General features: G+C 60.9%; 67 protein-coding genes and 1 pseudogene (1 of these 68 cut by a window edge). 50 read left to right on the top strand and 18 right to left on the bottom strand.

Annotated features, from left to right (window positions below; all coding sequences use genetic code 11):
- The 3 genes and pseudogenes from K8R92_04815 to K8R92_04805 form a co-directional block, all read right to left on the bottom strand.
- A protein-coding gene (locus tag K8R92_04815; GenBank protein ID MCE9619211.1) for a citryl-CoA lyase crosses the window boundary here: on the bottom strand, positions 1–596 show its 5' portion. It extends 196 nt beyond the left edge of the window; the window shows 596 of its 792 coding nt (coding positions 1–596); the start codon lies at positions 594–596; the stop codon falls past the left edge of the window.
- 21 nt (positions 597–617) lie between these two features.
- Positions 618–1517: pseudogene (locus tag K8R92_04810) on the bottom strand (succinate--CoA ligase subunit alpha).
- Positions 1517–3100, bottom strand: coding sequence for an acetate--CoA ligase family protein (locus tag K8R92_04805; protein MCE9619210.1), 1584 nt, complete (start codon positions 3098–3100; stop codon positions 1517–1519). The pseudogene K8R92_04810 and the gene K8R92_04805 overlap by 1 nt, the downstream one beginning before the upstream one ends.
- Positions 3101–3609: 509 nt before the next feature.
- On the opposite strand from K8R92_04805, the gene K8R92_04800 reads away from it, so the two are divergent.
- From K8R92_04800 to K8R92_04785, 4 genes are all read left to right on the top strand, one after another.
- Positions 3610–4341, top strand: coding sequence for a hypothetical protein (locus tag K8R92_04800; protein MCE9619209.1), 732 nt, complete (start codon positions 3610–3612; stop codon positions 4339–4341).
- A gap of 251 nt (positions 4342–4592) precedes the next feature.
- A complete protein-coding gene (locus tag K8R92_04795; GenBank protein MCE9619208.1) occupies positions 4593–5102 on the top strand; it encodes a hypothetical protein in 510 nt (169 codons plus the stop codon).
- Positions 5103–5400: 298 nt separating this feature from the next.
- A complete protein-coding gene (locus tag K8R92_04790) occupies positions 5401–6159 on the top strand; it encodes a hypothetical protein (protein ID MCE9619207.1) in 759 nt (252 codons plus the stop codon).
- A 205-nt stretch (positions 6160–6364) separates the two neighbouring features.
- On the top strand, positions 6365–7129 hold the full coding sequence (locus K8R92_04785) for a hypothetical protein (GenBank protein MCE9619206.1): 765 nt from the start codon (positions 6365–6367) through the stop codon (positions 7127–7129).
- A 59-nt stretch (positions 7130–7188) separates the two neighbouring features.
- Here K8R92_04785 and K8R92_04780 read toward each other — a convergent pair whose 3' ends face one another.
- The 6 genes from K8R92_04780 to K8R92_04755 all read right to left on the bottom strand — a co-directional run bounded on the left by K8R92_04780 (position 7189) and on the right by K8R92_04755 (position 14148).
- Positions 7189–8706 (bottom strand): glycosyltransferase family 39 protein, encoded by a 1518-nt coding sequence (locus K8R92_04780; GenBank protein MCE9619205.1) that lies wholly within the window; start codon positions 8704–8706, stop codon positions 7189–7191.
- Between the two features lie 89 nt (positions 8707–8795).
- On the bottom strand, positions 8796–10043 hold the full coding sequence (locus K8R92_04775; protein MCE9619204.1) for a hypothetical protein: 1248 nt from the start codon (positions 10041–10043) through the stop codon (positions 8796–8798).
- A gap of 105 nt (positions 10044–10148) precedes the next feature.
- Positions 10149–10727 (bottom strand): CHRD domain-containing protein, encoded by a 579-nt coding sequence (locus tag K8R92_04770; GenBank protein MCE9619203.1) that lies wholly within the window; start codon positions 10725–10727, stop codon positions 10149–10151.
- Between the two features lie 202 nt (positions 10728–10929).
- Complete coding sequence (locus tag K8R92_04765; protein ID MCE9619202.1) at positions 10930–12132, bottom strand: acyltransferase; 1203 nt, start codon at positions 12130–12132, stop codon at positions 10930–10932.
- A gap of 34 nt (positions 12133–12166) precedes the next feature.
- Positions 12167–13741, bottom strand: a complete 1575-nt coding sequence (locus tag K8R92_04760; protein MCE9619201.1) for an ATP-dependent Clp protease proteolytic subunit — start codon at positions 13739–13741, stop codon at positions 12167–12169.
- A 116-nt stretch (positions 13742–13857) separates the two neighbouring features.
- Positions 13858–14148: a ribosomal protein L7/L12 gene (locus tag K8R92_04755; GenBank protein ID MCE9619200.1), complete on the bottom strand. Its 291-nt coding sequence runs from the start codon at positions 14146–14148 to the stop codon at positions 13858–13860.
- A gap of 86 nt (positions 14149–14234) precedes the next feature.
- Here K8R92_04755 and K8R92_04750 point away from each other — a divergent pair, with 86 nt between their 5' ends.
- Together K8R92_04750 and K8R92_04745 are read left to right on the top strand one after the other, a co-directional pair.
- Entirely contained in the window at positions 14235–14603 is a 369-nt protein-coding gene (locus K8R92_04750) for a hypothetical protein (protein ID MCE9619199.1), read from the top strand.
- Positions 14604–14613: 10 nt separating this feature from the next.
- Positions 14614–14811, top strand: a complete 198-nt coding sequence (locus K8R92_04745; GenBank protein ID MCE9619198.1) for a hypothetical protein — start codon at positions 14614–14616, stop codon at positions 14809–14811.
- A gap of 14 nt (positions 14812–14825) precedes the next feature.
- Here K8R92_04745 and K8R92_04740 read toward each other — a convergent pair whose 3' ends face one another.
- Positions 14826–16478, bottom strand: coding sequence for a hypothetical protein (locus tag K8R92_04740; protein MCE9619197.1), 1653 nt, complete (start codon positions 16476–16478; stop codon positions 14826–14828).
- A gap of 2 nt (positions 16479–16480) precedes the next feature.
- Entirely contained in the window at positions 16481–17575 is a 1095-nt protein-coding gene (locus K8R92_04735; GenBank protein ID MCE9619196.1) for an NAD(P)-dependent alcohol dehydrogenase, read from the bottom strand.
- Positions 17576–17752: 177 nt separating this feature from the next.
- Here K8R92_04735 and K8R92_04730 point away from each other — a divergent pair, with 177 nt between their 5' ends.
- The 7 genes from K8R92_04730 (at position 17753) to K8R92_04700 (ending at position 22766) form a co-directional block, all read left to right on the top strand.
- Positions 17753–18412, top strand: a complete 660-nt coding sequence (locus K8R92_04730) for a hypothetical protein (protein MCE9619195.1) — start codon at positions 17753–17755, stop codon at positions 18410–18412.
- Between the two features lie 927 nt (positions 18413–19339).
- Positions 19340–20143, top strand: a complete 804-nt coding sequence (locus K8R92_04725) for a hypothetical protein (GenBank protein MCE9619194.1) — start codon at positions 19340–19342, stop codon at positions 20141–20143.
- 71 nt (positions 20144–20214) lie between these two features.
- Entirely contained in the window at positions 20215–20715 is a 501-nt protein-coding gene (locus K8R92_04720) for a DinB family protein (protein ID MCE9619193.1), read from the top strand.
- 42 nt (positions 20716–20757) lie between these two features.
- Complete coding sequence (locus K8R92_04715) at positions 20758–21153, top strand: DUF6404 family protein (protein ID MCE9619192.1); 396 nt, start codon at positions 20758–20760, stop codon at positions 21151–21153.
- Positions 21154–21163: 10 nt separating this feature from the next.
- Positions 21164–21703 carry a hypothetical protein gene (locus K8R92_04710; GenBank protein ID MCE9619191.1) on the top strand — a complete coding sequence of 180 codons (540 nt, stop codon included), beginning with the start codon at positions 21164–21166 and terminating at the stop codon, positions 21701–21703.
- A gap of 3 nt (positions 21704–21706) precedes the next feature.
- Positions 21707–22186 (top strand): hypothetical protein, encoded by a 480-nt coding sequence (locus tag K8R92_04705; GenBank protein ID MCE9619190.1) that lies wholly within the window; start codon positions 21707–21709, stop codon positions 22184–22186.
- Positions 22187–22361: 175 nt separating this feature from the next.
- On the top strand, positions 22362–22766 hold the full coding sequence (locus K8R92_04700; GenBank protein MCE9619189.1) for an SHOCT domain-containing protein: 405 nt from the start codon (positions 22362–22364) through the stop codon (positions 22764–22766).
- A gap of 12 nt (positions 22767–22778) precedes the next feature.
- Here the strand turns inward: K8R92_04700 and K8R92_04695 are convergent, their stop codons facing one another.
- Positions 22779–22982: a DUF433 domain-containing protein gene (locus tag K8R92_04695; GenBank protein MCE9619188.1), complete on the bottom strand. Its 204-nt coding sequence runs from the start codon at positions 22980–22982 to the stop codon at positions 22779–22781.
- A gap of 91 nt (positions 22983–23073) precedes the next feature.
- Here K8R92_04695 and K8R92_04690 point away from each other — a divergent pair, with 91 nt between their 5' ends.
- The 30 genes from K8R92_04690 (at position 23074) to K8R92_04545 (ending at position 42277) form a co-directional block, all read left to right on the top strand.
- Positions 23074–23271: a DUF2283 domain-containing protein gene (locus K8R92_04690; GenBank protein ID MCE9619187.1), complete on the top strand. Its 198-nt coding sequence runs from the start codon at positions 23074–23076 to the stop codon at positions 23269–23271.
- Positions 23272–23275: 4 nt separating this feature from the next.
- Positions 23276–23554, top strand: coding sequence for a DUF2442 domain-containing protein (locus K8R92_04685; GenBank protein MCE9619186.1), 279 nt, complete (start codon positions 23276–23278; stop codon positions 23552–23554).
- A 29-nt stretch (positions 23555–23583) separates the two neighbouring features.
- Positions 23584–24336 carry a class I SAM-dependent methyltransferase gene (locus tag K8R92_04680; protein ID MCE9619185.1) on the top strand — a complete coding sequence of 251 codons (753 nt, stop codon included), beginning with the start codon at positions 23584–23586 and terminating at the stop codon, positions 24334–24336.
- Between the two features lie 24 nt (positions 24337–24360).
- On the top strand, positions 24361–24921 hold the full coding sequence (locus tag K8R92_04675) for a hypothetical protein (protein ID MCE9619184.1): 561 nt from the start codon (positions 24361–24363) through the stop codon (positions 24919–24921).
- 10 nt (positions 24922–24931) lie between these two features.
- Positions 24932–25558 carry a DJ-1/PfpI family protein gene (locus K8R92_04670; GenBank protein MCE9619183.1) on the top strand — a complete coding sequence of 209 codons (627 nt, stop codon included), beginning with the start codon at positions 24932–24934 and terminating at the stop codon, positions 25556–25558.
- A gap of 19 nt (positions 25559–25577) precedes the next feature.
- Positions 25578–26189 carry a dihydrofolate reductase family protein gene (locus K8R92_04665; protein ID MCE9619182.1) on the top strand — a complete coding sequence of 204 codons (612 nt, stop codon included), beginning with the start codon at positions 25578–25580 and terminating at the stop codon, positions 26187–26189.
- 16 nt (positions 26190–26205) lie between these two features.
- Positions 26206–26706 carry a DUF2721 domain-containing protein gene (locus K8R92_04660; protein ID MCE9619181.1) on the top strand — a complete coding sequence of 167 codons (501 nt, stop codon included), beginning with the start codon at positions 26206–26208 and terminating at the stop codon, positions 26704–26706.
- Positions 26679–27323, top strand: coding sequence for a hypothetical protein (locus K8R92_04655; protein MCE9619180.1), 645 nt, complete (start codon positions 26679–26681; stop codon positions 27321–27323). Before K8R92_04660 ends, K8R92_04655 begins: the two co-directional genes overlap by 28 nt.
- Before the next feature lie 36 nt (positions 27324–27359).
- Positions 27360–27794 carry a YdeI/OmpD-associated family protein gene (locus tag K8R92_04650; protein ID MCE9619179.1) on the top strand — a complete coding sequence of 145 codons (435 nt, stop codon included), beginning with the start codon at positions 27360–27362 and terminating at the stop codon, positions 27792–27794.
- A gap of 25 nt (positions 27795–27819) precedes the next feature.
- Complete coding sequence (locus K8R92_04645; protein ID MCE9619178.1) at positions 27820–28176, top strand: DUF1801 domain-containing protein; 357 nt, start codon at positions 27820–27822, stop codon at positions 28174–28176.
- A 69-nt stretch (positions 28177–28245) separates the two neighbouring features.
- Positions 28246–29031, top strand: a complete 786-nt coding sequence (locus K8R92_04640; protein MCE9619177.1) for a hypothetical protein — start codon at positions 28246–28248, stop codon at positions 29029–29031.
- Between the two features lie 16 nt (positions 29032–29047).
- Entirely contained in the window at positions 29048–29731 is a 684-nt protein-coding gene (locus K8R92_04635) for an MOSC N-terminal beta barrel domain-containing protein (GenBank protein MCE9619176.1), read from the top strand.
- A 106-nt stretch (positions 29732–29837) separates the two neighbouring features.
- Positions 29838–30269 (top strand): Ohr family peroxiredoxin, encoded by a 432-nt coding sequence (locus K8R92_04630; GenBank protein ID MCE9619175.1) that lies wholly within the window; start codon positions 29838–29840, stop codon positions 30267–30269.
- Positions 30270–30288: 19 nt separating this feature from the next.
- Positions 30289–30870 (top strand): isoprenylcysteine carboxylmethyltransferase family protein, encoded by a 582-nt coding sequence (locus K8R92_04625; GenBank protein MCE9619174.1) that lies wholly within the window; start codon positions 30289–30291, stop codon positions 30868–30870.
- Between the two features lie 103 nt (positions 30871–30973).
- Complete coding sequence (locus K8R92_04620; protein MCE9619173.1) at positions 30974–31801, top strand: hypothetical protein; 828 nt, start codon at positions 30974–30976, stop codon at positions 31799–31801.
- Between the two features lie 57 nt (positions 31802–31858).
- Entirely contained in the window at positions 31859–32287 is a 429-nt protein-coding gene (locus K8R92_04615) for a TIGR03067 domain-containing protein (GenBank protein MCE9619172.1), read from the top strand.
- A gap of 19 nt (positions 32288–32306) precedes the next feature.
- Positions 32307–32672: a VOC family protein gene (locus tag K8R92_04610; GenBank protein ID MCE9619171.1), complete on the top strand. Its 366-nt coding sequence runs from the start codon at positions 32307–32309 to the stop codon at positions 32670–32672.
- On the top strand, positions 32673–33242 hold the full coding sequence (locus K8R92_04605; protein ID MCE9619170.1) for a DUF1697 domain-containing protein: 570 nt from the start codon (positions 32673–32675) through the stop codon (positions 33240–33242). It abuts the gene before it with no gap.
- 3 nt (positions 33243–33245) lie between these two features.
- Entirely contained in the window at positions 33246–33929 is a 684-nt protein-coding gene (locus K8R92_04600) for a hypothetical protein (protein MCE9619169.1), read from the top strand.
- A gap of 110 nt (positions 33930–34039) precedes the next feature.
- A complete protein-coding gene (locus K8R92_04595; GenBank protein MCE9619168.1) occupies positions 34040–34729 on the top strand; it encodes a VIT family protein in 690 nt (229 codons plus the stop codon).
- A 64-nt stretch (positions 34730–34793) separates the two neighbouring features.
- Positions 34794–35927, top strand: a complete 1134-nt coding sequence (locus K8R92_04590; GenBank protein ID MCE9619167.1) for a hypothetical protein — start codon at positions 34794–34796, stop codon at positions 35925–35927.
- Positions 35928–35984: 57 nt separating this feature from the next.
- On the top strand, positions 35985–36473 hold the full coding sequence (locus K8R92_04585; protein MCE9619166.1) for a GNAT family N-acetyltransferase: 489 nt from the start codon (positions 35985–35987) through the stop codon (positions 36471–36473).
- Positions 36474–36505: 32 nt separating this feature from the next.
- A complete protein-coding gene (locus K8R92_04580) occupies positions 36506–37036 on the top strand; it encodes a GNAT family N-acetyltransferase (GenBank protein ID MCE9619165.1) in 531 nt (176 codons plus the stop codon).
- Between the two features lie 96 nt (positions 37037–37132).
- Positions 37133–37588, top strand: a complete 456-nt coding sequence (locus K8R92_04575; GenBank protein ID MCE9619164.1) for a hypothetical protein — start codon at positions 37133–37135, stop codon at positions 37586–37588.
- A complete protein-coding gene (locus tag K8R92_04570) occupies positions 37585–38025 on the top strand; it encodes a GNAT family N-acetyltransferase (GenBank protein ID MCE9619163.1) in 441 nt (146 codons plus the stop codon). The genes K8R92_04575 and K8R92_04570 overlap by 4 nt, the downstream gene beginning before the upstream one ends.
- Before the next feature lie 138 nt (positions 38026–38163).
- Entirely contained in the window at positions 38164–38967 is an 804-nt protein-coding gene (locus tag K8R92_04565; GenBank protein MCE9619162.1) for a prolyl oligopeptidase family serine peptidase, read from the top strand.
- Positions 38940–39653 (top strand): CTP synthase, encoded by a 714-nt coding sequence (locus K8R92_04560; GenBank protein MCE9619161.1) that lies wholly within the window; start codon positions 38940–38942, stop codon positions 39651–39653. The genes K8R92_04565 and K8R92_04560 overlap by 28 nt, the downstream gene beginning before the upstream one ends.
- 24 nt (positions 39654–39677) lie before the next feature.
- On the top strand, positions 39678–40103 hold the full coding sequence (locus K8R92_04555; protein MCE9619160.1) for a hypothetical protein: 426 nt from the start codon (positions 39678–39680) through the stop codon (positions 40101–40103).
- 33 nt (positions 40104–40136) lie between these two features.
- Positions 40137–41669, top strand: a complete 1533-nt coding sequence (locus K8R92_04550; protein MCE9619159.1) for an FAD-dependent monooxygenase — start codon at positions 40137–40139, stop codon at positions 41667–41669.
- Positions 41670–41671: 2 nt separating this feature from the next.
- Positions 41672–42277 carry a TMEM175 family protein gene (locus tag K8R92_04545; GenBank protein ID MCE9619158.1) on the top strand — a complete coding sequence of 202 codons (606 nt, stop codon included), beginning with the start codon at positions 41672–41674 and terminating at the stop codon, positions 42275–42277.
- A gap of 269 nt (positions 42278–42546) precedes the next feature.
- Here the strand turns inward: K8R92_04545 and K8R92_04540 are convergent, their stop codons facing one another.
- Genes K8R92_04540 through K8R92_04525 form a run of 4 tightly spaced genes read right to left on the bottom strand, consistent with a single transcriptional unit; the run spans position 42547 to position 45659 of the window.
- A complete protein-coding gene (locus tag K8R92_04540) occupies positions 42547–43059 on the bottom strand; it encodes a hypothetical protein (GenBank protein ID MCE9619157.1) in 513 nt (170 codons plus the stop codon).
- The gene (gene argH / locus K8R92_04535) at positions 43056–44444 is read right to left on the bottom strand and encodes an argininosuccinate lyase (protein MCE9619156.1); all 1389 of its coding nucleotides are present in this window, start codon (positions 44442–44444) and stop codon (positions 43056–43058) included. The genes K8R92_04540 and argH overlap by 4 nt, the downstream gene beginning before the upstream one ends.
- Positions 44434–45207, bottom strand: a complete 774-nt coding sequence (locus K8R92_04530) for an argininosuccinate synthase (GenBank protein MCE9619155.1) — start codon at positions 45205–45207, stop codon at positions 44434–44436. The genes argH and K8R92_04530 overlap by 11 nt, the downstream gene beginning before the upstream one ends.
- A complete protein-coding gene (locus K8R92_04525) occupies positions 45207–45659 on the bottom strand; it encodes an arginine repressor (GenBank protein MCE9619154.1) in 453 nt (150 codons plus the stop codon). The genes K8R92_04530 and K8R92_04525 overlap by 1 nt, the downstream gene beginning before the upstream one ends.
- A gap of 111 nt (positions 45660–45770) precedes the next feature.
- Between K8R92_04525 and argC the strand changes: the two genes are divergently transcribed.
- From argC to argF, 6 genes are read left to right on the top strand one after another with little or no spacing between them, the layout of a single operon-like run.
- Complete coding sequence (gene argC / locus K8R92_04520) at positions 45771–46811, top strand: N-acetyl-gamma-glutamyl-phosphate reductase (GenBank protein MCE9619153.1); 1041 nt, start codon at positions 45771–45773, stop codon at positions 46809–46811.
- Positions 46812–46813: 2 nt separating this feature from the next.
- Positions 46814–47590, top strand: a complete 777-nt coding sequence (gene argB, locus K8R92_04515; protein MCE9619152.1) for an acetylglutamate kinase — start codon at positions 46814–46816, stop codon at positions 47588–47590.
- Complete coding sequence (locus K8R92_04510) at positions 47587–48786, top strand: acetylornithine/succinylornithine family transaminase (protein ID MCE9619151.1); 1200 nt, start codon at positions 47587–47589, stop codon at positions 48784–48786. The genes argB and K8R92_04510 overlap by 4 nt, the downstream gene beginning before the upstream one ends.
- Positions 48787–48788: 2 nt before the next feature.
- Positions 48789–49304 (top strand): GNAT family N-acetyltransferase, encoded by a 516-nt coding sequence (locus K8R92_04505; protein MCE9619150.1) that lies wholly within the window; start codon positions 48789–48791, stop codon positions 49302–49304.
- A 3-nt stretch (positions 49305–49307) separates the two neighbouring features.
- Positions 49308–50510 carry a bifunctional glutamate N-acetyltransferase/amino-acid acetyltransferase ArgJ gene (gene argJ, locus K8R92_04500; protein ID MCE9619149.1) on the top strand — a complete coding sequence of 401 codons (1203 nt, stop codon included), beginning with the start codon at positions 49308–49310 and terminating at the stop codon, positions 50508–50510.
- Between the two features lie 8 nt (positions 50511–50518).
- Entirely contained in the window at positions 50519–51454 is a 936-nt protein-coding gene (argF, locus tag K8R92_04495) for an ornithine carbamoyltransferase (GenBank protein ID MCE9619148.1), read from the top strand.
- A gap of 13 nt (positions 51455–51467) precedes the next feature.
- Here argF and K8R92_04490 read toward each other — a convergent pair whose 3' ends face one another.
- Positions 51468–53621 (bottom strand): PAS domain S-box protein, encoded by a 2154-nt coding sequence (locus K8R92_04490; protein MCE9619147.1) that lies wholly within the window; start codon positions 53619–53621, stop codon positions 51468–51470.
- Positions 53622–53654: 33 nt separating this feature from the next.
- Complete coding sequence (locus tag K8R92_04485; GenBank protein ID MCE9619146.1) at positions 53655–54347, bottom strand: bacteriocin fulvocin C-related protein; 693 nt, start codon at positions 54345–54347, stop codon at positions 53655–53657.
- Positions 54348–54464: 117 nt separating this feature from the next.
- Between K8R92_04485 and K8R92_04480 the strand changes: the two genes are divergently transcribed.
- Positions 54465–55153: amidohydrolase (locus tag K8R92_04480; protein ID MCE9619145.1), on the top strand; the 689-nt coding region annotated here is incomplete at its 3' end.

The following is a 55153-nucleotide window of genomic DNA, read 5'->3' as shown; positions in this document are numbered from 1 at the left end:
ACGTTGATCGGCAGCGGCTTCTTGGCGTCGGCGAAGGATTTCTCGACCGCCCGCGCCGCCTGCATGTGCGCTCCATCCACGCCTGCCTCGCGGGCCAGCTCGAAAAGCCTTGCCGTGCGCGGATCCTTGGTGTGGTAGCGATGGCCGAACCCCGGCATCCGGTCTCCCGCCTCCTTCATCGTGGCCAGCGTGCGCGTCGCCGCTTCGTCCATCGAAATTGACTCGCTTTTGGCGCGGTCGGCGATCACCTTCAACTGTCGGGCGCAATCCTCGATGGCGCCGCCATGGTGCCGGTTGATCGACATGATGCCGGCTGCAACTGCGGCGCTCAGCGAGGCTCCCGTTGAGGCCACGGTCCGCGCTGCCAGCGCGCTCGGTGGCGTGGCACCGTGATCGATCGAGGCAACCAGCACTGCGTCCATCAGCTTCGCGATGACAGGCTTGGGAAGCTCCCCGGTCAGAATCAAGTGCACCGCGGCACCAAAGGAGGCCCGCCCCATGAGGTCGGCGATGTCGTAGCCGCGCACCGCGACCTTGTTGGGCTCGATCCGCGTCACCGCCGTGTTCCACACCGCGTTTTTGTCGGTTTCGCTCATCAGGCTCCGCCCTTTCATCCGCTGAAGAATTTCCACCACGGCGCCGGGCAGCTCGCCGAAGGCGTCGACCACAGTGGCCCCCGCCTCGCGCAGCGCCTTCACCTTGCCGGCGTGCGTTCCTCGGCCATTCTCGATGATCGCCCCCGCATGACTGAATCGCGTGCCTTCGCGCGCCGCCTTGCCGCCGATGTAGGCGACCACCGGCTTGGTGACCTTGCGGTCGCGAATCAACTGGGCCAATTCCTCTTCCTGCGAGGAGCCGATTTCGCCGAAGACCACGATGGCTTCGGTAAGCGGATCGGCCTCGAACATCAGCGCCGCGTCAGGAATGCGAATTCCCAGCACCGCGTCGCCGCCGATGTGCGCGATGGTCGAGAGCCTCACACCCGCCTGCCCCAGGTAGTAGCCCGTGCTTGAAGCCATGCCGCCGGAGCGACTGATCACTCCGACGCCGGCGGGAACGCCGGGTTTGAACCATTGCCGCGCGCTTTCGGCGCGGCCGCCGATCATGCCGACCACGCCCCGCCCAGGACTCAGCGCGCCAAGCGTGTTGGGTCCGAGGAAGAGCGCGCCATTCGCCTTGGCGGCCGCCGCGATCTCCATGGCGTCCCACACGGGCACGCGATCCGGCACCAGCACAGTGAGCTTGATGCCCGCGTCGATCGCCGACAGCGCCGCGTCCTTCACGCCGACCGCGGGCACGAACAAAACGGAGATGTCAATTGTGCCAAGGGCTTTCACCGCCTCCTGTGGCGTGTTGAAAACCGGAACGCCCAGCACCGTTTGCCCGCCCTTGCCCGGCGTCACGCCCGCGACGACCTGGGTTCCATACTCGCGCATAAGGCGAGTGCGAGCCTGACCCTCGCGACCGGTGATGCCCTGCACCAGGACCCGCTTGGTTTCGTCGATCAGGATCGCCATCAGCGGACTCCCCCCACGGCGACCGGCGAGCCCGCCGTCGACTTGCATCCCACCAGTTCTTCAAGCCCGGGAATGTCCAGCTCAAGATGAAAGCCTTCAACTCCCGCGAGCCGGCACTCCACGTCGCAGGCGAGCAACTCGGAATCCTTGCTGGCAAACTCCTCAAGGGGCAGCGAGGCCGACGGTGCGCCGCCGCGATCCACGATCAAGCCACCCGAGTGCGTTTCCACGGCGCGGCGAATCTGCGCCCAACGAGTGGCGTCAATCCACACGCGGCCACTTTTCACCGGAAGTTGCATGGCCGACGGATCCTCCACGAATTTCGGAACGCGAGGGGCACGCGGCTTCCACTTCACACCGCCTGAATCCGCGACGAGCTTCGCGAATCGCTCGGCAATCATGGCCGGTGCGTCGGTCTTGCGATAGCCCTCGACCGGCGCACGAAGCAGCCCGGACATTCGCCGCAGAATGTCCACGGCGCGATCCTCCGTGTTGCCTCCCAGCCGGATCACTGCGGGAATGTTCAGATCGAGCTCCCAGAAAGCCTTGGCCAATCCGTAGGCCGACCAAAATTGTTCCTGGCTCGCCACTCCGGAGCCGGAGCCGAAATAGCCCACGATGTCGGGCTGGGCCAGAATGATCCGGCTCGCCCGGTACACCTTGGTCGCGGAGGGGTTGCCGCTGGTGTCGGTGAAATTGGCAATGGTGAATCCCGCGTTCACGATGGCGTCCATCGACATCATCGATCCGCCGCCGCCGGCGCCGTGAAATCCCACAAGCCCCTTGGAATCCTTGGAAGCCGCAGTGGCGAGCTGGGCGAAATAGAACGTTCCGCGATGATCATTCTGTTCGGCGGCGTAGGCCACTCGTTCAAGCGCCGTGGGCGGATGATCGAACTCCCTCGCGATCTCAATTCCCAGTTCGGGGTGACGCACCACCGCGTAATCATCGATCGTCATTCGGCAGTCGGCGGCGACGAATCGGCCATCCCGGGTCAGCACCAACGGATTGATCTCAAGCGACCGGGCCTCGACGCTTTGAGCGGCGATGAACAGGGCATGAATCATTTCGGCAAGCCGGGTCGCATGGGCAGGAGAAAGACCACACGAACCCGCGGCTTCACGGGTCGCCGCTTCAAGGGGTCCACGTTTCACATCGCAGGGAATCCGCCGCGTCGACGCGGCCCGTTCCTCGATTCCGCTGCCGCCCCCGGCCGCGAAAATGATCACCGGCGCTCGGGAGGCGTCATCGATGGCCAGCGACAGGAAAAACTCCCTTTCGATGTCCAACTTTTCCTCGACCAGCACCGCCTCAACCGGGAATTGCCCAACCTTCATGGACAACATTCGGACCGCATGAGTCCCGGCCTCCTCGCTGCTTTTGGCGAATGCCACGCCGCCAATGCCGGCGCGCCCCGTGGTCCAGGCCTGAATCTTGACGACCACGTCACCCCCGGTTTTTCCAATCAAATCCTTGGCAATTTGTTCAGCATGTTCCGCGGTCGTGGCGGCGGTGCCGCGGGGAATCTGGAACCCCTGTTTGGAGAGGATTGCTTTGCCTTGATATTCGTGAATTCGCGCCATGGGTGGGGGTTGCTTCAAGGATCGTAACCAACTTCCCCGTCCCATTGCGGCATCATGGACTCAACAGAACCAAAGGAAAACACGGCACTTTTGAATGAGTTTTGACAAAGGTTTGATGTTGCCGCAAGGCAATTCCACGATGACAATTTCATGGGATTTGAGATCCGCAAGATCATCAAATTTCAGTTTCGCGCAAGAATTTCGGGCATACCCACCCTCCCGATTGCTCGAATCTCACTTGAGGCGGCCCTGGAGTTAATTCCGGGGAACTGAAGGTCGACCCATAACCAAAAACGAGACATTTTTTGCACAAAAAGGCTCCTGGTCTAAATAAACGATTAGTTATCCTTCATATGCACTTTTGCCGAATATTGCGGCTGTTTTCCTTGACGGGAGGCTTTTTCAGCGCATTGTCACCGGGCCTGTTCCCTTTACTGTTCCCTTTCCCTTTGCACAAGAATCTCATTCACTTCCTTAACGAGCCATTGGCTCAGAGAGTTTGGATCCCTATGTCCTTACGCGTCAATACAAGCCGTATCTCCCTTGCCGCGGGCATCTTTGCCCTGGCGGTTGCTGGTGTTGCTTCTCCCGTCCTCGGTGATGTGAGCATCAATTTCAACAGCAATGATGGTGGCTTCTCATCGTCCTTCAACACCGCGGCCTTCGAGGGTCCCTGGGTTTGGAGCCCAACCGGTGGCGCTGCTGGTACAGGTGGTTGGTACACCGTCGGTCAATCCGACGATGTGAGCCACTCCTGCACCACTGATCTCACCAGTTCAGTGTTCACGGTGAGCACCACGGGTGCAGTCCAACTCAGCTTCGACCACCACTACAGCTTTGAAAATGGCTGGGATGGCGGAGCGGTGTTTGTCAGCCACAACGGTGGTGCATACACCATGCTGGACAACAGCGCATTTGTTTCCAACGGCTACAACGGCGCCTTGACGGGCTGGGGCTATGGAAGCGAACTGGCTGGTGCAGCGGCGGTTTTCTCCGGTGAATCTGCCGCAGAATCCAGTTCATTCATGAACAGCCTGGCGAACCTGGGTTCGTTCAGCGCTGGCGACACGATCTCCATCCGCTTCCGAGCCGCCTTTGATTCGAACACCCGCGCTGGTCTTCCCAGCTGGTCGATCGATGGCCTCGATATCAGCAATGTCGTTCCGGTGCCGTTCCCCGGCGCCACCGCGGTGCTGGCGATTGCGGGTTCGATGGTCGGCCTTCGTCGTCGACGCAACTGAAGTTTGAAGATTTCATTGCACTGATCAACCGCCTTGGGTCTCCCGATCCAAGGCGGTTGTCTTTTTGAGACTTTGTTGTTTGGGTTTTGTTTGGAATTATGCGTTGGAAAAATCCATCACAAAATTGGAAATATTGCAAATATCCCTTGCTAAATACTGCACTTGTGACATCTTCATTTTGAATTGTGCGCCCTTTTAACGCACAATGCCGAGATAGTTCCCTTTCACCCTTCTTCAGCATTGGAAATCCCATGAAAAACCGCTCGCTATTCGCTTCGATTTTGGCTGTGTCAGCCGTGACCGCCGTTGCCCAGGCCACCTTGGTCAACTTCACCTACTCGGGTGGAGCTGCCAATCCAGGCATCTTCGCAACCGGCCAAATCGATATCACCGGCATCAATGCGGTGACGGGATTTGTGACCGTGACGGGCACGTCCGGCATGGACGGAACCTACACCCTGATCGCCGGATCGGGCAGCAATTCCTCCTTCGTCTGGGACGGCATCTTCGACCTGAATTCCTCGACCTATATGACCACCTCGGGTGGCTTGGAGTTCATGGACAATTCGGGCAACGAGATCAACATGTGGGCCAACAATCCCTCCTCGCACTCTCTCTATGGCCACAAGAATGGCGATGGTGCCAACACCTACTCTCCATTGGATGATGGCGGGCTCCTTGGGGTGGTTCCTGTTCCGACTCCAGGTGCGTTTGCCCTGCTGAGCCTTGCCGGCTTGGTTGGCAGCCGCCGTCGCGTCTGATTCAATCCACAATGCTTTAAAGAACGCCTTGGATCCCAGATCCAAGGCGTTTTTGTTTCATTCCTCGGGACGACTTTGAGGGGTTGCCATCAATTTGCAGGTGACTACGAGGGCGTACATTATTGGACCTACATTGTTGATGGCCAGATTGCGAGTGCCGTTTTTGACCACCAAACAGGCATTCTGACCCAAAACTCATCCATTTCCTTGCCTTCGAAACTTTCATATTCGACAGTTTTCGAGTCTGGATTGTTACTGCAATTCACTCGGGCTTCGGCCCAGAAAGTTGAGATGGGTTATGAAAACTTCAATCACCAATTCAAAGATCAAGAATTCAGCCTTGGCGAAGTTCTCAGCCAGCGTTTTGACACTTGCGGTTGCGGGCATTGCTTCACCTGCGTTCAGCGATGTGAACATCGACTTCAATGCAAACGACGGAAGTTTTACCTCAGCCTTTAACACGGCTGAATTTGAAGGTCCCTGGACGTACAGCGCCTCCGGTGGTGCGGATGGAACGGGTGGTTGGGCGACCATTGGACAGGCCGCCAACATCGGTCACTCATGCACCACGGATTTGACGAGCTCGGCGATGACCGTTCTTGCGAACGGAAGCGTCACCCTGAGCTTCGACCATCGCTTCAGCTTCGAGGTTGATTCGGGCGGTCGGTGGGACGGTGGTGCGGTGTTCGTCAGCCGCAATGGCGGGGCGTTCACCAAGGTTGACGGCAGTGCTTTCGGTGCCAATGGGTACAACGGCGTGCTGACGGGCTGGGGCGCGGGTAGCGAATTGGCCGATGGTTCGGCGGTTTTCTCCGGCGAATCCACGGCGTTTCTGACCAGCTCGTTCATGAACAGCGTGGCCAATCTCGGAACGTTCGATGCCGGCGACACCCTTCGCATTCGCTTCCGTGCGTCGTTTGACTCCAACACCAGTGCCGGTGCGCCCAGCTGGGCGATCGACAACATTGGCGTGGGCAACGTCATCCCGGCTCCTGGAGCCACCGCGTTGCTTGCGGTTGCCGGCTCGATCGCGGGCCGACGTCGCCGACGAATCTAATTCGTCAGTCACATAACTTGTCACTTCAACACCCTGGATCCTTGATCCAGGGTGTTTTGTTTTTCAACGCCTTCGCAAGTCAGCTTTGGAAGTCAAGGCGATGCAAAAACCCGCATGAAATCCCGGATAACCCCGCGAAATTCGTACTGGTCTCATAAGAGATAAGTGCAGTTTCTAAGGCATTTTGCCTTGCTTTACGCTCTTTTTGGCGCAGTATGCCTTAGACTGTTCCCCTCACTTCACTTTCACTCCCTTTTGTTCCCTTTCCCTTTTTTTAGGATTCACAATGAAAAATTATGTTTTTGCTGTTGTTTCGGCCTGCGCCGTCGCTGGTTTCGCCCATGCCGCCACTGTTGATGTTGCGTGCACAAGCGTCAGCAACTACCAGATGATCAACACCCTTCTCGCCGGCAACCCTGCCACCGAGTACACGGGTCAGATCGATCTTGCGTTGACCAACAGCATTGGTGGCCCGCCCAATGGAGTCTACAAGTCCTTCTGCACTGAAATCACCCAGAACATTCAGATCGGCGGCTCAGCCCAGACCTACCAGGTGCTTTCAGTTGACGCACTTCCCATTCCCGGATTTGGCATGGGAATCGTGAAGGCCGATGCGATCGCCCGCATGTGGTATGCGGCAGCCGGACAGCAGTTTGTCGCGGACAGCGATTTCGCTGCAGCGTTCCAGCTGGGCGTTTGGGAAATTTACAATGATTACACCGGCAACCCCGCCAGCCTCGACCTGAGCGCCGATCTCTTCCAGGTCACCCAGGTTCTCAACCCGGCCACCGCGGCCGATGTGGCTTTCCTGTTTGCGGCAGCGGCCAATCTCGGTGGTCCGATGGCGACCAACCTTGTGGGACTTGGAAGTGAATCCTTCCAGGATCTCATCATCGAGGTTCCCGCCCCTGGCGCGGCAGCCCTCGTCGGCTTGGCCGGACTGGTTTCGAGCCGCCGTCGTCGGAACTGATTGATTCGACATCACCCCCGCCGAGGCGCGAATGCGCCTCGGCGGGTTTTCTTTTGGAATTATTGTGTTGGCGAACTCACGGCGCGCGGGGCGGCGAACCCGAGACAGAGCGTGACGAGCTCGCCCTTCTCGTCACGGAAGGAAAACGTCTGCTTGTCGACGATGACGACGCCGGGAAGATTGGCCATGGCGCCCTCAAAATTGTTTTGATCGCAGGCGCCGCCCGGATCGCTGACAAACAGGGCTCCATGGGCAAGCACATCGTCGACTGAGAGTTGGGCGTTGTAGACATTGGGCTTTTGCTCGTTGGACCAAGGCGTGGTGGTCCGTGGATGATCGGGCGCGTAGAAGGTCATCCACTGTGAGAAATGGCTCCCGCCGACATATTTCAAGGGCGTGTGGTACTTGGCCCGCCAAATGGCGTTGACCTCGGCGCCAAGGTTCTTGATGTACTTGAACTTGGTCCCCGCGCCGCGGATGTCCTGCTGCAGGATCAGGGTGTAGACCACGCAAAAGACGAAGGCGATCCCCGCGAAGAAAATCGAGACGTGCCGCAAAGTCTTGACCTTGTCCAGGTCGAGGCACGAGAAAAGAACGACCGGCGTCAGCATGGCGAAGGGCTGCAGCCATTCGGTGGGACGGGCCCCGCTGTGCAGCGTGAAGTAGACAACGATCAACACGACGGGTGGCAGGAACACCAACGGCACCGCCAGTCGCTCCTGCGTGTTCGGCCATCGGAACGCCCCTCCGCGGGTCAGGAGCAGGGCGAGCAACACGAGCGCGGGATAGAACACGGCGAGCATGGCCATCACCGCATCGCGGTTGAGCCCTCGGTCGATTTCCGAATGAACCCAATGGAACGCTGCGTAGTCGTGCTGCGAAAGCCAGAGGGCGTTCGGCGCCAAGATAAGCAGATAGAGAAGGATCGCCAGGTAAATCCAGGGTGCCCGATAGGCCCGTCGCGCCACCGGCGACCACAGCGTGTAGAGGAACATGAAGGGCAGAAAGACGAACGACGAATACTTGGACATCGCTGCCAGGCCGGCGGCGATGGCAAGCGCAAACCAGTAACCAGGTCGGTCGAAAATGGCCTTGACGAAGAACAGGAAGATGTAGGGCCAGAGCGTGATCAGCAGATAGTTGTCGTTGTAGGGAATGGTGTCGAAGTTGACGGCCGAGCTGAGATTCAGGCTCATGAACGCAAGCAGGGCGATTTCGTTGTCGCCAAAGAGACGCCGGCTGAGCAGCCACACTCCAAGCATGCCCATCGAGACGCCGACGAAGTGGGAGAGGTACCAATAGACGTTCAGAGGGATGATCGGTGCGAGGATTTTGCCCACGGCCATGACTGCTCCCACCATGTAGGGATTTTTCGGCGAGCCGAATTCGGCGTTGCTTCCCCAGCTCAGGGCCTCGATGGCGTCATAGGGAACCGCCGGATCGAAAAGGGATGTCGCCGTGGTCCACGCGATGATGTAGATCAGCAGATAGCCCGCGACCATCCTGGAATAGCGAGTCGACGAGCTGTGTTTCTGCGGCATGGCCCCGGCAATTCCATCCTGAAGGAGCGTGGCCACGGGGGAAGAGTACCGAATCGCGCCTAACTGTCGAGCCGGTCACGCATCGTGCGACGCGCTTGAGGACGCGTTTCCACCCGCCGGCATCCTCAATTCACACTGATTTTCTTTTCCAGGACCACACGCTCGAACCAGAGTGCATCCTTGGGCATTGTGGGTGTCCCATTTTCCTGCCAATGAAGCTGTGGCCAGAACGACGGTAGGCACACAAGCCAATACTCGACGCGCACGGGAACTTCTCCGGGCTGCTCGACCACAAGCGTCTGCGGAAGGACATCTCGATGTCGAGAGAAATAGTCCGGGCGCAGTTCAAATGCCCACTGCGTTTCATTGCGCCGACCCACCGGCTGGCTGGATTCGCCCACGGTGTAGCCCGCAAAAAACAAACCCAGGTTGTTCCTGCCGCCTCGTGAGCAGCGGGTCACTCGCAAGTTGACCGTGAACTCCTGCCCCACTTTCACGCGATCAGGAACGATCAGATCCGCCTCGAACCCCTCGTGGTAGTAGCGCTCGAGCAGATCGGCGGGAAGGCTGCCCGCGGCTTCCAACTTCTCGAGCCATTCAGTCCCCTGGCCGGAGTCATGCCGCCCGGTGCGCAAACAAAGCACACGCTCGGCCATGGTCCGCGTGCCCCAATCGCCCAGCGGCCGCGTCGCGAGCTCGTCCCATGCGGTGTAGGAGCTGGTCGGCGCGGCGTAGAGCATGCCGCAGAGCAACGAAGTCGGCAAGCGCGGCGCGAGGTACCCCATGTAGAAGACCGGGCTCAGCGCGAAATAGAACGCAAGGGTGATGACGAGGACCGCGGCAATCCGTTTCGGGGATCGGTTGCGCCGCCCCCTGAGTAGGCGGCCCCGCCAGATCGTGCCGCACTCGGGGCACTCCCACGGCACCTGCGATGGGTCGTCGTACCGGCACTCGTATTCGCACTTGGGGCAGTGCAGCGAGTTGCCGATGCGCCGGTTGAAGTACATCCCCGCGATCATCATCGGCAGCATCCACCACGGCATCACACTGCCGATCCGGTCACCCCAGTTCAATGCGAATTCGAGCGCTCCCCAGCAAGCCACGATTGCCAAGCACAGCATTGTCAGAGAGATGGTTTGCCGGTGATCGATTTTCGTCGTCAGGAATGCGCGATGCAAGCGCCGGTACACCAGCACCGCTGCCACGCCAACGATCGCGATCCGCGTTGAGGAATTCAACAACTCACCGACCGAAATGTTGTCGTACCACGCCCGGATGCCATTGACGATCACGGCTAGGGCCGAATAGCCCAAGACGATCCACCCGTACTTGCGAGGTTTGATCTTTGGCGGTGCCAGTAAGTCCCGTTGCATGAATCGCGCAGCGTATCGCGGCCCAACAGAGCCCCCCTCCCTGGGCGCAAAAAAACACACGGGGGTGAGCCCGTGTGTTTTGAATTGCAATTCAAACCGAGAGAATCAGCGGCGACGGCGTCCGGTCATCAGGCCGCAAAGGCCAGCAACAGCAGCCACGCCGGGGGCGGGAACCAGGAAGAGGAATCCACGGATTTCACCACCCGGGAATGCCGTCGTGTGAATGTTCAGGTAGGCCTTGCCTGAAGCAATCGCTGCCATGAGGTCGACTTCAGCCGACGCTGGCGTACCGCCGTGAGCGGTGACATAGGACGGGTTGTAACTCGCCGCTGACAACATGGAGAGGGTGACGTCATAGTGACCCGCGGTAACCCCGAGCGGGAAACCAGCGAAGGTCGGAGTTGTCGTGGCCACGCCAGCCGTTCCAGCACCGGCAACTGCCGTTGCGGCGTGGATGTGGGATGCGGTCGTGGTGCCGACAAGTCCACCAAAGTCCACAATCATGTGCAATGTGTGGGCCGTGGTGTCGTAGTCGAAGGTCGCGAAACCAGTTCCCGGGGAACCGTTTGGCGGAGACTCGGCAGGACCACTCAAGGAAGCTGCGTAGCTGATGATCGCTCCTTGAGCCGCTGACGCAGCCAAGGCAATTGCCGCCACAGATCCGAGTGTCAGGAAATTCTTCATGGCCATGATTCCTTTTGAGATGAGTAGGACTTTCGAATCCTAAAAGGGTGAAAGGGAACTACTTAGGGTGTCATAATGTACCGAAATCGATTTATAGCAAGGATTTTTTGACTGAAATTCTTCAAATTGCCAAAATCAGGGGTTGATTGGCATTCAAGTCGTGGAATGGTCAAAACACGGTTATTGGAAGAAAAGAAGGCCTCTACTCCGGTGCCAAGCGGTACTTGAGCTTGAGGAAGTGCTTCTCAAAGAGGTGCCAACTGGCAATGGCGAGGGCCAACGTCGCGGCCGTGGTCAGGAGCTGAAAGGCGACTTGGCCAAGCATTTCGCTCCCGGCGATCTGAGGCAGCCGGTCCGGCCGAAAGAAGACCTTGATCACCGACTGCACGCTCAAGTGGAAGAGGTAAAGGGCATAGGCGTACTTGCCGAACATTCGAAGAATGTGGCAAGTGAAGAAGCGATTGGTCCTTGAACCGGCACCCGCGCCGACGGCCCGCACGAGGAGTGCCCCGAAGAAAAGCGCGATCACTGTCAGGCCGCCGGTCTGCATGAGCACGTCGTACTCGCTCAGATGGCCGCGGTAGATGAAGAGGCCAACGAGAGCAACGCCCGCTATGGCGAGAACCCAACTCGCGGGTTTGAAGATCGTCGCGAACCCCCCTTCGCTTCGGATGACCGCTGCCAGCAATCCGCCGGTGGCCAGCGCGTCGAGCCGCGAGGGCGTCAGCACATAGATCGCGATCGGGTCCACGCCATAGCCGACCAGCACGCATCGAAAGATGAGCGACCCCGCGATGATCGCGAGGCAGGCCTTGGCGAGATGCTCACGCGCGATCCAGAGCACCAGCAGTGGCCACACCAGATAGAACTGCTCCTCGATGGCCAGCGACCAGAGCACATCGGGAATGGCGTGCCCCATCCAGCCGTGCAGAGCGAAATAGAAGTTGCTCATGTAGGTCCAGAACCACCATTGATGAGGACGGACCTCCGCGTATTCAGTGATGGCGTGGGCGAGCGGGCCGCTGCCGGAGTGCGGCAGCATGGGAAGGATCACGACCAGCGCCAAGAGCACCGCGTAGTAGAGCGGGAAAATACGCAGCGTGCGACGGATGTAGAAGTTGCGGAAGTAGCGGGCGCGGGACTTGGTGTCGAGCAGGATGCCGGTGATGAGAAAGCCCGAAAGCACGAAGAAGAGGTCGACGCCCACCCACCCGGCGCGGCAAATCCGCGCGTAGACCAGGTCGAGCAGCGGGCCGCCATGCTCCTGCGTTGATTTCGTGAGCAAGTCCGCCTGGTGGAAGAACATCACCATCAGGATCGCGATGCCGCGAAGTCCGTCCAGGGGCAGGATGTGGGCGCGGTGCCCGGCCGCGGGCGCCGCTTCAGATGTCAGAGTGGGCTGCAAGTCGCTCTCGCTCTTTGCAAACGATCTCCCAAATTCAGCGGCCCTCGACGCGGTAGAAGTTGCGCGGATTAATCATGAAGTAGCAGTCGTACGGGGCCAGCGGCGGCAGCTCGACGTAGGGCTTGCCCTGTGCGTCCTTCTTCATCAGGTAGAACCACGAGGGCATCTGGCGCTCGGCGGGCTTCTTGCGGATGCCCTCCTCGCGGATCTCGTTGACGATGTGGTCGATCCACTTCAGCTCGAGGGCACGATCGGCGAACTCATCCCAGTCGCCGCTCTTCTTGGCGGCGTACATCTTGGCCTTGAACTCCTCGAGGGTGATGCCCATCTTCTTGGCGATCGGGTCGGCGAGGCGCCGCTCCCACTCCTTCATGGTGGCCACTTCCTGCTCGATGTTGGTCATGTTGCCGGATGCGGTGCTGGACATCTGGTGATGCAGGATGATCGCGTTGGGATAGGCGTAGCTGTGCGGCGCCAGCGTGGCGATGGTGGCCGCCATGGACGCCGCAAAACTTTTCACGACCACATGCACCGGCGCGTCGCTGGTCTGGATCGCCTTGAGAATGCGGTAGCCCTCCATCACGCTGCCGCCCGGCGAATTGTTGATGACCACGAAGATCGGCTTGGTGCGGTCCTGGTTGTTGAAGAAATCGATGCGGTCGCAGACATGGTCGGCGGTGCCCGAGACGATGGGGCCGTCGAGCTCGATCTTGCGGTCGCTGACGGTGAGCACGCCATCCTTGAAGGGCTCGTCGGTGTACTCCACCGGGGCGTTCACGCCGTCGCGCCACTTGTCCTCGGAGTCGCGATTGAGCAGCTTCGCGGTGGTGGTTTGGGCGAGGGCGGCGGCGCGGACCTGGTCGTCCTGGATCTTGGATTGCTCGGCCTTGCGCTTTTCGGCGGCGAGCAGATTTTCCGCGGCGAGCACCTCCTGCTCGCGCTTCAAGCCGGCGATCTTGGACTTGCTCTTCATGTCGAGCAGGTCCTCGGTCAACTTGGCACGCTCGAGTTCGGCCTTGCCGGAAGCGAGCTCGGCCTGCAGCTTGGCAGTGTCCACCTCGCGGACCTGCTTGAGGCGCTCCTGCTCGGAGGAGAGTCCGGCGAGCTCATTGTTGAGCTGCGCCTCGCGCAATTTCTGGCTGCGCTGCAGGGCTTCAAGCTGGGCCTTTTCCGGAGCCGCCGCGGTGTTCTCCTTGGCGTTGAGCAGGGCCAGGGCCGCCTCCAGCTGCGCCTTCTCGGCCTGCAGTTGCTGCAGGGCCTTGACCTGCTTCTGCTGGTTCACGTCGTTGGCAAGTTTCAACTGGTCGTTCTCGGCTTTCAGCGCGGCCAGTTGGGCCAGCAGCTGCTGGTCGCGGATCTCCGCCTCGGTGCGGAGCTCCTTCAGCAATTTCTGCTGCGGATCGTCGCCGGGCTTCGGTTCATTGCTCTTCTCGGTGAAGACCTTGACGGTGGTGTTGGTGTCGTCGGAGGACTTCTTGGCGGCCGCACCCTTGTCCGTGGATTTCGTCGCCGCGTCGGGAGCCGTGGATTGGGCGACGACGCAGGAAGCGGTCGCAAGGAGGGCCATCGAGAGGAAGAGGGTGGCGGTGCGCTGGTCGAGTTTCAACATGGGCTTGCTCGCTTTCGGGGGACAAAGTGCGAAGTGGGACGATCTCGTCGGAGTCTATCCAACGGCGGTTCCGCGGGAAAATGCCGCGGAGTCTGAAATTGCCCGCGAATTGCCCGCTACTTCTTGAGCAACCAGAGAACGACCATCACGACCGCGGCGATCACGAAGATCGAAATGATGAAGGCTCCACATCCCGCGCTGGCGGGCTGGACCACAAACAGTTCGGGGCTCGCTGCGCGGAGCTCGCTCTCGAGCTGGTCGACGAACATCTTCGCATCCTTCAGATTTGAGCCCGTGGCCTCGCGGTGCTTCTTGATGGCGGCGATCTTTTTCCCGTGAAAAAGGTCGTCCTTGATTGCAGACAATTGGTCGCCGGAGAGTTCGCGCGGTGTCGGGGGGTTGACCACGCGGGCCAGTATAGAAGTCGCGCGCGTTTTATTTTTGGGAAGTCCATGGTTAGAATTGCGGAGGCACCGCCACAAGGAGCGAATCCATGAATCCAAACACGAAACGAGTTCTCTTCTGGGCACCGAGGGTCCTGGGAATTTTGTATGTCCTGTTCCTGTGCCTCTTCGCCATGGACGCCTTCAACCAAGGGCACGACTTCTGGAAAGCCTTCACCGACCTAGGCATGCAACTGATTCCGGCCCTGATCGCGGCGACCTTGCTGGCGATCTCATGGCGACGGGAGCTCGTGGGCGCGATCTTGTTCTTCGTCCTGGCGGGGTTCTATTGCGCCTGGACCAAGCGGTTTGACTGGAGCCTAGTCATCGCCGGGCCGATGATTCTGATTGGCGTTCTGTTTCTCTTCAGTTGGAAGAGCGGATCCCGATCGCGAACTCCGACGCTGCAGCAAACTTGAGTTGAAGACCATGGATCCCGAAAAACTGGCACCCGGTTGGCAGATTCGATGCGTTCGATGCGGATTCACGGATCCGCTGGGCAAGTATGGAGTTCGACTTGGCGCCGCGTCTGTGGGCAAGTACACGCTGGGTCGATGCAAAAGCTGCAAACGGTTCGCCTTCTTCGCGATCGAGAAGCGGCCGGAACTTGCGGGCAAGAAGAAATAGGAATCATTCCCGCGCTACTTCAAACGCTCGGCCTGATCAAGATTGAACTCGCGCAACCAGTGCACAGCCTGCGACGCCGGCACACCGACGGGTTCCCAATCACCTTTATGCGCATACTTCCCCTGCGACCCCATTTCCTCGCCCGCATAAAACTCCACACGCGCAGGCGGTTCCCCATCGAAGCATGTCGCCAGAAGCACGATGCGCCGTTGAGAATCCGTTTGCGGGAATTCGATTTTTCTGAGGGTGAAATCCGGCGGAGGCTCCGGCGTGACCAGGGCATTCCAGCCCACCACCGATGCGATTGCGAATGCGGCAATCGCCAGCACCCTAAGCCATGTTCGCTTACCGCGCGAACGAGCCGACATGGCCGCAGCCAACATAATCATGCCGATGCACACAACGATGCCTGTTGCGGCGACGAGAGCGCGATGGCTCAACAACCCGTCGCCAAAGATGCCTAGAGCGTCGCCAACCGAACCCGGTTTCGGCTTCGGAGCCTGGGGCTTCGGTTGCCTCGAAGCCAGATTAGCGTCCTTCGACCTTAAGAGAAGTTTTGAGGCGCTCAGCATTTCCACAAATTCTTCGTCATCCGGGACTGCGATGAGCGGTTCTGTTGCCTTATACCACTGGTGATCAACGCTGAATTTCGAGTCGCCATAATTAAATTTGAACCCCAAATGACCGTCCATGAATTCTTCGCCGGGCTTCAATGCACAAAAGTCGGACTGCGTTCGCTCAAACTCATCGGCAGCGATTTCCCGAATGCCCGTCAACCGTGTCTCGACGCTGGGTTCCCGAATCAGAAACTGAGGTTCGTTGTATTGCATTGATTTGAAATCCACGCGATCGCTGTCGCAAACAAACTTCCTTGGAAAGACCAGACCCCCGGCTTCCTGTTCGCCGGAGACAACCATTTTCCTCACCGACCAGAGCCAGGAGGGCCTGTCCGGCGGCATCCTGTATTGCAACTCCTCCAACCCGGTGAATATGAGTTGGGTGGGTGTTTCACGAAAGGACCATTTGTACTGGCATGCCAGGCGACCTTTCCAATACCACTCGCCGATGATTGCCCTTCCGCCCTCGATCGGCTCAGTCCGCAACGTGGGAGGTGGGTCTCCGCCTATTCCCCAACGCATGCCGCCATCTCTTGCCATGTTTTGCGAGTTGTCGCCACATTGAAGCAGCATGGGCCAGTACCTGAGTCCAAGCTCGAATATTCCGTTGCTGTCTCCGTGAAACAACGAAACCGTTTGGGGCGACTCGCTGTTGCGCTCCCACAGTCCCTTGCCATCGGACACCATCGTGGCCGTGTGTTCGACATGCTCCCCTTCCATATCTCGCGACAAGTAAGAGATGTGAAAGATGGACCGTCCCTTGTACATCTGGCCAATGAACCTCTGAAAATTCCAATCGGTGTGCTTGAGCAAAATCCCGGGCGCCGGTTGAATACCGCCCTCGCCTTCAAAGGCGAACGCTTTGTCCGCAGCGGGCAGATGCGGCAAGTGCGCGTCATCTGCGCCGAGAAATTCGGCGGGTTTCACCTGCGAACACGCGAAGGCTGTCGCAACCGACGTGAGCGAGAACACAGCAAACACAATGCGTGGCCAGAAAGCGAAAGGCCACCGAGCTGCAACGGAAACGGTTTGAGCCTTGCTGTGGCTCATGCTTACGCCAGCGAAGCCATGTCGATCACGAAGCGGTACTTCACATCGTTCTTGAGCATGCGCTCGTAGGCCGCGTTGATGTCCTGCATCTTGATCACCTCGACATCGCAGACGATGTTGTGCTTGCCGCAGAAGTCCAGCATCTCCTGCGTCTCGCCGATGCCGCCGATCAGGCTGCCTGCGATGCTCTTGCGGCCCATGATCAGGCCCACGCCCGCCACTTCCTTCAGCGGCTCCACCGCGCCCACGATGCACATGGTGGCGTCGAGCTTGAGCAGGTTGACATAGGGCGTGGTGTTGTGGCCGACGGGAATGGTGTTGAGCAGGAAATCAAAGGTGTTGGCCGCTTTGGTCATAGCCGCCTCGTCCGTCGAGAGCAGCACCTCGTGCGCGCCGAGCTTCTTGGCGTCCTTGCCCTTGCTTGGCGAGGTGGTGATCATGACCGTGTGCGCGCCCATGGCCGCGGCGAACTTCACGCCCATGTGGCCCAGGCCGCCGAGTCCGATCACGCCGACTTTGTCGCCCTTCTTCACCTTCCAGTGCTTCAGCGGCGAGTAGGTGGTGATGCCGGCGCAGAGCAGCGGTGCCAGGGCCTTGATGTCCAGGTTGGTGGGCATGCGCAGGACATAGTTCTCGTCCACGGTGATGCGCTGCGAGTAGCCGCCGTAGGTGATGCCGCCGTACTTGGCGTCGGGCGAGTTGTAGGTCTGCGTCATGCCGCCGCTGCAGTACTGGCCGAGATCGCGCCTGCAGGCCTCGCACTTGCGGCAGGTGTCGACGAAGCAGCCGACGCCGACCAGGTCCCCGGTCTTCCACTTGGTCACGCTTGAGCCGACGACGGTGACGCGGCCGAGCACTTCGTGGCCGGGCACCAGCGGATATTGCGACCAGCCCCAGTCGTTGCGGGCCTGGTGCAGGTCGGAGTGACAGACGCCGCAGTAGAGAATCTTGATCTCGACATCGTGCGGCGTGGCGTTGCGGCGCTCGATGGAGAATGGCGCGAGCGGCGCGGTCGCGGAGTGCGCGGCATATGCGGCGGTGGTTGTGGTTTTGATTTTGGGGGCGGAAGATGTGGATGTCGGGGAGGTGGTGGGCATGGGGGATTTCCGAGTTAGGAATGCGCAGCAACGATTGGGAGTAACACATTGGCTACGAACCGGCCATCGAATCGACGATGGACACTACATCGAGTTACACTGACACTATGCCTAATCTACTCGAAGAGCTAGTTGGCAGATTCGAGCAGTGCTGGTGTGAGCTAAGAATTGTGCCGAATGAAACATAAAGACAAAAAATTCATCGCTACAACACTCCCAACAGTTCGACTGTACTTAGATGATATTGAGAATATCATTCAGTGCATTCGCGATGCTGGCTTTGAGCCAATATTTTCTGATGATGAATATGAATTTTCTACTCTTGAAGAGTTTATAAAGATCCGAGGTACCGCACCGAGAATATTCGAACTTGGTGGCGGAAATGTATCTATTAGGATCCAACGCAGAACAATCTTTGCAGGGCTTATCTTCGTCGCCTGGAATAGAGCCGAGAATGAAATTCTGGTTTTCAAGCTTAAGGAAATTTTAGAGCGGCGGCGTGTATGGTTTGCTAGGGTTTTTGCACCAAAACAGTTGTATTCGTTAGCGGCCGTTTTTATATGTGCGATTATTTTTGTTGCGTCAGCAATGACACAGGAGCCGCATAGGTCGATCCTTTTGTTTGGTTTTGGTGTCGCATTTTCTTTCGCATTTGGCTTCGCAGTATCCAGCGATCTGACTTCGCATGGTGTCGGAAGCGAAGTCAATTTGGCGCATCGGTATCAAACCACTAATTTTTGGTCCCGCAACTCAGAAAAGATATTTGTAAGCATATTGTGTGCAATTGTTGGAATATTTCTTAAGACATTGTGGGACAAAGTATTCTATATTTCTTAGAATTACGGAGATATATTTGTGACCGACATTGAAAAACTTTTCTGGGGTGGAATCATCACTGTGGTCGTTGGTCTCTTAACCGCCCTAGTGATAGGTCTAGTCAGGCGTACGATGGTACGTCGCGACGATTCATTAAAACTTGTCGGACAGTTGCAGGTGACATGCGGCATTGAAGTACTTCGAGTAATCGGCTGTGCATGCCTTGAACTTACTGTCAGTTGTCTAAGCCAACGAGCAGGAAAGATAGCCAAGGCTTGGATCCGTGTGCGCGGACATGAGTGGGTACCTGCATTCGAGCGAGGCTTTGGGCACTCAATGGGTACACCCGCACCAAACGCGCCACCACCCGCGATGATCGTAAGACTTTTTCCTATCCCGCTACGGCCCGACACCGAATCTATAGTCTTAACTCGTGACGACGCAGCCTGCTTCGTTCTTCCCATTCAAATATTTGTTCTTCCACTCTTTACTACATGCCCTTCAGAAAATGTCTCTGTCGGCATCACACTCGTGGACGGTACCGAGATCATTCTCTGTCCAGGCGTTGCGGTCCAGCATCAAATTCGGACGCTCATGGAATTGTACGGCAAGGAAGTGCAATGCCTGCGAGTTTCGCCAAAGTTTGAGATTCAATTAACCTCTACGACTATACCGCAGCCACCTCCTGTCGGACAACGGAACCCCAATCCCATAAAGTTCGCGCAACACCCGCCCCCGATGCCTAACGACCGATCGTCGGTGCTATAGTGCACGTCGGTCACTTATCGATATTTCAATGCATCACGGCGTTCCTCTGAAGACGATTACCAACTAATAGACGCTCGGTTATTCACTCAATTGTGACTCAAACAATTAAATTAAAATGATGATGAGACTAAACGCCCCTTCGCTATTGATCGGTTTAATTATTGTCAGGCCTGGTAGATTATGACCATATCCATCGCCTGGCTCCGAAAATTCAAATCCATCGAAGAATTAGTCTTTGCGACGGATAGCCGATTGAGTTTCGGGTGCAGATGGGATTGCTGTCCCAAGCTACTTGCAATGCCTCGGGGTGACTCGGCCATGTCATTTGCTGGCGACACTCTGTATGCATACCCCGTCTTGCTTCAAGCGATAGCTGCTGTTTCTCAGCACCAGAAACTACTGAGTCGTGGCATGGATTTGGACGAACTGAAGGGCCACATGCTGCGAGTCCTTAACAATATGGTCGGAGCGATTCATAGTCTTCCCGCAGGCGCACCTAATGAACCAGAGACCAGTTTTCTGTTTGGTGGGTGGTCTTGGAAGCACAGCACCTTCAAAATCTGGCTCCTTCATTTCGATCCACGATTAAAGCGATTCACGTTTCGCCCGGCTTCCCGGTGGAAAGGACTAAACGACCAGAAACTCTTTGCGTTCACAGGGGACTACGGACCCGAGTACAAAATACAACTCATCTCGCTCCTGCGAAAAAAACGCAAGCTTCAAACTGGCGGTTTTGATATGGAACCGTTCGAGGTGCTTCGTGACATGCTCCGACAAAACAATTACGACCGCATTGGTGGCCCGCCTCAAGTGATGAAGGTCTACAAATTCTCCAGCACACGACCATATGCAGTCTTTTGGCCGGACAAAGCATCCGCTGCCGTCAGCCTCCTTGGCAGGCCGCTGCTTAACTATGAACAATCCGACTACCTTGTTTTAGACCCCGATAAGTTGAAAACCATCAAGCACGTCGACGCAACTTAACCCATCATTGCTTGCGGAGCGTTCTAGACTGCCCCACGACCCGGGGTTCGACCACTCGTAGGATGCACGACATGGATCTTCTGGACCGTCTGCTCGGACACGACGCATGGACGACGCGCCAGTTGATCGAGCGCTGCGGCGAATTGTCAGATGAGCAACTCGACCGTCAATTTGATATCGGGCACCGGTCCATCCGCGCGACTTTGCAGCACATTATCTTCAACATGGAGGCGTGGTCCGCCCTGATGGCGGGCGTGGAAGTGCCGAGTCCGGCCGTGCCGAACCACGAACAATCGATGTCGCATTTCAGCAAGCGACTCGATCTTGCCGCGGATCGGCTCGCGAAAGTCGCCAGAGGCGTTTCCACTCGCGGCGCCTGGGACGAACGCTGGCTGGACACACTGGACCAACCGCCCACCGAGAAGACCTATGGCGGTGCGATCGCTCACATCATCACGCACAGCATGCATCACCGTGCGCAGCTGCGCTACCTGCTGCGGCAGCTTGGAGTCAAGGACCTGCCGGAAGGTGATGTGTTGACCTGGGAACGTCAACAGACGACGGGCTCCTGACATTTCCGCGTGATCACTGAGTTAGACTGTTATGGGTAAGCCATGAATACGAATGCAAAACGCGATGCAGCACTCCGGCTTCTCGCCGCAACTGGCATGCGGCGCAGCAATTACGCTCCGCCGCTGACACGGCTCCTATGGCGTCTTGGCTTCGACGCGCCGCCTCCACACTTGGGAACATTTTTGGGAAACGCGATTCTCATGGGTGTGTTCTTCGGAGTTGGTTGGGGCGTGTTGTTTGGGTTGGAAATGAGTTGGTGGTATCACCGATGGATGCAACTTGACATCCTTGGAATCGCAGCAGTAGCCGCGGGCGTCCTGTTTGGTCTCTGCATGGCCAGTATTTACTCATACGGCAAGCTCAAGCATGGTTTGCCGTCATGGCAGGATTTCAATCCCGCCGATGGTCCTTCCGAATCATTACCCAACAGCAGATAAGATTTCAAACATGCAGTTCTCGGAGTACTACAACCACGAGTTTCGCGCTGACTTGGCGAAGGCGTACGCCGCCTTGCCGCCGATGCACGAACACTCCAAAGGCGTGGCCATGATTCAGCCACGCATGATTGGCCATGACAATCCAATCGTGCATGCTTGGCCCGAGGAACGCCGCCTTCTTTTTGCAGCCAGCCTGTTCCTGACAACCCTGGCGGATCAAGTTTGCTTCACGCACTTTCGGGACCAGTACGCCGCATTCAGCGAACTCACGCGATATCCAAAGTGGTGCGGCGATTGTCCCGGAGCCTGCCGGTATCACATCCATCCCGGCGCCATCTTTCAAATAATCGCCACGGGTAATAGCCGAGGCAAAGGAATCGCAAAGGAACACTTTGCCCTGCTACCGAACGACATCCTTTCCACGATGAAACAAGAAGTCTGCGACTTTGTAACCAAATATCTTCCTGGCACAGATCCAGTGGAATTCTGGAATCACTGCGACGCGGAAATACCACTTGATTTCCGCTTGCAGTACATGACATCTCGTTGATCCGTGACCGACCCCACTCAAACATTCCTCCGCCACACGCTCGCCACGCTGGCTTACCGCGCTGGTCGCGTCTGCGAAAATGCCCCGCCCGGGTTCTCCGACTTCCGCGCCACGGACTCCACCCGCACCGCCGGCGCGGTCCTCGCGCACATGGGCGACCTGCTCGATTGGGCGGCCAATCTCGCGACGGGATCGCCCAAGTGGCAGACGGCGGCGCCGCTGTCATGGCCGCAGGAGACGGACCGCTTCTTCGCCATGCTGGCCCGGCTCGACGGCGTGCTTGCGTCGGACGCGCCGCTCGCGTGCCCGATGGAGCGACTGTTCCAGGGACCGATCGCCGACGCGCTGACGCATGTCGGCCACCTGGCCATGCTGCGCCGCGCCGCGGGCAGCCCCATGCTCGGCGAGAATTATTTCAAGGCGGACATCGCGATCGGCCGCGTCGGGAAAGATCCGGGCGCCGCGACGATTCCGTTTCGGTGACGCCCGGCTTGCGACTCGCAAAAGAAGTTCATACAACAGCGGAACGAAATCGGGGCGAGTTACACTGACAGGGAACCTAAACTCCGCAGCCATGCTTATGTCAAATTGTTGCACCATCCCTTTCTTACTTTCATCGCTATTCCTAGTCGCATGCGCGAATCCTAAAATTGTGGAAGTGGCGCCAAACACGTACTACTTGAGCCGCGTCGACCAAGCCGGGGTCTTTGGCAACGCGGAATCAATGACATCCGATGTATTGGGGGAAGCAACCCAGTTTGCTCAACAACGTGGCAAGGTTGCCATTCCAATTACGTTGAAAACGTCTCCATCCTGGCCGGGACACTTTGCAACTGTTCAGTATCAGTTCCGCCTGGTTGACAAAGACTCTCCCGAGGCACAAAAGGCGGCGTTGTTACCAGTGCCGAATGTGCGAATTGAGACTCCGCCAGCCGCGGTACCCCCCAACCAGAGCAAAGATGTCTACGCCGAACTTATAAAACTTGACGATCTTCGCAAGCGAGGCGTGTTGACCGAAGCTGAGTTCGAAGCCCAAAAGAAAAAGCTTCTTGAGGACAACTAAGGCCGCGCCATTTCAGATTTCAGTGATGGTTTTATGCTGCTCGAGAAGTTGCATCACCTGATCTTTGGTGACCGTTGGAAAATCGGTCAGGAACTCGTCGATGGTCTCGTTCCCTTCGATGTAGTCGAAGAGGTTTTGAATAGGAACACGAGTCCCCTGAAAAACCGGGGTTCCGCCAAGAACATTGGAGTCAACTTGGATGACATCGCTCACGATGCAAAATTAACAGAAGTTTTGGTGCAGTCCAAATTTGAAGAACAAGAGAACGATAGAATCTGTTCGAAATGCGAATCAAAGGACACATTTTATGAAGATCATCCATTTCGAAGACACAGACACCCTCTACATCCAACTGAAGGATGAGAAGCCATCGCAGACCAAGGAACTCAATGAGAATGTGATGTTGGAGCTGGACGCACAGGGCAAGGTCATCGCTCTGACCATCGAGCATGTGAAACAAGGAAGCGGCAAGCTGGATTTTTCATACGAGACAGAGGCCGCTTAATTCCATGCTGCCACAATTGCGAGAAGCCCAATACCGGCGCGACTACCGCATTTGGCTGAAGTTCGCCAATGGCGTGGAAGGCGAGGTCGAACTTGAAAGCGAACTGTGGGGCGAAGTGTTCGAGCCATTGAAAGACAAGGCTCGATTCGTGGAGTTCGTGCTGAACAACGAACTCGGGACTATTGTTTGGCCCAACGGCGCCGATTTCGCGCCAGAGTTTCTCTATCAGAAATTGCGTCCCGACTACTCTCTCAAACCGACGCGAAAGAATGGCATGGCTTAGTTTTCTGCGGACATCGAGGTACTGAAACCATGAGTTCCACCCCAGCTCGTCGCGGCGCCTACGGCATTGACGCACCAATCGCTCCGCTCCTATTGATCCTTTTCGGCACCTGCCTGCTCGCTCTATCGGTGTGGGGGCTGTGGGGCGATGATGACGCGGCGACGCAGCACTCCCGGTTCAAGACCGTCGCGATGGGCCTGGAGGGACTCTTGCTGCTTCTCTTCGCGGGCATCTACATCTACTTCACCCGCGCGGGCAAATTTGCCGTCTGGGCTGAGTTGCTCGATCGGCTCGAGCTCAATGGTGACGAACGGTTGCTCGACATCGGCTGCGGCCGCGGCGCAGTGCTGCTGATGGCGGCCCAGCGCCTGCCCCGTGGACAGGCCGTCGGCGTGGACATCTGGAGCAAGATGGATCAATCGGGCAATGCCGATCAGGTCACCCGCCGCAACGCGGTTCTCGAAGGCGTGTCCGATCGGGTCGAGCTTCGCACCGCCGACATGCGCACGCTGCCCTTCGACGACGGCTCGTTCGACGTGGTGGTCAGCTCGCTGGCGATTCACAACGTGCCCGGCTCCGATGGTCGCGCACAGGCACTGCGCGAAGCGGCCCGGGTGCTCAAGCCGGGCGGCAAGCTGATGATCGCCGACATCCGAATGCGCTCGCGCGCGTATGCCAGCGAGCTGGAGGCCTGCGGGTTGGAGATCTCCGAAAGCCGACCGCTTGGCGTTCGCTTCTGGTACGCCTTCGCGCTTCGCGTGGTGGCCGCGACCAAGCCGTAGCAAGCCATTAGAATCGAGGCACCCATGACTCCATTCATGTCGTTGCTGCTGCCGATCGCCCTCTCCGCCGTCGCCGTCTTCGTGCTCACCATGGTCATTCACATGTTGCCCTGGCACAAGGGCGACTACGTCAGGCTTCCCGACGAGGACGGCGTGATGAAGGCGCTGCGCCCGTTCAACATTCCGCCCAACGACTACACGGTGCCGCATCCCGGCACGGGCGACTACATGAAATCGCCGGAATACGACGGCAAGCGCGACGCGGGCCCGGTGATGTGGATGACCGTTGTTCCCAACGGACCGTGGAAGATCGGCAAGATCATGGGACTGTGGCTGCTCTTCACCGTAGTGGTCTCGGCGTGCATGGCGCTGGTCGTCGGAACGATCGTGCCTCCCGGCGGCAACACGCACGCGGTCTTCCACCATGTCGCCGTCATCTCGTTCCTGACCTACGCGATGGGCGCATTCCCGATGTCGATCTGGTACGACCGCAAGTGGTCGACGACCTTCAAGAGCGCCGTGGACTCGCTGCTCTACGCCCTGGCCACTGGGCTCATCTTCTCAATGATGTGGCCGAAGGCGTAGCGTCAACATCATGACCTTCGGAATAATCATCTTTCCCCAGGCCGAGGAACTCGACTTTGTTGGGCCCTGGGAGATGCTCGCGATGTGGCACCAGGTCGCAGAGGGACCGAAGTGCCTCGTGGTAGCGGAGCACGCGGCGCCGATCACATGCGCCAAGGGACTTTCCATCAATCCGCACGTGTCGTTCGATGAGTGCCCACCGCTTGACTACCTGCTTGTGCCGGGCGGCCAGGGAACACGGACCGAGGTCACCAACGCCACGCTCCTTGACTTTGTGGCCACGCGCGGCAAGGCTTGCAAAGCGGTGCTCTCGGTCTGCACCGGCTCCTTCGTCCTGCATGCCGCGGGTCTCCTCGCCGGCAAGAAGGCGACAACGCATTGGGGTTCTCTTGATCGACTGCGGGCGCTTGGGAACGTGACGGTCGTCGAGGAGCGCTTCGTCCGAGATGGAAACGTTTGGACAGCGGCGGGCGTCTCCGCGGGCATCGACCTTACCCTGGCATTCATTGCTGCGGTCGCGGGTGAAGAAGCTGCCGCAAAAGTCCAGTTTGAATCCGAGTACTACCCGTCCACCAAGCGGTACGGGACGATCCACAACACGCACCCATCGGCGCCGGCCTACACCAAGGACGCCTAGCCCCCGGAGAAACGCGGTCATGAGAAAACTCACTGTGTTCGAACACATCACCCTTGATGGCGTCATTCAGGCCGCAGGCGGACCTGACGAGGACACCAGCGACGGCTTCTCCCTTGGCGGATGGGCGGCGCCCTATTCCGACGAGGTCATTGAAGCGGCCCTGCGAAAGAAGATGACGATGCCGTTCGACGTGTTGCTGGGGCGCAAGACCTTCGAGGCGTGGGCGGCCTACTGGCCGCATCATGCTGAATACTGGCCGGAAATCATCAAGGCAACCAAGTACGTCGCCTCGAACACCTTGACTTCCCACGAATGGAAGCCCTCCGTGTTTTTGAATAGAGACATCAAGGAGAAAGTCGCCAAGCTCAAGCAGCAGCAAGGACCCGATCTGCATGTGTGGGGAAGCGGCAACTTTGTTCAGACGCTCATCAAGCATGATCTGGTCGACGCGTTCTGGCTGATGATCTATCCGATCACGCTGGGCGATGGGAAGCGGCTCTTTGCCAAAGGCACGATTCCGGCGGCGTTCAAGGTGACGGAAAGCATCGTTGGTTCGAATGGCGTGATTGTCATGAACTACGAGCGTGCCGGCGCCGTCACGACCGGAATTTGTGGCCCGCCAACGGATTAATGCCCGAAAGGTAAGCATGCAGTTTTCCATTCTTCTGGCTGAGATCGGGGTTTCAAAGGACGGCGCCCAGGCCATTCAGCTCGCACTGGCGCCCGTGTTCCTGCTCACGGGCATCGCAGGCATTCTCAATGTGCTGACCGGAAGGCTCAGTCGCATCATCGACCGGGGCCGCTACCTGACGGAATCGCCGCGCGAGAGCCTCGCCCTTTCGCCGCGCGACTGCGCCGACGAGCTTCGCATCCTGGAGCGGCGTCGCCACCTGGCGAGCGTGGCGATCACGGCCTGCACGCTTGCGGCCCTTCTCGTCTGCATGGTGGTCGTTCTGATTTTCGTGGAAGTCTTCTTCAGCCTGCCGCTGAAGTGGCTCGAAGGAGTCGTATTCACAGGCTCGACCGTCGCGCTGGTCGTCGGCCTGACGTATTTTCTTCGCGAAGTGCACTTCGCCACCCGGAATGTGCGCATCAAGTTGAAGACGGACACGACCAAACCATGCGACTCCAAACCTGCATCGCCTTGACCCTCATCGCCGCGCTTTCCGCGTGTGCCGCCCGTCAGGACAAGAGTCCCGACGGTGAGTCGGCGCGGGAGTCCACTGCCAACGCAGTCTCGCTCGAAGGTTGGCAGGCCGAGACTTTCCCGCTGCCGCCCGGGTTTGCGCCGGATCTGCCGACCGGTAGTGAGTCGCTGCTCTTCGCGCCTGGGTGGCGTGATCCGAGCTCCGAGAATTTCTGGTCGTACGCCTTCGTGATGCGGATCAACGAGTCCGCGCCAGACGCAGCGCGAATCGACGAGCTCCTGGAGAAGTATTACAACGGGCTGATGGCTTCGTTTGCCGCCGGCAAGAACAAGGACATCAGCGGCACCCCGGCGCGAGTCGAGGTGGTGCGCACCGCGCCGAATCATTTCGAGGCGCAGATGCACCTCATTGACGCCTTTGCCACCTTCAAGCCGATCGACCTGCGCATTGTGATCGACACAGTCGCCGTAACCGATGGGAGTTCCATTGTGTGCATCAAGGTCAGTCCGCAACCCAAGGCGCACGCCATCTGGCAATCCTTGGAGGCGGCCATCCCGAGCCTTCTGTCGCAAGACGGCGCCTTGCACGTGAAGAGGAATGACAAGGCCGCCGGATGATTGCCGCTGTGTACTATTTTCCAAACGCGAAATGGCATGAACAAGCGATCCACACTGCCACCGTCGTCGGTTGAGCCGGAGCCAAAAGTGCCGACGGCATTTCGCACGGCACTCGCGGCTGCCCCGAAGGCGAAGGCCCAGTGGAAGGACCTCACACCGATTGCGCGGCGGGATTTTGTGACCTGGATGGAGTCGGCCAAGCAATCCGAGACTCGCACGCGCCGGATCGAGAAGGCCTGCTCGATGCTTGCTGCCGGAAAGCGCCGCCCCTGCTGCTATTCCATCGTGTCCTTTGATCTTTTCACCGCCCTCGCGGCCGCCCCCAAGGCGAAAGCCCATTGGAGCGATCTCACGCCGAATGAGCGGCGGGACTTCATCGCTTGGATGGACTCGGACAAGGAACCGGAGAAACACCGACGCCGGATCGAGAAGGCCTGCGGCATGCTTGCGGCCGGAAAGCGACGCCCCTGATGTCTTTCAAACTCTGACCGAAGCCATGAGTTCCCCAAAATTCAAAACCGTCGAAGAGTATTTGGCCTCGGTGGACCCGACGAAAGCCAAGACCCTCAAGTCCGTGATTGATTTCATCCTTGGCGAATTTCCCAAGCTGGAGTCCAAGATCGCCTGGAACGTGCCGATGATCCACCGGAACGGCGAGTACATCGTCGGCGTGTGCGCCTACAAGAACCACCTGACCTTTGCGCCGTGGAGCCCTCATGTCCTGAAGGACTTCAAGGCGCGGCTGGGGAAATTTGTCGTCATGGCGAACTGCTTTCAGGTACCGGTCGACTGGAAATTCGATCGAAAGCTGGTGAAGGATCTGGTCCGTGCCCGGCTCGCCGAGCTCGATTAGACCCCTCAGTTTGGGGTACATTTTTCGACGTGACATGAAATGCACAACTCGAACGAGAAAGAAACAGCCATGACATCGACAACCAAGAATGCCTCGCGGAATGTCGCCATCGCCGCGATCTCCATCGCCTGCGCGGCGACCGCCAGCGCCCAGATCGTCTTCGCCGACAATTTCAATTCCGGTGCATCGCCGCTCTGGGGGAACGAGACCGGCAACTGGTCAGCGGGCGGCGGTGTGTACAACGCGCAAAATCAGTTCGCCGGCGACATCTCATCGCTGCCCTATGTGGTGACCGACATCGACCTAGAGGTGGACATCAATGATGTCGCGGATGGCGGCGTCTGGCTTCGATGCGACGAAGGTGGGCAAAATGGAGTCCTGCTTGTGACCGGTGGCAACGGCTGGGGCTTCGGCAACAGTGGCGGCGGTCGGTCGCTCTACTGGCACATCGTCCATAATGGTAGCGCCGGTCCGATTATCAACTCGGTGAATGCGCCGTTCAATCCTGGAGTTACCGATGTCCATCTGCGCGTGACCGTGGTCGGCGACATCTACTCCGTTTATCTCGACGGTTCCGCCACGCCGATGACGACGTTCACGACGAACGCATTCCCGCGCGGACGCGTCGGGCTCTACGATTTTTCCCAACAGACCTTCGACAACTTCGAAATGGTTGCCACGGCGTCATGCCCGGCCGACTTGGATGGCTCGGGTGAGGTGGATTCGGGCGACATCGGCCTGATGCTGCTCGACTTCGGACCTTGTCCCGGGTGCCCCTCCGATCTCGATGGCTCGGGTGAGGTGGATGGCGGCGACATCGGGTTGGCGCTGCTCGACTTCGGCCCGTGCCCATGAGTGTCGGCGCGACACCATGACGATGAAAGTCACAGAAATCTGGAGATATCCGGTCAAGACCATGGCCGGCGAAAAATTGCAACGGGCGGCCATCGGGCCACTCGGCATCGAAGGTGACCGAGTCGTGCACGCGGAGGACGCCCGGTCGAGGGTGATCACCTCGCGCACGCATCCGCGTTTCCTCGGGCACAAGGGAACGCTGGATCCGGATGGCGCGCCGCTCGTGGACGGTCGGCCGTGGAACAGTCCGGAGGTCGCCGCCGATGTCGTGGAGATTGTCGGGCCAGACGCGAAGTTGGTGCACTACGAAGGAAGCGATCGCTTCGACGTGCTGCCGCTGCTGGTGGCCACCGACGGCTCCATCGCGGCCTTCGGCCACGACCATCGCCGCTTGCGGCCCAACCTTGTGATCGGCGGCGTCGAGGGGCTGGCCGAGCGCGAGTGGCCCGGGGGTTGCCTGCGCATCGGCAAGGTCGTCATCGGGGTCCAGGATCTGCGCCTGCGATGCGTCATGACTTCGTTCAACCCCGACACGCTCGTGCAAGACAAGGAAATCACGCGCGGCATCTACAAGAGGTTCGAGGGCAAGCTCGCGCTCAATTGCTTCGTGATCGAAGGCGGCGAGATCGCCGTGGGCGACGCTGTGCAGCTGATGCGCGGCCGCGCCTGCGACAAGTTCGCCGCGGCCTTTGCCGAATAATCCAAGCACGACTGACTTCCACGCTCCGGACTCGACCCGCACCGCCGGCTGGGGTAGATTCAGGCCATCGATTGCAGTTTTCATGCACTCTCAAGGAGACACACCAATGGCCATACTCGCAACAGAAACCGCCAGCGCCACCGCAGGTCGCGCCGGCAAAGCCACCAGTCCCGACGGCAAGATCAACCTCACGCTTTCCCCGCCCGGATCCAACGGACCCGGCACCAACCCGGAGCAGTTGTTCGCGGCCGGATACTCGGCGTGCTTTGGCGGCGCGATCGGTGCGGCGGCGGGCCTGGCGAAGGTTCCACTTCAACCCCACGACATCAAGGTGACCGCGACCGTGAATCTCAACAAGGAAGACAGCGGATTTTTCATTGACGTGACGCTGAACGCCGAGTTGAACGGCGTCGATCAGGCGAAGACCGAGGCGCTGGTCGCCAAGGCGCACGAAATCTGCCCCTACTCCAAGGCGACCCGCGGCAACGTCGAGGTGAAGCTGAAGGCGAATGGCAAGTCGCTGATGCAGACGGCGTAGCGCGCGGCACGCACTCGCCATGAATCCCTGGTTTGCCAAGGCGGCGGTTCTTGCCGCCAGCATCGTGCTTGTGGTCATTCGGGCTCCGCATGGCCAGCGCAGCCGCGGCGTGAAGGTCGTGACACATCGCAAGGGCACACAGGAAGTGATCTTGCTCACTCTCGCGTGGCTTGGCTTTTTCGTTCCGCTGATATGGGTGGCATCGCCCGCGTTTGCGTTCGCCGAGTACCCCCTTTCACCGGGGCCGTTCGTCGGTGGAGTCGTGTGTTTCGCAATTGGCCTCTGGCTGTTCCATCGGTCGCATGCTGATCTGGGAACGAACTGGTCGGTCACGCTCCAGGTTCGCGAGCACCATCAACTTATCACCCAGGGCGTCTATCGGCGCATCCGCCACCCGATGTACACGGCGATCTTTCTTTATTCGATCGGCCAGGCGCTGGTCCTGCCGAATTGGATTGCCGGTCCTTCTTACCTGGTCACCTTTGGGATTCTTTTTGCGTTTCGACTCCGCGAAGAGGAACGGATGATGCTCGACGAGTTTGGCGAGCCGTACGCGGCGTACATGGCAAAGACGAAGCGGCTTGTTCCGGGTGTCTGGTGATCGGCCAGAGTGACGATGCGGTCAATTCCCGCGCACTGCTTGCGCGTCATTGCTGATCTCGGACCGCTCGGTTGAGATTGTTGGCACAGATAGAATCTGCGAAATGAAAGTCAAGCTCAACATCAGCAAGCTGCTGAAGGAAGGAAAAATCACCCGCGAGGAGCACGACCGATTCCTGATGCTCGCCCGCCAGGATGGCTGGAAACATGCGTGGGGCGCGGTGACGGTGCTGGGATTGATCGCGATCGCTCTGGGTGCGATCGGCCTGTTCCCGAATTTCTTTGATGCCATCTGGGACATGATCCATTCCGCTTATGTGGCGATGGGACGGCAGGCGTTCCATGTCCTGCTCTTTGTGTTGATTCTTGGCGCGGGCGTCCTGTTGCGAAGCGGATTCCTGGCGGGAATCAGCTGCTTCGTGATCCTGAGTTTTCTGAGCGGAACCATCCTGTACAAGCATGCCAGCTACACGATCGTGATCACAGAACCCGCCATGACCGTGCTGATTTTTGCCCTGCTGGCCATCGCAAGCCTGCTGGTGTCCAAAAAGCTGCCCGTCGACTACGAGCGACTCGCAATCATTTTCTCCCGCACGTGCCTGATCCTGATCAACATCGGGTTCTGGGTGGGCTCGCTCTGGGGCAGCGAATCGCCGGTCGGGAAAATTCCGGCCTGGGGATTTTCGGTCGCCTGGATGGCCGGATTGCTGATCACCCTGGTCTGGGGCGCCAAGGTCGGCCGCCTGTTTGTCGTCAATGCGGCCATCTGTTTCGGAGCCATTCATCTCTACACGCAGTGGTTCGAGAATCTCGGGGCCAAACCGCTTTCATTGCTTGCCGGCGGCCTGGTCGCGGCCGGACTCGCCTATGCGGTTCCGCGCTTCAATCGGTATTTGAAGAATCGGGGCGCGTCCGTTGCAGTCGAAATGTAGTTGTCTGCTCGTTGCATCGAACGACCGCGTGTCGGGCGACGATAAACTCCGGCCATCATGAAATATCTCTTCCCCATTTGCATCGCTGTTGTCGCTTCATTGAGTGCGTGCTCGGGCGGTGACCATGAAGTGCTTTACCACATTCAGGGAAATTGGAAACCCGTCACGGCTGAGTTGGCCGGACAGCCCTTGCCCGAGGCGGTGCTTAAGACAATCAGCTTGAAGTTGGAAAAGGGCAATTACGACGTGCTCGCGGGCGGAAAGCCGGACAAGGGCACCTACACGATCGATCTCTCAACTAATCCCTGGAGCATGAGCGTCACCGGCACGGAGGGGCCGAATGTCGGCAAAACTTTTCCTGCGATCTTCGAATTCAACGGCGGCACGCTTCGCGTCTGCTACGACCTGTCCGGCGCAATGCGGCCGACGGAGTTCAAGAGCCTCAAGGACACGAAGCTTTACCTCGTGACCTACAAGCGCCCGTAGATTTAGGCGAACCAATCCCATGCTTCTAGGTCTGCGAACCGCCATCTATCCGGTCAATGACATCACGAAGGCCAAACTCTGGTACGAGAAGGTGCTCGGAGCCAAGCCATACTTTGACGAGCCCTTCTATGTCGGATTTTCCGTCGGCGGTTTTGAACTGGGTCTGATTCCCGACGGCACGCCGGGCACCAGCGGCCCCAGGCCTTTGTGGGGAGTGCAAAGCGCAGAAGCTGAGCTCACGCGACTTCTCTCGCTCGGTGCGACGGATCTGGAGCCGGTGCTCGATGTCGGCGGAGGCATCAAGGTCGCGGCCGTCAAGGATCCCTTCGGCAATCGGCTGGGCATCATCGAGAATCCGCACTTCAAGGCGTCGGAGGTTCGTTGAATGGCACGATTCGTCGCGTTGTTTCGCGGTATCAATGTCGGAAAGGCCAAGCGCGTGGCCATGGTGGATCTGCGCGAGCTGCTGGAATCGCTCGGCTACAGCGGCGCGCGCACTCTGCTCAACAGCGGCAATGTGGTGTTCGATGGGCCGGCTGGTCCGTCAGCCAAGCACGCTCAACGCATCCAGGCCGCCGTCGCCAAGAAGCTTGGCGTGGACGCGCTGGTGATCGTGAAGACCGACAAGGATGTGGCCGCCATCGTCACTGGCAACAAGCTCGGAGCCATCGCCAAGGATCCGTCGCGTCTGCTGGTGGCCATCACCAACGACGACAAGGTGCTGGCGTCGCTCAAGAGATTCGCCACAACCGAGCGGGGCAGCGACGTGGTTCAAGTCGGCAAGCACGCCGCGTATGCCTGGTGCGCCAACGGGTTGCTGGAGAGCAAAGTCGGCGTCGCGCTGCTAAAGGACCTTTCCCAGACGGGCACCACGCGCAACTGGGCCACGGTCGAGAAGCTTCATGCGATGATGCAATGCGGCGACAAGCCTCGCATCATGCCGCCCAGAAAGTGATCCATGAAGAGCCGATTCGCAATTTCAATGCTGGCATCCCTTGTCTGGGGCGCGCTTTGCACGGTTGCGGTCGGCTGGTATTTCGCGTTCACGGCGAAGGCGGGGTACTCGCCAAAGATCGGCAATGGCATCCTTTATGTGGCCACACGAACGACTTCTCAAATCTGCGATGAATGGGACATAAGGTTCATCGACCGACATCCTGTCTTTCAGGGTGCAGCCATGGCGATCCAGTATCCGGAGAACCGCGGCTACATGCAGCGTCGCTATCGATCGCCGTTTGATCCGACCAGCACGGACCCCAAAGACATTGCCATGTCAAGCAAAATCCCCGAAACAACGATTTCCCTCTGCGGCTGGCCCTGGCTCGCCCTGGAAGCCGAGGAGTCGGTGCCCAATCTTCTGTCGGGTCTTCCGCAAGTCTCGACGATCAAGGGCGGGTTCAGCGTCGCCATTCCATACGGGCATGTCAATCCAACTCGCGCCATCCCTTGGTGGCCGGTGTGGCCGGGATTTCTTGCCGACACCGCGATTTTCGCCGTGCCCATTTTGCCAATCGTCAGCATTGCCTTCTCGCGCTTGACACGGAATAGGCGACTGCGACGCGGCCTCAGTCCCCGCTGCAAGTACCCGATCGGCTCGTCGCCCAATTGCAGCGAGTGCGGGAATAGTCTGGCGGCGAACTGATGGCGAAGCAAGCGACGAACCCAGGCATGAAACGCGGCCGGACATCAAGCACGCCATTGATTGTTGACAACTTCGAGCAGCGGCTCTTCGCATAGAGTTAAGGACCGCACATGAGACACCTCGAACAGCACCGAACGCACCGCATTGGATGGCTTCGCGCCGCGGTGCTCGGCGCTGATGACGGAATCCTTTCGACCGCCAGCTTGATTGTGGGAGTGGCGGCGGCGGACTCCTCACGTAGCACCATTTTGATCGCCGGCATCGCGGGCCTGGTCGCGGGCGCGATGTCGATGGCGGCGGGCGAATATGTTTCCGTCAGCTCCCAGGCCGACACGGAACGCTCCGACCTTGATCGCGAGCGGAAGGAGCTGGCCGCGAACCCCGCCAGCGAGCACGCGGAGCTCGCTGCCATCTATGTTGCCCGCGGGCTCGATGCCGAGCTCGCCGACAAGGTCGCCGCCCAGTTCATGGAGAAGGATGCGCTGAGCGCGCACGCCCGCGACGAGTTGGGTATCACCGACGCGCTCAGTGCGCGGCCCATTCAGGCGGCGCTCGCCTCGGCCGTCACATTTGCATTCGGAGCCGCCCTGCCGCTGGTGGTCGTTCTCGTCGTGCCGTTGCACACGCTGGTCTGGTCGGTCTCGGGAAGCACTCTGCTTTTTCTCGCGCTGCTTGGCTCGCTGGCCGCGCGCGCGGGCGGCTCGCCCGTATTGAAATCCGTTATCCGCGTGACCTTTTGGGGGGCGCTGGCCATGGGGGTCACTGCCGGCGTCGGGGCGATCTTTGGAAGAACCCTGTGAGTGCAGTGGTGTGCCATGGGTTGGATGGGAGCGATCGCACCACTTTCATGAATCAAATGCCTGCATGATCAATTCGACGCTCTGGACCCATGCGATTGCCGTGGTCTTCGCGGCATGCTTGACTTGCGGCTGCCATCAGCCTGCGGACACAAGTGCGCATTCGGCTGCGCCTGAAACCACAACCGCCGAACCCGCTCCCGCGCCGCAATCGTCCAGCGCCGCCTTTCCCACCGATGAATTGCTGGCGACGCTCCGTAGTCATTCCGTTCATCGCCACCATGTGGATTGGCCGAAGGTGGAACCCGACATCCGCGCTCGCGTTGCCCGTGCCGCCACGGACGATGAGAAGGCGGCGGCCATCGTTGGGCTGTTCGCCCAGATGAACGATGTTCATTCGGTCCTGCAGATCCAGGGCCGTTCGCACTTGCATTACGAGGGGCTCGACGAAGATGCGCGGCAAAAGTTGCTGCCGCTGCTTGAGCGAGAGCAGGCTCAATCGGGAAAGGTCGCCGCGTGCCTGCTCGACGGCCGCTTCGGATATGTGCTGGTTCCCACGATGGCGGCGTACACACCCGAACAGATCGAGCACTTCGCCCATGACCTGAGCAGGCGCATCACCGAGATCGCGGATCAAAAGCCGGCGGGCTGGATCGTGGATCTGCGGCTGAACGGTGGCGGCAACTTGTATCCGATGCTGCTGGGGCTTGGCTCGCTGCTCGGCGAGGGCGTGGTCGGCGGAACAATCGATGCGGATGGCCGCGCGGTGCAGCAATGGGTGCTCAAGAGCGACGGTTTGTATTGGCGGGACAGCGGCGAAGATCGCCGATTCGTGGCGATGGATTTGTCGCTCCGGCGGCCTGACGCAACGGCGCCGGTGGTTGTTCTCCTTGGTCCGATGACACGAAGCTCCGGTCAGGCGACGGCGCTCGCCTTCAAGGGCCGGCCGCGCACGCTTCTGCTGGGAGAGCCCACCGCCAAGGGCTACACGACCGTGACCAACCCGATCTCATTCGGCCCCGATGTGACGCTCTCGCTGGCGGTCGGCTACATGGCCGACCGAAACGGAAACGCGTGCGAACTGCTGGTGCTTCCGGAGGAGACCGTGATCGGGGGCGACTCCTTCGACGACCTGAAGGAAGACCGCAAGGTGCGCGAGGCAATCAAGTGGCTTGAGCTGGACTTGAAGAATGGAAAGTGAGCGTCGCGAATACTCTTGCACTGCATCCATAATCCAAAGGATGCGAGCCGACCACACATGACCGCCGATTCGATCACCATCATCCGCGCTGACTTTGCTTCCGAGGAAAGTCGTGCCCTGATTCAGTGCTTGAACGTCGAGTTGAGCGGCACCTATCCCGAACCGGGCGCAACGCATTTCCAGGTGGATCCTGCGGAATTAACCGGCACACGCGGCGCGTTTCTCATTGTCTACAAAGATGGAACTCCAGTCGGCTGCGGCGGGCTTCGGCTCATCGATGCGGAGACTGGGGAATTCAAGCGGATGTACATCGCCCCCCAAGTGCGCGGGACGGGTCTGGGTCGGCGCCTCATCGCCGCCCTTGAAGCTGAAGCGCGAGCGCTGGGCGTGCGGCGGCTCGTTCTGGAGACTGGCGTGCGCCAAGCAGCCGCCCTCGCGCTCTATCGCGGTTGCGGCTTCAACCCGATTCCGCTCTACGGGGAATATTGCCTCTCGCCGGATACAAGCATTTGTCTCGGGAAAGATCTTGATCAACGCGAGCCGTGACGAACCGGCTGCGCCGTAAGATCGCGACCTCGATGAGCCCCCAAGCCGCCGCAATTGAATATCGAATCGCCACCGGGACCGACGCGCTGAGCATCGGCGTGCTGGGGACGCAGGTCTTTCTCGATACCTACGCACCCGACGGCGTACGGCCGGCCCTGGCGCAGGAAGTGGTTGAGCATTTTTCCACCGTGGTGATCGCCGAGCGCCTGGCCCTGCCGACCACCGCATTCATCGTCGCCGAATCCGCGGGGCACTTGATCGGATTCGCCGAGCTCGACCGCGACGCGCCGCAGAAGCTGGCGCCGCCGGGCATCACGGTCGAGTTGCTTCGCCTCTACGTCCAAAAGCAATTCCACGGCAAGGGCGTTGGCAAGGCGCTCCTGGGCCGCTCCGAAACCTGGGCAAGGACGCACGGGGCAAAGTCGCTCTGGCTCACCACCTGGGTGAGCAACGATCGCGCCATCGCCTTTTACAAGCGCGAGGGCTACCAGGATGTCGGGATGAGCATCTACACCTACGACGGCGAGGACTACGAGAACCGGGTGTTTGTCCGCTCACTCTAAAAGGAGGAGCGATTGACTTCCGCGGGGCCGCCGATATCCCGTGCGTTACCATTTGCCCGGGCCGATGGCCCCCAACACCGAGGAGTCGAGATCGCAATGGACGCGCAAGCACTGCTGGACATCCTTTCCTACAAGCGGCAAATTCTCGAGCAATTCCTCACCGTGTCCAGCATCTTCGGCGGATTCGCCGTGACCGGCGTGATCGCGCTGCGCACCGACACCAATCGCGACCGAGTCCACACGCTGGCGTTCGGCGCCATGGCGGTGGCGGCGATTTCATTCATCTTCGCCACGGCGCTTGACGCCATCTGGCTTCCCGTCAGCCACATGGACAAGTACAAGACGGCGAAGGCGACAACCATTCAGACCCTTCTCGACACCGGAGAGGGCGTGGTGTGGTCGGTTCTCATCGGCGCCATCAGCCTTGTGATCGCCATCGGACTGCTGGGCTTTTCACGGTCGCGCAGCATGGGGTTCTTTGTCCTGCTGATTACGCTTTTCGCCATCTCGGCGTACATCCTCCATATCCGCGCTCTCTTCGTATCGCCATGACAAACACTCTTCGCGACGAATACTCCATCTCCACCGACAAGACGCTTCTGGATCCGAAGGCCATCCACGCCTACCTCACGCGCAGCTACTGGTCGCCGGGCATTCCAATCACCACAGTGAAGCGCGGCATCGAGAACTCGATGTGCTTCGGCGTCTACCACAAGGGCGAGCAGGTCGGCTTCTGCCGCGTCATCACCGACAAGGCGACCTTCGCCTACCTCGCGGACGTCTACATCCTTGAGGAGCACCGCGGCAAGGGATTATCCAAGTGGCTGATGGAAGTCGTGCAAGGCCACGAAAACCTCCAGGGGCTGCGCAAATTCCTGTTGGGTACGCGTGATGCTCATAGCCTGTACGAACAGTTTGGTTTCAAGCAGCTGGCGAACCCGATGAACCTGATGGAGATCCGCAACCCCGACGTGTACAAGTCGCAGTGACCTTTGTCATTAATGGATCGGTTTGAACATGAAGCAACCCCTCAACTGGATATTCCGATGATGAACAGGCTTGTCGCTGCAACATGCGCGATATTGTGGCTTTGCACTGGCAGTGCGCAGGCCCAGGCGCCGCTCAGCTTGGCCAAAGTTGCCGAGGCGCTGGAGAAAGACGGCCGCATCACCCTCGACCAGGGCCGGGTCCTGGCGACCAAGTACGACTTCACCTTTGACGGGGAAAACGTCGAAGCCATTGCCTTCCGGCCGACGGCCGAGGGGAAACATCCGGGGCTGCTGCTCATCCCGGGATTCTCCAAGACCGCGCAGGACTACATCCCGCTCTGCCTGCGCTTCGCCAAGGAGGGATTCGCCTGCGTCGCCATCACTCAGCGCGGCTTCGGCAAATCCACCGGCAAGGCAGACTTCGTCGGGCCCAAGACCATCGCTGCGCTGGAGGCGGGGTTTCAGAAGTTCCGCGGCGAGCCCTATGTGGACGGCTCGCGCATGGGAATCTTCGGATACTCGCGCGGCGCCATGGCGGCGTCGCTGATGGCCGTCCGGCTCAAGGCTGACGAGCTGCGCGCCGCAGTGTTCGCGGCCGGCATCTACGATTTCAAGAAGGCCTACGACGAGGTCAAGCTCGCCGGCATCCGCGAGAACATGGAGCAGGAAACCGGCATGGGCGAGGCTGCGGTGAAGGAGCGCTCTTCGGCGGCGATGATGGAGAACCTGCATTGCCCCGTGCTGATTCTGCACGGCGAGAAGGACGAGAACGCCCCCGTCAGCCAGGCCTACCTGCTGCGGGACAGACTGACAGGACTGAAGAAGGAATTCGAACTGAAGACCTTTCCCGACAAGGAGCATGACATCGGCATGCAGAACCTGATCGAAGAGTCGATGAAGTTCTTCAAGAAGCAATGCACAAAAACATCGCAATCGGGTTGATTGGCGACTTCGACGCTTCGGTGCCGGCGCATCAGGCGATTCCGCCAGCGCTGATACGGGCGGCGGACGCTCGGCGCATCGATCTTGAAATCGAATGGGTGCCGACGGAGGAGATCCGCTCCGCCGCGAGAGTTTCGCATTTCGACGGATTGTGGTGCGTGCCCGCGAGCCCCTACCGCAGCATGGATGGTGCATTGATGGCGATTCGCCACGCCCGCGAGAATGCGGTGCCCTTTCTCGGCACCTGCGGCGGATTCCAGCACGCCATTGTCGAGTACGCGCGCAATGTCCTGGGCTGGGCCGACGCGGATCACGCCGAGACGTCACCGGGCGCCACCCGCGCGGTGATCTCGCCGCTCGCCTGCTCGCTGGTGGAAGCCACGGGTTTTGTCCGGCTCTTCCCAGGCTCCCGCATCGCGGCCGCCTACGGCACGGGCGAAATCACGGAGGGATACCGCTGTCGGTACGGCTTGAACCCCGCGTTCCGCGCCGCGCTGCTCGCCGGTCCCCTTCGCGCTTCCGCCGACGACGAGACCGGCGAGGTGCGCGCGGTCGAACTGGATGGCCATCCCTTCTTCGTCGCCACGCTTTTCCAACCCGAACGCGCCGCCCTCATGGGCAACGCCGCGCCGCTGGTCGATGCCTTCGTCGTGGCCTGCGCCGCCAATGCGGTTCGATCGAGGTAGCATTTCCCGGAAGGCCGCGACTCCATGAGCAACGTTCAAATACCCGGACCGGACCATGCGCCTGCGCACATTGGCGTCGGAGTCTATTTTCTGGCCGGCCCCACCGTGGTCTGCCTGGCCGGCATCGGGGGACATTTCGGCGAGAAGCACTTCGACGGCGCGGGCTACTGGGTCGGCTGCTACCTCGCGGGGATCCTGGGCGCCGCCTTATTCGGCTGGCTCTTTGCACGGATGTTTCACAGCTCGCCGCTCTACTGGGCGCTCGGGGCGATCGGCCTGCTCATTGGCGGCCACCTGACCTGGGTTTTATTCGGCGGTAAATTTTCCGACGCGCCCGTCTCCGATTCCGACCATCTGATCATCGCCTTGGCATCCCTGGCCGGCATGCTGCTGGGATTCGCCGCGGCCCGCATGATCATTGCTCGCAAGAGCACGAGCAGGTCGACCTGAGTTCTGTCAGCAGCATCCCATGAGGTCCCGTCGATGAGCCAACCGCAGGTGTTGATTGTCGGCGCAGGACCGACCGGGCTGGTGCTGGCCCTGTGGCTGAAGAAACTTGGGGTGCGCTTCCGGATCATCGACAAGACCGCCGAAGCGGGCACGACCTCTCGCGCCATGGGCGTGCATGCCCGAACGCTGGAGTTCTACCGCCAAATGGGAATCGCCGACGAAGCGATTGCGCGGGGCGTGAAGGTCGCCGGCATCAACCTCTGGGGTCGCGGCCGCAAGGCGATGCGCCTGCGGTTTGGAAACATCGGCGCAGGGTTGAGCCCCTTCCCTTTCATGCTGGATTTCCCGCAGGACCAGCACGAGGCGTTCCTGATCGAAAAATTGGCCGCGATGGGAACGAAGGTGGAGCGACGAACGGAGCTGCTCGGCTTCGAGGAGCAACCCGGCGGCATTCGGGCGACGCTCAAGCGGCCCGACAACTCCGAAGAGATTTGCCAGGTTGCATACCTTGCCGGCTGCGACGGCGCGCGATCGGCGGTTCGGACCGGGCTCGACGTGGGTTTCCCCGGTGGAACTTTCGACGGCCTCTTCTATGTCGCCGACGTGGAGGCGAGCGGCCCGTCGATCGACCATGAAATTCATGTCGATGTCGACGACGGCGACTTCGTGGCCATCTTTCCATTCAAGGACGACAAGCGCGTGCGGCTGATCGGCGCGGTGCGGCAAAAGCCGGGCAGCGAACCCCGCGAGCTGACCTTCGACGACATCCGCGGCACTGCGATCGAGCACATGCGGATCACGGTCAACAAGATGAACTGGTTTTCCACCTACCATGTTCATCACCGCGTCGCTGACCACTTTCGCAAGGGCCGCGCGTTCCTGCTGGGCGACGCGGCGCACATTCACAGCCCGGTCGGCGCCCAGGGCATGAACACCGGCATCGGCGACGCGATCAACCTGTCGTGGAAATTGGCCGCCGTGCTCAATGATGGCGCCGCGGATGCCCTGCTGGACACCTATGAGAGCGAGCGGATCGGCTTCGCACGGCGGCTCGTGGCATCGACCGACCGTATCTTCACGCTGGTCGCCCGTCCCGGATCAATTTCCCAGTTCATCCGCCTGCAAGTCGTTCCGCGCGTCATGCCAAGGCTTCTGCGCTTGCCGCCTGTGCGCCGCCTGTTTTTTCGAACACTGTCGCAGATCGGCATCAAGTACAGAACCAGTCCGCTCAGCACGGGCGCGGCCGGCGGCGTGCATGGCGGAGATCGACTGCCGTGGGTTTCGCTGGATGATGGCGACAACTTCACTCCGCTCACTTCGCTGAAATGGCAGGTGCACGTCTACGGCGAGCCGCGGCGCGAGTTGCCTGAAACCTGCGCCAGGCTGCGAATTCCAATCCATTTTTTCACATGGAGCCCCGGCGCAAAACAGTCCGGCCTGGTGCGCGGCGCACTCTATCTCATTCGGCCCGACGGCTACATCGCGCTGGCGGATGCGGGCGGCGACCCGAACTCGCTGCTGCGATATTTCGCCGATCATGGCGATAGGCTTGGCTCGAGGACCTGACCATGGGCAAGAACCGACTCGAAGCCTTCAGCGATGGCGTGATCGCCATCATCATCACGATTATGGTGCTCGAGCTGCGCCCGCCCGAGGGCACGCACCTCGCGGATCTGCGGCCGCTCGTGCCGAAGTTTCTCGCGTATGTGCTGAGCTACGTCTACCTCGGCATCTACTGGAACAACCATCACCATCTGATGCACGTGGTCGAGCGCGTGGATGGCGCCATCATGTGGGCCAACCTGCATCTGCTCTTCTGGCTGTCCGTAGTGCCGTTCACCACCGCCTGGGTCGGTGAAGCCGCTGCGCACGGCGTCGAGCACACGTCCGCGACACCCGCGATGTTGTACGGTTTCTCGCTCTTGATGGCGGCGATCGGCTACACGATTCTGGTGCGCTGCATCATCGCGGAGCAGTTGCGCCACAGCAGCGGCAAGCAATCGAAGCTGCGCGACCTGCTCGGCAGCGACACCAAGGGCCTCATCTCGATCGCGATCTACGTGACCGGCAGCGCCCTCGCCTACGTCGATCCGCGTCTGGCCTACGTCGCGTTCGGGACGGTGGCGATCATCTGGTTGATTCCAGACAGGAGGATCGCGAATAGAGTTTCGTGACGTCCAAAGTCCAACGTTCGCGGTCCTTTGTCACTCGTCGTCTTGGGAGGTCCAAAGTCCGACGTTCGCGGTCCTTGGTCACTCGTCGTCTTGGGTCCTTGGTCCTAAGGACGTCCGAGGTTCAGAGTCTGGGACAGACTCGGGACCCTTGACGTAGGTCGACGGCGGACCAGGAACTGCGAACCTTGGACCTTGGACGACGGGGACGAGCTAGAGCACAACGTTGACCAAGCTAAAGCTTGGTCCTACGTACCGAGCTTGGTCCCACCCTACCCTACGTAATGCCCCACACTCATCGTCACGACGGCAATAACCATGAGCACGAGCGTGATCTTGTTCGCGGTGGCCATGCTGCCCTGGAGCGCGGCGGCTTGCTGCATGAGCGCGGACTTTTCGGCGCCGGCGGGCATGGGGCCGGCTTGCTGCATGAGGGCGACGGCCTTGCGCGCTTTGCGGCCGATGCCGCTGGCGATGACCGTGGCGAGGATGCCGGCGAGACCGCCCGTGCCGAAGACGCGTCCGCCCATCGAGCCGCTGATGATCGGATCAAAGCCCTGCGTGTAGTGGTGGTAGAGATACAAGCCCGTCAACATCACGAGGCCGGCGATGCTCGTCATCACCATCGAGTAGCCGCGCTTCATGACGTTGCCCATGACCTGACCACCGGCGGCTTGCGCCTCTTTGATCGCGGGCACAAAGAAGAACGTCGTCGACACCGTCGCGCCGACCCAGACAGCCGCGAGCAGAATGTGCAGCACGCGCAGAACCAGAAACATCGTCATCGTTTATCCCCAAGCCAGGTGTGAATGTCGCCGAGGGCCGCGCGCACCGCGTGCGGTCCCGTGGACTGCGGCGTCAACCTGGCCGCAACCGCAGCCTCGGGCGTGACAGCCGCAAAGATCGTCTGATCGAAGTCTCCACTGTATCGCTGCCAGTCGGCCAATGTCATCGACGAGTAATCACGCCCCGCCTCGTAGAGGTCGCGCGCGATCTTGCCCGACACCTCATGTGCCGTGCGGAACGGGATGCCCTTGTGCACGAGGTAGTCGGCCACCTCGGTCGCCAGCAACAGGCCCGAAGCGGCGGTGCGGGTGACGTCGGGGCGCAGCGTGAGGGTGCGCACGACCGTGGCGGTGGTGCGTGTGCAGCCGATCACGGTGTCTTCGGCCTCGAACGCGATGCCTTTGTCTTCTTGCAGATCCTTGTTGTATCCGAGCGGCAGGCCCTTCATGGTCATCAGCCAGCCCGAAAGAAGGCCGCCGACTTTGCCCGACTTGCCGCGCACGAGCTCGAGCGGATCGGGATTCTTCTTCTGCGGCATCAAACTCGATCCGGTCGCCACCGAGTCGTGCAACTCGAAGAAGCCGAACTCTTCGCTCGTCCAGAGAATCACGTCTTCGGCCAGGCGCGAGAGGTGCACCATCGTCATCGAGCAGGCAAAGAGAAACGCGGCAACGAAGTCACGATCACCCGACGTGTCGATGCTGTTCGCGGTGACGCGCGTAAAGCCGAGCGTGTCGGCCAGAAACTTCGTGTCGATGTTGTAAGCCGTGCCGGCGATGGCGCCCGAGCCGAGGGGCATCAGATCGGCTTCGTGCCGCGCGGTGTCGAAGCGCTCGAAATCGCGGCGAAACACCTGCGCGTGCGACAACCACACGTGCGCCACGAGCACCGGCTGCGCGCGGCGCAGATGCGTATACGACGGCATCACGGCCTGCCCTGCCGCGTCGGCTTGTCCCGCGAGCGCGGCCACGAGCCCGGCGAGCGTGCGCTGAATCTCCGGAATACGACGCCGGAGGTAGAGACGAAAATCCACGGACACCTGCTCGTTGCGCGAGCGTCCCGTGTGCAACCGCTTGCCGGTGTCGCCGATGCGCGCGATCAGCTCGCGCTCGACAAACGAGTGCACGTCTTCGTCATCCGCGCGATCGAAGATCGACGCGTCAGCACGCACGGCGGCGCGAATCTCTTCGAGGCCGCGCAACATCGACGTCACGTCGGCCTCGGTGAGCACGCCCGCTTTGCCGAGCGCCTGCGCCCACGCCGCGCTGCCGGTGATGTCATCTTCAACAAGTCGCTTGTCGACCGGCAGCGACTTGCCGTACGCAAACACGTCGGCGTCCGGCGCCGAATCAAAACGTCCCGACCACAAGTTGTTAGTTGCCACGCGTCACGACCTCACACACACCGTTGAAGATTTTCACATCCGCCGGCACACCGCTCTGCTTCGCGTTGTACGCCGCTCGCAGCACGGCCGCGCCGGATGTTGCCTGCGCATCCGCAATCGTCTCGAGGCTCGCCATGAGCTCAACCAGATCCATCTCGATGCCATTGATCTTCACCGGCACACCGCCGCGAAAATCCAGATGCACAAAGATGGGATGCGTGGCCGCATCGGCCTTGATCGCGGCGAGCGGATCGGGCGTCGACGACGGCGCGGCAAACGGAATGCCGCGCTCGCGCGCGTACTCGGCCATGCCCTGCGCATCAAACGTCCAGTCGACGGTCGCGTCGATCACGCGCAGCGTGGGATCGAGTGCCGCGACAGCCGCCGCCAGACGCTCACGATCCTGCGGACCCGTGGCCGCATGCGCCACGGCAGTCGCGCCTTCGATGTGCGCCAACTCCACGAGCGCCTTCGCGATCAGCGGACGACTGAGTGCCGCCACAATCGCAGGCGCATCGCTATCCAGCGCGCCCGACTCGATCGCCGGCAACAGATACTCGCGCGCAAACTCGTCGCGCCGATCGAGCACATGCGCGCGCACGGCGCCACTCGCGAGCGCGCGCGCGCGAATGCCATCCAGCGACTCGTGCTGTCCCAGATCCACAGACACGGTCACCACTTCCGCCTGCTGCTGTTCACGCAGCCACGGAATGGCCACCGACGATGAGGGGCCGCCGGAGTAGGCGAGCACAATGCGATCCATCAGAGTCCTTTCACCATCGCGTTCAACTTCTGTTCCATGACCAGTGCGTTGTCGACCCCGCGGCAAATCAAGAGAATCGTGTCATCGCCGGCGATTGTGCCGGCCACTTCGGCGAGCCGCGTGCGATCGATCAGCACGGCCAGCCCGTTGGCTTGGCCCGGGTCTGTGCGCACGACGATCATCGCGTCGACCCGCTCAAACGAACGCACGAGCGAGGTGACGGCCTTGCGCATCTGCTCGCCCATCACCGCGCCGCTGCGTTCGGCGCCGGGACGCACGTAGGCGCCGTCACCGGCGCGCTTCACGAGCCCCATTTCTTTGAGGTCGCGCGAGAGCGTGGCCTGGGTGACGTCGATGCCCCGGCCGTGCAGGTGCTCGCGGAGTGCCTCTTGCGAGGCCACCGCATCCTTATCTATGAGCTCGAGAATCTGAGATTGCCGCCAGGACTTCATAAGTATTCACCGAATACGCATGATTATACATGGACTGTATACGCCGAGTACCGAAAACACGTACGAATTCGTTGACGACTGTGTATGGAGTCTGTATATTTAATCCTAGCGATGCATAAGTATCCGTCGAAGATTCGTGTCGGGGTGGCTGGAGCCACCGGGTATGCCGGGCAGGAGCTCGTCTCGCTGCTGTCGCGCCATCCAAACGTGGATCTGGTGGCCGGCATGTCGTCGAGCGCCGATTCGGCCGCTCGGCCCCTGCCCCGCCTTGCGCGGGTCTGGAATGGCCAGCTCGAGCCGCTCGACATCGCGAAGCTTTCGACCAACACCGACGTCACGTTTCTGGCGCTGCCCGAAAAGGCCGCGGCCGAAGTGGCGCCGCCGCTCATCGCGGCCGGCGTGCGCGTCATTGATCTCTCTGGCGCGTTCCGCATTCGTGACAACGGCGACCGCGCGCGCTGGTATCCGGCCACGGCAACGTTGCCCGAGGGCACGGCCTACGGACTCGTCGAGCATGACGCGGCCGCGATCGTGAACGCGAAGCTCATCGCGTGCCCAGGTTGCTATCCGACCGCGGCGCTGCTCTCGTTGTTGCCGCTCACCAAGGCCGGCCTCATCGACATCGCGGCCGGCATCATCGTCGACGCGAAGTCGGGCATTTCGGGCGCGGGCCGCACGGCCAACGACCGCACGCACTTTTCGGAGAATCACGGATCGGTCGCCGCCTACGGCGTGCTGGGCCATCGTCATGTGGCCGAGATGCAGCAGGAACTGGCGCTCGCGGCGGGCCTGTCATCGGGCGCGTTGAACGATGAAGTGACGTTTGTGCCGCACCTCGTGCCGCTCGATCGCGGCATTCTCGAGACGATCTACGTGCGCACCAAGCCCGGCGTCACCGCCGAGCAGATTGCCGACGCGATGCAGGCGAGCTACGCAAACGCGCCGTTCGTGCGTCTCACGGGCGATGCGCTGCCTGAGATCAAGCACGTGGCGTACACGAACTTCTGCGATATCGGCTGGAAGTTCGATGCGGCGAGCCGGCGTCTCGTGCTGATTGCCGTGATCGACAACCTCGTGAAGGGCGCGGCGGGTCAGGCGATTCAGAACTTCAACCTGATTCACGACCTCGACGAGCGGACGGCGCTGCTGTGAACGTGCGCGTCATCAAACTCGGCGGCGAATTGATCGAAGCCGCCGCGACCCGCACGCAGACGGTAGCCACGATTGTTCGTGAGACGGCAGCGGCCACGGCCGCCGGGCAAATCGGACTCATCATCGTGCACGGCGGCGGCAAGGCGATTGATGCCGAGCTCGGACGTCGCGGTATCACTCCGAAGAAAGTGGACGGCGTGCGCATCACGGATGCCGACACGCTCGATGCGGTGGTCGCAGTGATTGCGGGTACGACCAACACGGACCTCGTCGCGTCGCTCGTGGGCGCCGGCGTGAAGGCCGTGGGGCTCACGGGCGTGGATGCCGGATGTGGTCGCGCGAGTCGCGTGGCGCCGATGACATCCACCTCGGGAAGCGTGGTGGATCTCGGCCTGGTCGGTGATCCGACCGAGGCGGATCCGGCGCTCTTTCGCACGTTGATCGCCGGCGGGTTTGTGCCCGTGGTGGCCTGTCTCGGCGTGGATCACGCGGGCCAGGTGCTCAACGTGAACGCCGACGTGATCGCGTGCCGCATTGCAGCAGCGGTGGGTGCGAGCGAACTGCTCATCGCCGGCACGACGGCCGGCGTATTCGACGCGACCGGCGCAACGATCGCCACGCTCGACGCGGCGGGCATGGCCGCGATGATCGCGAGCGGCACGGCCAACGCGGGCATGGTGGCCAAGCTCAACGCCTGCCGCACGGCGCTCGATGCCGGCGTGGGCGTTGTGAAGATTGTGGACGGTAGAGATTTGACGACAGGAACGACACTGCGATGACGACACATACGGCGAGTGAGGTACAAGGCCTCGAAGCGGAACACATCCTCCAGGTCTACAAGCGCGCGAACGTCGTGTTCGAGCGCGGCGAAGGTGTGCGCCTGATCGATTCGAACGGCCGCTCGTATCTCGACTTCATCTCGGGTGTCGGCGTCTGCTCGCTCGGTCACGGCCACGCGAAGCTCGCGGCGGCCATTGCCGATCAGGCGAAGACGCTGCTGCACACGTCGAACCTGTTCTATCACCCGCTGCAGGGCGAATTGGCCACGCGCCTCTCGACGCTCACGGGTCTCGATCGCGCGTTCTTCTGCAACAGCGGCGCCGAGGCGATCGAAGCGTGCTTGAAGTTCTCGCGCCGGTTCTGGCAGGGCTCGCGCACGAAGTACGTCGCGTTCACGCACTCGTTTCATGGCCGCACGATGGGTGCGCTCTCGGTGACGTGGGATGACCACTATCGCGCGCCGTTCGCGCCGCTCATCCCCAACGTCGTGTTTGTCGACGCGCAGGATCCGGCCGCGCTGGCCGCCGCCGTGGATGACACGACGGCCGCAGTGATCGTGGAGCCGATTCAGGGTGAAGGCGGCGTGCGCCCGATCTCGGCCGCGATGGCGGCTGCGATCAACGCGGCGTGCGCGCGCACGGGCGCGCTGCTCATCGCCGACGAAATTCAGTGCGGCTCGGGTCGCACGGGCACGTTCACGTATAGCGCCACGCTCGGCCTCAAGCCCGACCTCATGGCGCTGGCCAAGGCGATGGGCGCCGGTGTGCCGATCGGCGCGGCGATGTTCTCGAACAAGGTCGCGGCCGCCGCCGCACCAGGCGATCACGGCAGCACCTATGGCGGCAACCTGCTCGCGTGCCGCGCGGCGCTGCTCTTTCTCGACGAACTCGGCACACCCGGCAGCGGCGGCGTGCTCGACAACGTCCGTCGCGTGTCGGCGCACTTCGACACAGCGCTCGCGGCCCTTCAGGCGCGCACACCGCGCATCGTCGCGCTGCGCGGCGCCGGCGTGATTCGCGGCATCGACATCGGCGAAGACGCGGGATGGGTGGTGCCCGCGGCTCTCGAGCGCGGACTGCTCGTGAACCGCACGTCGACGTCAGTGATTCGTCTGCTGCCGCCGTTCGTGATTACCGAAGCGCATATCGATGAAGCCCTGAGCATTCTGGGTGACGTTCTACAGGAGAAGCAGTAGCCATGACCGATTTGGTGATTCGCACGGCCACCGAGCACGACGCAGAAGCGATGTTTGCCCTGATCAACGCACATTTGTCCGAAGGACATCTGTTGCCGCGTGAGATCAACGAGCTGCGTCGTCACGCCGACCGCTTTCTGGTGGCATGCCTGCCGTCGGCCGAAGGCGCGTCGCACAGCCACGACATCGTGGCCTGCGCCGAACTGGCGCCGCTCTCGGCGCGCGTGGCTGAGGTGCGTTCGCTCGTCGTGAGCCGCGATGTGCGCGGCGTCGGCCTGGCGTCGCGCATGGTCAGTGAAATTCAGAGCACGGCCAAGTCGCGCGGCTTCGAGACCCTGTGCGCGTTCACGCATGACGCGCGGTTCTTCGTGCGCCAGAACTTCTCGATCGTGCCGCACACGTGGCTGCCCGAGAAGATCTCGACCGATTGCCTCAACTGCCCGCTGTTCAGAAAGTGCGAACAGCACGCGATGATGCTGCCGTTGATCGACGTGCCGCGCTACGCGAAGGTCGCCTAGGTCATGGCAACTACGCGCACGTTTGATCCCACTGGCGGCGTCACGTCTCCGCGCGGCTTTCGCGCGCGCGGCGTGCGGGCCGGTATCAAGAAGAACGGCAACCCAGACGTCGCCATCGTCGAAGCGGCATCCGCCGTGCCGGCGGCTGGCGTGTTCACCACGAACAAGGCGCAGGCCGCGCCGGTGCTCGTGTCGATCGACCACCTGAAGACCACGGGCGGCCGCGCGCGCGCCGTTGTGGTGAATGCGGGCTGCGCCAACGCGTGCACCGGCACGCAAGGCATGCATGACGCCATCGAGATGACCACGCTGACGGCGGCCACGCTCGGGTGCACACCCGCGGAAGTGCTCGTCACGTCCACCGGCGTGATCGGCGTGAACCTGCCGATGGACAAAGTGCGCACCGGCATCGCGCAGGCGGCCGCGGGCCTCTCCATCGACGGCGCCGAAAGCGCCACGCACGCGATCATGACGACGGATCCGTTTCCGAAGTCGTGTGCGGTCAGCACGAAGGGCTTCACCGTCGGCGGCATGTGCAAGGGCTCGGGCATGATCGAACCGCGCATGGCCACCATGCTCGGCTTCATCACCACCGACGTGAAGATCTCGCCCGCCGTGCTGCATGCCGCGCTCGTCAAGGTGACCGACGCCACGTTCAATGCGATCACCGTCGACGGCGAATGCTCGACCAACGACTGCGTGTTCATCATGGCGTCGGGCGACAGCGGCATCGAAATCACGAGCGCGGATGACGACGACTTCATTGGCGCGCTCACGGATGTGTGCGGATTTCTCGCGCGCGAGATCGTGCGCGGCGGCGAAGGCGCGACCAAGCTCGTCACCGTCAACGTCACCGGCGCGGCGTCGCACAACGACGCGTGGCTGGCGGCGCGCACGATCTGCAACTCCCCATTGGTGAAGACGGCCATTCACGGCGGCGATCCCAACTGGGGCCGGCTCGTCGCGGCGGCCGGTCGTTCGGGCGCGGCGTTCGACATCAACACGACGTCGGTGTCGATCGGTCCGGTGCAGCTCTTCGTCACCGGTGTGCCGCACGACGACCTTGCGCCGAAGGCGGCGGACGAACTGCTGCAGAAAGAGATCGCCATCACGGTGGATCTCGGATTGGGCGCGCACGCGGCCACGATGTGGACCTGCGACTTCAGCGCGGAATACGTGAAGATCAACGCGGAGTACCGCACGTGAGCACACAAGTGGCTGTCGGCCTTCGCACGAAGGACTTTCTGTCGGTACTCGATCTCTCGCACGAGGAACTCGACGACACGCTCGCGCTTGCTGCACAGCTCAAGGCCGAACGCCTGCTGGGGCGTCGCTCGCTGACGCCGCTCGCGGGCAAGCACGTGGCGCTGCTCTTCGACAAGCCGTCGCTCCGCACGAAGAGCACGTTCACGATTGCCGTGCGTGAGCTCGGCGGCGACGTGATCGATCCGGCGGCCGAGGTGGCCCTCGGCAGCCGCGAGTCGGTAACCGACGTGGCGAAGAACCTCGAGCGCTGGGTGGCGGGCGTCGTGGTCCGCACGTTTGCGCAGGCGCGACTGGTGGAGTTTGCCGGCGCGGCCCCGAAGCTGCGCGTCGTCAACGCGCTGACCGACGAAGAGCATCCGTGTCAGGCAATCGCCGACATGCTCACACTGCGCGAGCATCTGGGCGATCTGCGTGGACGCACGATCACGTTTGTCGGTGACGGCAACAACGTGGCGGTGTCGCTCGCACACGCGGCCGTCATGCTCGGCATGCATATTCGCGTGGCGTCGCCTAAGGGCTACGAGATGCCGGCGTCAGCGATGGCCGACTGCGCGCGCGTCGCTCGTTGGGGCGGCACGGTGACCACGACAAACGATCCGATGGCCGGCGTCACGGGCGCCGACGCGATCTACACCGACGTGTGGGCGTCGATGGGACAAGAGTCGCAGGCGGATGCGCGCGAGACCATCTTCGCGGCGTTCCAGGTGAACGAGACGCTGATGGATGCCGCCGGTCCCGATGCGCTCTTCATGCACTGTCTGCCCGCGCATCGCGGACACGAAGTGACCGACGGCGTGATGGACTGCGCGCAGTCGGTGGTCTTCGATCAGTCAGAAAATCGCCTGCACGCGCAGAAGGCGCTGCTGGCCAAGCTGTTCGCGTAGGCGTCGGCGCGGCTCAATCCGCGTCGTGCATCGGGATGTAGACCCGAAACGTCGAGCCCTCGCCGGGCCGGCTCTCCACCGCAATGGCGCCGTTCATCTGATGGACGGCGCCGTACACCATCGACAATCCCAGCCCGGTGCCGCGACCGACATCTTTCGTCGTGAAGAACGGCTCGAACATGCGCGCCTGCGTGGCGGTGTCCATCCCGCTCCCCGTATCACTCACCTCGAGCAGCGCGTGCACGCCCTCGCGACCGGTCAGGGTCTCGGCATCGGCCCCGCTGAGCTTCACCGCCTTCACGCGAATGGTCAGGCGCCCGCCGTTCGTCATCGCATCGCGCGCGTTGACCGCGAGATTCATCACGATCTGCTCGAGCAGTGACGGGTCGGCCATCACGGCCGGCACGGGCGGTTCGATCGCTTCGATGATCTCGATGTGCTCGCCGAGCAACCGCGACAGCATCGGCATGATCGATCCAATCGCGTCGGGCAGATGCACCACGCGCGGACGCAGCACCTGCTGACGACTGAACGCCAGCAATTGTCGCGTCAGGGCCGCCGCTCGATCACCTGCGCGCCAGATCTCGCCCACGGCCGCGCGATGTTCGGGCGCCACCACTTCGTCGAGGCTGGCCGCATAGCCGATGATGACCGTCAGCATGTTGTTGAAGTCGTGGGCCACACCACCGGCGAGACGGCCGATGGCTTCGAGCTTCTGCGCCTGCCGCAGTCGATCTTCGAGCGTGCGCTGCTGGCTCACATCGCGCATGACGATGACGAAGCCTCCCGAAGCGCGGCCGCGATCCTGCAAGGGACGAATGACGAGACTGGCCGTGAAACGCGTGTCGTCCCGACGACGGCCGGTCGTCTCGCTGATCATGGGCTCGCCGCGACCGGCGCGCTCCAGTTCATCGATCAGCCATGGCGCCATGTCATCGAAGAGGAAGTTGATGGGACGGCCGATCGCTTCGGCGGGCTCGTAGGCAAACACCTGCGCGGCGCCGACATTCCAGCTGGTCACCACGCCCTGCCCGTCGACCGTGACGACGGCGTAGTCTTTGAGGCTTTCGAGAATCAGATCGAGTCGCGCCTCGGCTTCGCGCTGCTCGCGGGCGCGCTCGTCGGCCAGTCGCTGCGCATGATCGAGAATTTCGGCAGCGTGCCGGCACAGGCGCTGCAGCATCGCGACGTCGTCGTTGAGAAAGAGCGAGCGACGTCGCTGCAGAATCAGCAACGTGCCCCAGACAACGGATTCGCCGAGAATCGGCACCGCCAGAAATCGCTCCGCCTTGATCCCGACGTTACGCAGTTCGGGTTCGAGGTCGGCCGCGTCGCCGTTGAGCACCGTTCGATCAGCGAGCACCCGCCCGAGCGCGCCGGTGAGCGACGTGACGTTGATGCCAATGAGCGACGGGCGCGATGCGCCAACCACCGCGAGCGGCCCCCTGCCGATCAGCACCATGGTCGCGGCGGTGGCGGTGCTGCGGCTGGCGGCTTCCGCCAGATCGGCCGCGACAAGCGTTCCGCGATCGCTAGGGGCACGTTCAGCCGTCTGTCGAAGAAAGCGATACTCCTCCCCGCGCTGCAACATGCGCCGCACGAAACGCGGCGGCACGAGGCCGAGGTAATACGTGACGAGCATCACGATCGCGAGATCGCGCACGAGCCACAGAAAACGCGCGAAAATGCCGTACGAGGCGTCGTTGGAGGCAAGCACCTGCAACGCAAACGTGAGGGCCAGCAACGCGGCGCCCACGGCCGCGACGTTGAGTCGCCAGGCGCTCAGCCCTCGGTGTTGACGGGCGGTAGCGGCAAGGGCGAGCGCGGCCAACACCTGCGCCAGCGCGACATACAGACCGGTGGCGACGCGAATACTGAACGACTTCGGGCTGGGCGTGGTCGCGACGTAGATGACAATTCCGGCCGTGCCCACCACCAGCAGCCACTCCCAACTGCGGGGGATGTCGCGAAAATGCCGAATCACCCGCAGCAACGCGTACGGGTGCGCCAGAAAGGCCACGGTCGCGATGATCTTGACGTAGAAACTGACCGGGCCGCCGATCACCGACGAGGCGATCGAGAGCAGCATGATCAGCAGCACGGCGGTGAGACCGAGCCATGCGTCGGCTCGGTCCCAATCGCGATCTACATGAGCTGGTCGGGTCACGAACGAATACTACTGTGTGACACCGCCCAGGTGTTATTTGGTCGTGCGGTTCATGTCGAGAATGATCGACCGACACAACTTGTCGCAGTCACCGGCCCACAAACACCCGCAGGTCGAGGCCGCGTTGCAGTCGCCTTCGAGACACGGCGACATGAGCCCACATTCGCAGAGTCCCAATCCGCGGCAGTTGCAGTCAAACTGCGCCGCGCCCAGTGAGACGGCCGCGCGGGCCTTCTCGCTGACCTTGACCCACGTGGCCGCAAACGACCGCGTTGGCTCGACACCGGCGGCGATACGCGTCACGCGCGCGCGCTGCGCGTCGTTGGTGAAGAGGCGCGCGATGTCATCGCACACTTCCGGCTTCGGCATCTCCTTGCGGAACGAATCCGGCGTCGCCAGGGCCATCAGCTTGACGACATAGGCGCGCTGCGGTTCGGTCAGCGTCTCGGTCTGCAACACGCTTTGCAGCTGCACGTGCCAAAGGCGACTCTGCTCGGTGATCGGCAGTTCCGCGAAGATCTGCTGACGGTACTCAGCCGGGAATGCCGCCAGTCCCTCCAGCGTCGTCGGGAGCGAGCCGACATGCGAGCGGGCCCACGCGCCGGCCCGCTGGGTCGACGTTCGGTGATCGAGGTTCACCGCGCCAACGCCAAGCAATCCCAACACACACACCGCAACAATGCCGCGGCCGCGCCGCGACGAAATCAGCGTCCACACCTTACGCATACAAACCTCCTGCAATCAGATAGACGAACCCGGGGTGCCCACGAAAAGGTTAGTACTGACGGCGATGCTTGTGCAATCGCGAAAATGCCGTATCCTTCTGCCCTTCGGAGGCACAGGATGTTCCAGACACTGCGCTCGGCGATCGCCGGGTTCGCGTTACTCACCGCGTTGGCTCTGCCGGCGTCGAGCGTGCGACTCGACGGCCAGGCGCCCAGCGGCATCGTGGCCATTCGCAACGCCACGTTGATCACCGTCACCAAAGGCACGATCCCCGCAGGAACCATCGTGCTCCAGAACGGCAAGATCACCGCCATCGGCGCCACCGTCACCATTCCCGCCGGCGCCGAGATCATCGACGGCACCGGCAAGTTCGTGTCTCCCGGCATCATCGACGCGCATTCGCACATCGCGAACGACGACATCAACGAAGGCGGCACCTCGGTGAGTTCGATGACGGGCATGGAAGACGTCATCAATCCCAACGACATCAACATCTATCGCGATCTGGCCGGCGGCACGACCACGGCCAATATCCTGCACGGCAGCGCCAATTCGATCGGCGGTAAGAATGCCGTGATCAAACTGCGCTGGGGCAAGAAGCGGCCCGAAGAGATTCTCTTCGCCGGCGCGATGCCCGGCATCAAGTTCGCGCTCGGTGAGAACGTCACGCAGAAGCGTGGACAAGCGCCCACCGGCCCCGAACGCTGTCCCTCCCCGCGCCAGGGCGTGGACTACGTGCTGCGCGACGCCTTCACGCGCGCGACGGTGTACCAGAAATCCTGGGCCGACTACGCTGCGGCGAAAGC

The sequence above is a fragment of the Planctomycetota bacterium genome, from assembly GCA_021414025.1.
Lineage (GTDB): Bacteria > Planctomycetota > Phycisphaerae > Phycisphaerales > SM1A02 > SYAC01.
The sequence above is the reverse complement of the archived record's forward strand: the minus strand, read 5'-3'. Positions and strand labels throughout refer to the sequence as shown.

Coding starts and splice junctions, on each gene's coding strand:
- argC (MCE9619153.1), top strand. CDS start 45,771: ATGCATAAGTATCCGTCGAAGATTCGTGTCGGGGTGGCTGGAGCCACC.
- K8R92_04525 (MCE9619154.1), bottom strand. CDS start 45,659: ATGAAGTCCTGGCGGCAATCTCAGATTCTCGAGCTCATAGATAAGGAT.
- K8R92_04585 (MCE9619166.1), top strand. CDS start 35,985: ATGACCGCCGATTCGATCACCATCATCCGCGCTGACTTTGCTTCCGAG.
- K8R92_04640 (MCE9619177.1), top strand. CDS start 28,246: ATGACATCGACAACCAAGAATGCCTCGCGGAATGTCGCCATCGCCGCG.
- K8R92_04560 (MCE9619161.1), top strand. CDS start 38,940: ATGCACAAAAACATCGCAATCGGGTTGATTGGCGACTTCGACGCTTCG.
- K8R92_04595 (MCE9619168.1), top strand. CDS start 34,040: ATGAGACACCTCGAACAGCACCGAACGCACCGCATTGGATGGCTTCGC.
- K8R92_04580 (MCE9619165.1), top strand. CDS start 36,506: ATGAGCCCCCAAGCCGCCGCAATTGAATATCGAATCGCCACCGGGACC.
- K8R92_04660 (MCE9619181.1), top strand. CDS start 26,206: ATGCAGTTTTCCATTCTTCTGGCTGAGATCGGGGTTTCAAAGGACGGC.
- K8R92_04625 (MCE9619174.1), top strand. CDS start 30,289: ATGAATCCCTGGTTTGCCAAGGCGGCGGTTCTTGCCGCCAGCATCGTG.
- K8R92_04675 (MCE9619184.1), top strand. CDS start 24,361: ATGACTCCATTCATGTCGTTGCTGCTGCCGATCGCCCTCTCCGCCGTC.
- K8R92_04505 (MCE9619150.1), top strand. CDS start 48,789: ATGACCGATTTGGTGATTCGCACGGCCACCGAGCACGACGCAGAAGCG.
- K8R92_04720 (MCE9619193.1), top strand. CDS start 20,215: ATGGATCTTCTGGACCGTCTGCTCGGACACGACGCATGGACGACGCGC.
- K8R92_04665 (MCE9619182.1), top strand. CDS start 25,578: ATGAGAAAACTCACTGTGTTCGAACACATCACCCTTGATGGCGTCATT.
- K8R92_04740 (MCE9619197.1), bottom strand. CDS start 16,478: ATGAGCCACAGCAAGGCTCAAACCGTTTCCGTTGCAGCTCGGTGGCCT.
- K8R92_04645 (MCE9619178.1), top strand. CDS start 27,820: ATGAGTTCCCCAAAATTCAAAACCGTCGAAGAGTATTTGGCCTCGGTG.
- K8R92_04630 (MCE9619175.1), top strand. CDS start 29,838: ATGGCCATACTCGCAACAGAAACCGCCAGCGCCACCGCAGGTCGCGCC.
- K8R92_04610 (MCE9619171.1), top strand. CDS start 32,307: ATGCTTCTAGGTCTGCGAACCGCCATCTATCCGGTCAATGACATCACG.
- K8R92_04555 (MCE9619160.1), top strand. CDS start 39,678: ATGAGCAACGTTCAAATACCCGGACCGGACCATGCGCCTGCGCACATT.
- K8R92_04710 (MCE9619191.1), top strand. CDS start 21,164: ATGCAGTTCTCGGAGTACTACAACCACGAGTTTCGCGCTGACTTGGCG.
- K8R92_04745 (MCE9619198.1), top strand. CDS start 14,614: ATGGATCCCGAAAAACTGGCACCCGGTTGGCAGATTCGATGCGTTCGA.
- K8R92_04540 (MCE9619157.1), bottom strand. CDS start 43,059: ATGACGATGTTTCTGGTTCTGCGCGTGCTGCACATTCTGCTCGCGGCT.
- K8R92_04805 (MCE9619210.1), bottom strand. CDS start 3,100: ATGGCGCGAATTCACGAATATCAAGGCAAAGCAATCCTCTCCAAACAG.
- K8R92_04655 (MCE9619180.1), top strand. CDS start 26,679: ATGCGACTCCAAACCTGCATCGCCTTGACCCTCATCGCCGCGCTTTCC.
- K8R92_04635 (MCE9619176.1), top strand. CDS start 29,048: ATGACGATGAAAGTCACAGAAATCTGGAGATATCCGGTCAAGACCATG.
- K8R92_04600 (MCE9619169.1), top strand. CDS start 33,246: ATGAAGAGCCGATTCGCAATTTCAATGCTGGCATCCCTTGTCTGGGGC.
- K8R92_04690 (MCE9619187.1), top strand. CDS start 23,074: ATGAAGATCATCCATTTCGAAGACACAGACACCCTCTACATCCAACTG.
- K8R92_04590 (MCE9619167.1), top strand. CDS start 34,794: ATGATCAATTCGACGCTCTGGACCCATGCGATTGCCGTGGTCTTCGCG.
- K8R92_04650 (MCE9619179.1), top strand. CDS start 27,360: ATGAACAAGCGATCCACACTGCCACCGTCGTCGGTTGAGCCGGAGCCA.
- K8R92_04620 (MCE9619173.1), top strand. CDS start 30,974: ATGAAAGTCAAGCTCAACATCAGCAAGCTGCTGAAGGAAGGAAAAATC.
- K8R92_04725 (MCE9619194.1), top strand. CDS start 19,340: ATGACCATATCCATCGCCTGGCTCCGAAAATTCAAATCCATCGAAGAA.
- K8R92_04775 (MCE9619204.1), bottom strand. CDS start 10,043: ATGCAACGGGACTTACTGGCACCGCCAAAGATCAAACCTCGCAAGTAC.
- K8R92_04800 (MCE9619209.1), top strand. CDS start 3,610: ATGTCCTTACGCGTCAATACAAGCCGTATCTCCCTTGCCGCGGGCATC.
- K8R92_04570 (MCE9619163.1), top strand. CDS start 37,585: ATGACAAACACTCTTCGCGACGAATACTCCATCTCCACCGACAAGACG.
- K8R92_04685 (MCE9619186.1), top strand. CDS start 23,276: ATGCTGCCACAATTGCGAGAAGCCCAATACCGGCGCGACTACCGCATT.
- K8R92_04790 (MCE9619207.1), top strand. CDS start 5,401: ATGAAAACTTCAATCACCAATTCAAAGATCAAGAATTCAGCCTTGGCG.
- K8R92_04485 (MCE9619146.1), bottom strand. CDS start 54,347: ATGCGTAAGGTGTGGACGCTGATTTCGTCGCGGCGCGGCCGCGGCATT.
- K8R92_04735 (MCE9619196.1), bottom strand. CDS start 17,575: ATGCCCACCACCTCCCCGACATCCACATCTTCCGCCCCCAAAATCAAA.
- K8R92_04730 (MCE9619195.1), top strand. CDS start 17,753: ATGAAACATAAAGACAAAAAATTCATCGCTACAACACTCCCAACAGTT.
- K8R92_04530 (MCE9619155.1), bottom strand. CDS start 45,207: ATGGATCGCATTGTGCTCGCCTACTCCGGCGGCCCCTCATCGTCGGTG.
- K8R92_04670 (MCE9619183.1), top strand. CDS start 24,932: ATGACCTTCGGAATAATCATCTTTCCCCAGGCCGAGGAACTCGACTTT.
- K8R92_04750 (MCE9619199.1), top strand. CDS start 14,235: ATGAATCCAAACACGAAACGAGTTCTCTTCTGGGCACCGAGGGTCCTG.
- K8R92_04605 (MCE9619170.1), top strand. CDS start 32,673: ATGGCACGATTCGTCGCGTTGTTTCGCGGTATCAATGTCGGAAAGGCC.
- K8R92_04615 (MCE9619172.1), top strand. CDS start 31,859: ATGAAATATCTCTTCCCCATTTGCATCGCTGTTGTCGCTTCATTGAGT.
- K8R92_04680 (MCE9619185.1), top strand. CDS start 23,584: ATGAGTTCCACCCCAGCTCGTCGCGGCGCCTACGGCATTGACGCACCA.
- K8R92_04760 (MCE9619201.1), bottom strand. CDS start 13,741: ATGTTGAAACTCGACCAGCGCACCGCCACCCTCTTCCTCTCGATGGCC.
- K8R92_04550 (MCE9619159.1), top strand. CDS start 40,137: ATGAGCCAACCGCAGGTGTTGATTGTCGGCGCAGGACCGACCGGGCTG.
- K8R92_04770 (MCE9619203.1), bottom strand. CDS start 10,727: ATGAAGAATTTCCTGACACTCGGATCTGTGGCGGCAATTGCCTTGGCT.
- K8R92_04715 (MCE9619192.1), top strand. CDS start 20,758: ATGAATACGAATGCAAAACGCGATGCAGCACTCCGGCTTCTCGCCGCA.
- argJ (MCE9619149.1), top strand. CDS start 49,308: ATGGCAACTACGCGCACGTTTGATCCCACTGGCGGCGTCACGTCTCCG.
- K8R92_04575 (MCE9619164.1), top strand. CDS start 37,133: ATGGACGCGCAAGCACTGCTGGACATCCTTTCCTACAAGCGGCAAATT.
- K8R92_04795 (MCE9619208.1), top strand. CDS start 4,593: ATGAAAAACCGCTCGCTATTCGCTTCGATTTTGGCTGTGTCAGCCGTG.
- K8R92_04510 (MCE9619151.1), top strand. CDS start 47,587: ATGACGACACATACGGCGAGTGAGGTACAAGGCCTCGAAGCGGAACAC.
- K8R92_04545 (MCE9619158.1), top strand. CDS start 41,672: ATGGGCAAGAACCGACTCGAAGCCTTCAGCGATGGCGTGATCGCCATC.